Origin of the sequence: Paenibacillus silviterrae, assembly GCF_030167925.1 — a bacterium.
Taxonomy (GTDB): domain Bacteria; phylum Bacillota; class Bacilli; order Paenibacillales; family NBRC-103111; genus Paenibacillus_G; species Paenibacillus_G silviterrae.
Genome location: NZ_JASKUT010000001.1, coordinates 3460290 through 3517960, shown reverse-complemented (window position 1 = coordinate 3517960; position 57671 = coordinate 3460290). Strand labels below are relative to the sequence as shown.

General features: G+C 54.9%; 53 protein-coding genes and 2 pseudogenes (1 of these 55 only partly in view). 29 read left to right on the top strand and 26 right to left on the bottom strand.

The annotated features are described in order from the left end of the window. Positions 1-189: 189 nt before the first annotated feature. From QMO62_RS15995 to QMO62_RS15965, 7 genes are all read left to right on the top strand, one after another. A complete protein-coding gene (locus QMO62_RS15995) occupies positions 190-1065 on the top strand; it encodes an arylamine N-acetyltransferase family protein (RefSeq protein WP_284642443.1) in 876 nt (291 codons plus the stop codon). 410 nt (positions 1066-1475) lie between these two features. Beyond that, positions 1476-2162, top strand: a complete 687-nt coding sequence (locus QMO62_RS15990) for an ABC transporter ATP-binding protein (protein WP_284642441.1) — start codon at positions 1476-1478, stop codon at positions 2160-2162. Between the two features lies 1 nt (position 2163). Beyond that, positions 2164-4650 carry an ABC transporter permease gene (locus QMO62_RS15985; protein WP_284642439.1) on the top strand — a complete coding sequence of 829 codons (2487 nt, stop codon included), beginning with the start codon at positions 2164-2166 and terminating at the stop codon, positions 4648-4650. Next, entirely contained in the window at positions 4643-5461 is an 819-nt protein-coding gene (locus QMO62_RS15980) for a DUF8832 domain-containing protein (protein WP_284642437.1), read from the top strand. The genes QMO62_RS15985 and QMO62_RS15980 overlap by 8 nt, the downstream gene beginning before the upstream one ends. A gap of 13 nt (positions 5462-5474) precedes the next feature. After that, positions 5475-6848, top strand: coding sequence for a DJ-1/PfpI family protein (locus tag QMO62_RS15975; RefSeq protein ID WP_284642435.1), 1374 nt, complete (start codon positions 5475-5477; stop codon positions 6846-6848). Between the two features lie 203 nt (positions 6849-7051). Continuing rightward, positions 7052-8812, top strand: coding sequence for an ABC transporter ATP-binding protein (locus QMO62_RS15970; protein WP_284642433.1), 1761 nt, complete (start codon positions 7052-7054; stop codon positions 8810-8812). Between the two features lie 88 nt (positions 8813-8900). Next, positions 8901-10457: an ABC-F family ATP-binding cassette domain-containing protein gene (locus tag QMO62_RS15965; protein ID WP_284642431.1), complete on the top strand. Its 1557-nt coding sequence runs from the start codon at positions 8901-8903 to the stop codon at positions 10455-10457. 200 nt (positions 10458-10657) lie between these two features. On the opposite strand, the gene QMO62_RS15960 is transcribed toward QMO62_RS15965, so the two are convergent. The 7 genes from QMO62_RS15960 to hcp form a co-directional block, all read right to left on the bottom strand. Next, on the bottom strand, positions 10658-12286 hold the full coding sequence (locus QMO62_RS15960) for a response regulator transcription factor (protein ID WP_284642429.1): 1629 nt from the start codon (positions 12284-12286) through the stop codon (positions 10658-10660). Beyond that, the gene (locus tag QMO62_RS15955) at positions 12261-14033 is read right to left on the bottom strand and encodes a sensor histidine kinase (RefSeq protein WP_284642427.1); all 1773 of its coding nucleotides are present in this window, start codon (positions 14031-14033) and stop codon (positions 12261-12263) included. The genes QMO62_RS15960 and QMO62_RS15955 overlap by 26 nt, the downstream gene beginning before the upstream one ends. 70 nt (positions 14034-14103) lie before the next feature. After that, complete coding sequence (locus tag QMO62_RS15950) at positions 14104-14919, bottom strand: carbohydrate ABC transporter permease (RefSeq protein WP_284644963.1); 816 nt, start codon at positions 14917-14919, stop codon at positions 14104-14106. Beyond that, on the bottom strand, positions 14919-15803 hold the full coding sequence (locus tag QMO62_RS15945; RefSeq protein WP_284642425.1) for a carbohydrate ABC transporter permease: 885 nt from the start codon (positions 15801-15803) through the stop codon (positions 14919-14921). Before QMO62_RS15945 ends, QMO62_RS15950 begins: the two co-directional genes overlap by 1 nt. 93 nt (positions 15804-15896) lie before the next feature. Further along, on the bottom strand, positions 15897-17234 hold the full coding sequence (locus QMO62_RS15940) for an ABC transporter substrate-binding protein (RefSeq protein WP_284642423.1): 1338 nt from the start codon (positions 17232-17234) through the stop codon (positions 15897-15899). 437 nt (positions 17235-17671) lie between these two features. Then, on the bottom strand, positions 17672-18505 hold the full coding sequence (locus QMO62_RS15935; protein WP_284642421.1) for a DUF4405 domain-containing protein: 834 nt from the start codon (positions 18503-18505) through the stop codon (positions 17672-17674). A 126-nt stretch (positions 18506-18631) separates the two neighbouring features. After that, the gene (gene hcp, locus QMO62_RS15930; RefSeq protein WP_284642419.1) at positions 18632-19921 is read right to left on the bottom strand and encodes a hydroxylamine reductase; all 1290 of its coding nucleotides are present in this window, start codon (positions 19919-19921) and stop codon (positions 18632-18634) included. Between the two features lie 268 nt (positions 19922-20189). Here hcp and QMO62_RS15925 point away from each other — a divergent pair, with 268 nt between their 5' ends. From QMO62_RS15925 to QMO62_RS15915, 3 genes are all read left to right on the top strand, one after another. Next, the gene (locus QMO62_RS15925) at positions 20190-24422 is read left to right on the top strand and encodes a LamG-like jellyroll fold domain-containing protein (protein ID WP_284642417.1); all 4233 of its coding nucleotides are present in this window, start codon (positions 20190-20192) and stop codon (positions 24420-24422) included. A gap of 84 nt (positions 24423-24506) precedes the next feature. After that, the gene (locus tag QMO62_RS15920) at positions 24507-24806 is read left to right on the top strand and encodes a hypothetical protein (RefSeq protein WP_284642415.1); all 300 of its coding nucleotides are present in this window, start codon (positions 24507-24509) and stop codon (positions 24804-24806) included. 114 nt (positions 24807-24920) lie between these two features. Continuing rightward, the gene (locus tag QMO62_RS15915) at positions 24921-26372 is read left to right on the top strand and encodes a SulP family inorganic anion transporter (protein ID WP_284644962.1); all 1452 of its coding nucleotides are present in this window, start codon (positions 24921-24923) and stop codon (positions 26370-26372) included. An 88-nt stretch (positions 26373-26460) separates the two neighbouring features. On the opposite strand, the gene QMO62_RS15910 is transcribed toward QMO62_RS15915, so the two are convergent. After that, on the bottom strand, positions 26461-26826 hold the full coding sequence (locus tag QMO62_RS15910) for an ArsR/SmtB family transcription factor (protein ID WP_284642413.1): 366 nt from the start codon (positions 26824-26826) through the stop codon (positions 26461-26463). Between the two features lie 134 nt (positions 26827-26960). Further along, the gene (locus QMO62_RS15905) at positions 26961-27368 is read right to left on the bottom strand and encodes a DUF1259 domain-containing protein (protein ID WP_284642412.1); all 408 of its coding nucleotides are present in this window, start codon (positions 27366-27368) and stop codon (positions 26961-26963) included. A 203-nt stretch (positions 27369-27571) separates the two neighbouring features. Between QMO62_RS15905 and QMO62_RS15900 the strand changes: the two genes are divergently transcribed. From QMO62_RS15900 to QMO62_RS15880, 5 genes are read left to right on the top strand one after another with little or no spacing between them, the layout of a single operon-like run. Continuing rightward, entirely contained in the window at positions 27572-28039 is a 468-nt protein-coding gene (locus QMO62_RS15900) for a hypothetical protein (protein WP_284642410.1), read from the top strand. A gap of 4 nt (positions 28040-28043) precedes the next feature. Beyond that, the gene (locus tag QMO62_RS15895; protein ID WP_284642409.1) at positions 28044-29237 is read left to right on the top strand and encodes a LuxR C-terminal-related transcriptional regulator; all 1194 of its coding nucleotides are present in this window, start codon (positions 28044-28046) and stop codon (positions 29235-29237) included. A 54-nt stretch (positions 29238-29291) separates the two neighbouring features. Then, on the top strand, positions 29292-29792 hold the full coding sequence (locus tag QMO62_RS15890) for a DUF2269 family protein (RefSeq protein ID WP_284642408.1): 501 nt from the start codon (positions 29292-29294) through the stop codon (positions 29790-29792). Positions 29793-29802: 10 nt separating this feature from the next. After that, positions 29803-30615, top strand: a complete 813-nt coding sequence (locus tag QMO62_RS15885) for an arylamine N-acetyltransferase family protein (protein ID WP_284642406.1) — start codon at positions 29803-29805, stop codon at positions 30613-30615. Between the two features lie 32 nt (positions 30616-30647). Then, a complete protein-coding gene (locus QMO62_RS15880) occupies positions 30648-31412 on the top strand; it encodes a spermidine synthase (RefSeq protein WP_348651706.1) in 765 nt (254 codons plus the stop codon). Between the two features lie 63 nt (positions 31413-31475). Here the strand turns inward: QMO62_RS15880 and QMO62_RS15875 are convergent, their stop codons facing one another. Continuing rightward, on the bottom strand, positions 31476-32660 hold the full coding sequence (locus QMO62_RS15875; protein ID WP_284642404.1) for an MFS transporter: 1185 nt from the start codon (positions 32658-32660) through the stop codon (positions 31476-31478). Between the two features lie 423 nt (positions 32661-33083). Between QMO62_RS15875 and QMO62_RS15870 the strand changes: the two genes are divergently transcribed. After that, the gene (locus tag QMO62_RS15870; RefSeq protein ID WP_372516723.1) at positions 33084-33476 is read left to right on the top strand and encodes a DoxX family protein; all 393 of its coding nucleotides are present in this window, start codon (positions 33084-33086) and stop codon (positions 33474-33476) included. Between the two features lie 67 nt (positions 33477-33543). Here QMO62_RS15870 and QMO62_RS15865 read toward each other — a convergent pair whose 3' ends face one another. The 4 genes from QMO62_RS15865 to QMO62_RS15850 all read right to left on the bottom strand — a co-directional run bounded on the left by QMO62_RS15865 (position 33544) and on the right by QMO62_RS15850 (position 35602). Then, the gene (locus tag QMO62_RS15865; protein ID WP_284642400.1) at positions 33544-34335 is read right to left on the bottom strand and encodes an EcsC family protein; all 792 of its coding nucleotides are present in this window, start codon (positions 34333-34335) and stop codon (positions 33544-33546) included. A gap of 102 nt (positions 34336-34437) precedes the next feature. Next, positions 34438-34797: an ArsR/SmtB family transcription factor gene (locus QMO62_RS15860; protein WP_284642398.1), complete on the bottom strand. Its 360-nt coding sequence runs from the start codon at positions 34795-34797 to the stop codon at positions 34438-34440. Between the two features lie 3 nt (positions 34798-34800). Further along, positions 34801-35226 carry an SRPBCC family protein gene (locus tag QMO62_RS15855; RefSeq protein ID WP_284642396.1) on the bottom strand — a complete coding sequence of 142 codons (426 nt, stop codon included), beginning with the start codon at positions 35224-35226 and terminating at the stop codon, positions 34801-34803. Positions 35227-35491: 265 nt separating this feature from the next. Then, a complete protein-coding gene (locus QMO62_RS15850; protein ID WP_284644960.1) occupies positions 35492-35602 on the bottom strand; it encodes a YjcZ family sporulation protein in 111 nt (36 codons plus the stop codon). Positions 35603-35928: 326 nt separating this feature from the next. Here QMO62_RS15850 and QMO62_RS15845 point away from each other — a divergent pair. After that, positions 35929-36307 (top strand): annotated as a pseudogene (locus QMO62_RS15845) (Crp/Fnr family transcriptional regulator); the annotation flags it as partial. Positions 36308-36566: 259 nt separating this feature from the next. Beyond that, positions 36567-37106, top strand: coding sequence for a DoxX family protein (locus QMO62_RS15840; RefSeq protein WP_284642394.1), 540 nt, complete (start codon positions 36567-36569; stop codon positions 37104-37106). Between the two features lie 47 nt (positions 37107-37153). Here QMO62_RS15840 and QMO62_RS15835 read toward each other — a convergent pair whose 3' ends face one another. After that, a complete protein-coding gene (locus QMO62_RS15835) occupies positions 37154-37606 on the bottom strand; it encodes an SRPBCC family protein (protein WP_284642393.1) in 453 nt (150 codons plus the stop codon). 118 nt (positions 37607-37724) lie between these two features. Here QMO62_RS15835 and QMO62_RS15830 point away from each other — a divergent pair, with 118 nt between their 5' ends. Then, the gene (locus QMO62_RS15830; RefSeq protein WP_284642391.1) at positions 37725-38537 is read left to right on the top strand and encodes a helix-turn-helix transcriptional regulator; all 813 of its coding nucleotides are present in this window, start codon (positions 37725-37727) and stop codon (positions 38535-38537) included. Positions 38538-38691: 154 nt separating this feature from the next. After that, complete coding sequence (locus QMO62_RS15825) at positions 38692-39354, top strand: hypothetical protein (RefSeq protein WP_284642389.1); 663 nt, start codon at positions 38692-38694, stop codon at positions 39352-39354. An 81-nt stretch (positions 39355-39435) separates the two neighbouring features. Here QMO62_RS15825 and QMO62_RS15820 read toward each other — a convergent pair whose 3' ends face one another. The 4 genes from QMO62_RS15820 to QMO62_RS15805 all read right to left on the bottom strand — a co-directional run bounded on the left by QMO62_RS15820 (position 39436) and on the right by QMO62_RS15805 (position 42890). Beyond that, complete coding sequence (locus tag QMO62_RS15820) at positions 39436-39864, bottom strand: NUDIX hydrolase (RefSeq protein WP_284642387.1); 429 nt, start codon at positions 39862-39864, stop codon at positions 39436-39438. Positions 39865-39968: 104 nt separating this feature from the next. After that, complete coding sequence (locus QMO62_RS15815; RefSeq protein ID WP_284642385.1) at positions 39969-40811, bottom strand: ABC transporter ATP-binding protein; 843 nt, start codon at positions 40809-40811, stop codon at positions 39969-39971. Between the two features lie 25 nt (positions 40812-40836). After that, positions 40837-41883 carry a FecCD family ABC transporter permease gene (locus tag QMO62_RS15810; RefSeq protein ID WP_284642383.1) on the bottom strand — a complete coding sequence of 349 codons (1047 nt, stop codon included), beginning with the start codon at positions 41881-41883 and terminating at the stop codon, positions 40837-40839. Further along, entirely contained in the window at positions 41883-42890 is a 1008-nt protein-coding gene (locus QMO62_RS15805) for a FecCD family ABC transporter permease (protein ID WP_284642381.1), read from the bottom strand. Before QMO62_RS15805 ends, QMO62_RS15810 begins: the two co-directional genes overlap by 1 nt. A 209-nt stretch (positions 42891-43099) precedes the next feature. Here QMO62_RS15805 and QMO62_RS15800 point away from each other — a divergent pair, with 209 nt between their 5' ends. Beyond that, complete coding sequence (locus QMO62_RS15800) at positions 43100-44104, top strand: ABC transporter substrate-binding protein (protein ID WP_284642378.1); 1005 nt, start codon at positions 43100-43102, stop codon at positions 44102-44104. 61 nt (positions 44105-44165) lie between these two features. Here the strand turns inward: QMO62_RS15800 and QMO62_RS15795 are convergent, their stop codons facing one another. Both QMO62_RS15795 and sleB read right to left on the bottom strand, forming a co-directional pair. Then, positions 44166-44411 carry a hypothetical protein gene (locus QMO62_RS15795; RefSeq protein ID WP_284642376.1) on the bottom strand — a complete coding sequence of 82 codons (246 nt, stop codon included), beginning with the start codon at positions 44409-44411 and terminating at the stop codon, positions 44166-44168. A 95-nt stretch (positions 44412-44506) separates the two neighbouring features. Then, entirely contained in the window at positions 44507-45208 is a 702-nt protein-coding gene (sleB, locus tag QMO62_RS15790) for a spore cortex-lytic enzyme (RefSeq protein WP_284642374.1), read from the bottom strand. Between the two features lie 139 nt (positions 45209-45347). Between sleB and QMO62_RS15785 the strand changes: the two genes are divergently transcribed. After that, on the top strand, positions 45348-46853 hold the full coding sequence (locus tag QMO62_RS15785; RefSeq protein ID WP_284642372.1) for a glycoside hydrolase family 26 protein: 1506 nt from the start codon (positions 45348-45350) through the stop codon (positions 46851-46853). Between the two features lie 94 nt (positions 46854-46947). Here QMO62_RS15785 and QMO62_RS15780 read toward each other — a convergent pair whose 3' ends face one another. Next, the gene (locus tag QMO62_RS15780; RefSeq protein ID WP_284642370.1) at positions 46948-47832 is read right to left on the bottom strand and encodes a helix-turn-helix domain-containing protein; all 885 of its coding nucleotides are present in this window, start codon (positions 47830-47832) and stop codon (positions 46948-46950) included. Positions 47833-47907: 75 nt separating this feature from the next. Between QMO62_RS15780 and QMO62_RS15775 the strand changes: the two genes are divergently transcribed. Both QMO62_RS15775 and QMO62_RS15770 read left to right on the top strand, forming a co-directional pair. Next, on the top strand, positions 47908-48729 hold the full coding sequence (locus QMO62_RS15775; protein WP_284642368.1) for a phytanoyl-CoA dioxygenase family protein: 822 nt from the start codon (positions 47908-47910) through the stop codon (positions 48727-48729). Positions 48730-48759: 30 nt separating this feature from the next. Next, entirely contained in the window at positions 48760-49566 is an 807-nt protein-coding gene (locus QMO62_RS15770) for a sugar phosphate isomerase/epimerase family protein (RefSeq protein WP_284642366.1), read from the top strand. Between the two features lie 96 nt (positions 49567-49662). Here the strand turns inward: QMO62_RS15770 and QMO62_RS15765 are convergent, their stop codons facing one another. Further along, positions 49663-50574 (bottom strand): AraC family transcriptional regulator, encoded by a 912-nt coding sequence (locus QMO62_RS15765; protein WP_284642365.1) that lies wholly within the window; start codon positions 50572-50574, stop codon positions 49663-49665. Positions 50575-50729: 155 nt separating this feature from the next. Here QMO62_RS15765 and QMO62_RS15760 point away from each other — a divergent pair, with 155 nt between their 5' ends. Then, positions 50730-51803 (top strand): glycoside hydrolase family 88/105 protein, encoded by a 1074-nt coding sequence (locus QMO62_RS15760; RefSeq protein ID WP_284642363.1) that lies wholly within the window; start codon positions 50730-50732, stop codon positions 51801-51803. A 7-nt stretch (positions 51804-51810) separates the two neighbouring features. Then, complete coding sequence (locus tag QMO62_RS15755) at positions 51811-53550, top strand: DUF8769 domain-containing protein (RefSeq protein WP_284642360.1); 1740 nt, start codon at positions 51811-51813, stop codon at positions 53548-53550. 69 nt (positions 53551-53619) lie between these two features. On the opposite strand, the gene QMO62_RS15750 is transcribed toward QMO62_RS15755, so the two are convergent. The 3 genes from QMO62_RS15750 to QMO62_RS15740 all read right to left on the bottom strand — a co-directional run bounded on the left by QMO62_RS15750 (position 53620) and on the right by QMO62_RS15740 (position 56633). After that, on the bottom strand, positions 53620-54930 hold the full coding sequence (locus tag QMO62_RS15750; protein WP_284642358.1) for a diguanylate cyclase domain-containing protein: 1311 nt from the start codon (positions 54928-54930) through the stop codon (positions 53620-53622). Positions 54931-54998: 68 nt separating this feature from the next. Continuing rightward, the gene (gene murI, locus QMO62_RS15745) at positions 54999-55787 is read right to left on the bottom strand and encodes a glutamate racemase (protein WP_284642356.1); all 789 of its coding nucleotides are present in this window, start codon (positions 55785-55787) and stop codon (positions 54999-55001) included. 117 nt (positions 55788-55904) lie between these two features. After that, a complete protein-coding gene (locus tag QMO62_RS15740) occupies positions 55905-56633 on the bottom strand; it encodes a FadR/GntR family transcriptional regulator (RefSeq protein WP_284642354.1) in 729 nt (242 codons plus the stop codon). Between the two features lie 111 nt (positions 56634-56744). Here QMO62_RS15740 and QMO62_RS15735 point away from each other — a divergent pair. The 3 genes and pseudogenes from QMO62_RS15735 to QMO62_RS15725 all read left to right on the top strand — a co-directional run. Further along, a pseudogene (locus tag QMO62_RS15735) lies at positions 56745-56978 on the top strand (YiaA/YiaB family inner membrane protein); the annotation flags it as partial. Then, entirely contained in the window at positions 56955-57245 is a 291-nt protein-coding gene (locus QMO62_RS15730) for a YiaA/YiaB family inner membrane protein (RefSeq protein WP_372516722.1), read from the top strand. The pseudogene QMO62_RS15735 and the gene QMO62_RS15730, both read left to right, overlap by 24 nt. Before the next feature lie 131 nt (positions 57246-57376). Next, on the top strand, positions 57377-57671 hold the 5' portion of the coding sequence (locus tag QMO62_RS15725) for a GNAT family N-acetyltransferase (protein ID WP_284642352.1). The gene runs 206 nt beyond the window's last position; only the first 295 of its 501 coding nucleotides appear in the window; the start codon lies at positions 57377-57379; the stop codon falls past the right edge of the window.

Below are 57671 nucleotides of genomic sequence, written 5' to 3'. Positions count from 1 at the left end.
CTATCCGGATAGCAGGAGAAGCAATCACTCTCTAAGAGTGGTTGCTTTTTTTTATAACATTAGAATTTATAACAGGATGGAGTCCGATCTGCAGAGCAGCTGGCCGGTGAGCGCAGGATGCACCAACGGTTACGTCGAATTCATAGTGCAGGATTTTTCATTACAAAGCTTATGGGAGGGATACATGGCATGATGACGAACGAAGAAATCCGTCTCTATCTACGAAGACTGGGCATCCCGGATATTCAGCCGCCAAGCCTCGCATATTTGAGAGAGCTTCACCGAGCCCATATGGAGAAGCTTCCATGGCAAACGATCGATATTGTGGCCGGCTTCCCCGCACCTATTGATGTCAGATCATCCGTGAATCTGATGATCGGCGGCCGCAGCGGCTATTGCTTCCACTTGAACGGCGCCTTCAGCGAGCTTCTGCGCTCCCTCGGCTTCACCGTCTTCCGGCACAGAGCCGGTGTTCAGCCGCTGGGGCAGGAGCCTCGGATCAATTCCTTTCACCTCGGGCTCACGGTCAGCTTACCGCACGAGAACGGAGAGGAAGAGCGGTGGATCGCGGATGTCGGGCTGGGAGATATGCCTTATGAGCCTTTGCCGCTGCGTGCAGGAAGCTATGAGCAAGGACCGTTCCGATACCGCGTGACGGCATCGGCTGTTAGCTCGGGGGGCTGGCGCTTGGAGCACGACCCCGGAGCTTCCTTCGCAGGGGCTGACTTTGCTCCTGAGGCGGTAGATGGCCTGGATGTATTTCAACCGAAGCATGAGCATTACAGCACGTCGCCGGAATCGCCATGGATCCAGCTGTTCCTCGTTCGTCATAGGCATGCTGCCGGCAGTAACGAGCTTCGGGGCTGCATATGGAGCAAAAGGGAGGGAACGGACGTGACCAAGACGGAGCTGACGACTCGCTCCCGATGGCTTGAGGTGTTAGGTGATGTGTTTGGCGAGCGACTCGTGAAGTATAGTCCGCAGGAGAAAGAGGACCTGTGGAAGAAGGTATGGAGCCTTCATGAGGCCTGGAAGCGCTCGAAGGCCGATTCCCCAACGGAATAAGCAGCCGCCGACGAATGATGAAAGTCATTCGCGGCGGTTTTTTTGTGTCTACGGGCAGGAATAAGACAACGGCAGATGCTTATTGCTCAGGTAGGCTATCTTCGGGAGACGCATAAGCACACGGTGACTGCCAATTGCCGGCAAAACCGGCTTTGGAGGCCCGTAGAATGTGCTTAAGCACTTGCCATTGTTTTATTGCACCAAGGAAGGAGCCAATGGAGCAAATAAGCACTCGCCGGCATCCTAATTCCTGAACCCAGTGCGGACGGCTCCGTCGCTTTTTGCGCGAAGACCGCAAATATTTGCGCGTGGCGATGCATCGTTTGCGCGTTCGAGGATTCCGTTCGGGTATATGATGATCTCATATCAATGAAGGCAGCCGAGAGCTGCCTGTAGGAGGACGACGAACGATGATCCAACTGAAGAACGTAACCAAGGTATTTCATTTGGAGGCGGGCAGCTTCACTGCCCTGAAGCCAACCGATTTGCACCTGAAGAAGGGAGAGTTCATCGCCATTATGGGTCCGAGCGGTTCCGGCAAAAGCACGCTGCTGCAGCTGCTCGGCGGACTGGATCTTCCGACGGACGGCACCATCACAATCGATGGCGTACAGCTGGAGCAGCTGAATGAGAAGGAGCGGACGTTGTTCCGCCGGGAGAAGGTCGGCTTCGTCTTCCAGAACTATCAGCTGCTGCCGATGATGACCGTGGCCGAGAATATCGCCCTTTCCCTTGCGGCCAATAAGGCGCCGAAGGCGGAAATCGATTCGACAGTCGAGCGCTTGCTCCGCGAGGTGAATCTTGAGGGGAAGGCGGGAAGCTTCCCGTCACAGCTTAGCGGCGGCCAGCAGCAGCGAGTAGCGATCGCCAGGGCGCTGGCTATGAAGCCGAAGCTGATTTTGGCTGACGAGCCGACAGGGAATTTGGACCGGAAGAACGGTCAGGATATATTGCAGCTTCTTTCCCGGCTGAACCGGGAGGAGCAAATCACCATCGTCATGGTAACCCATGACCGGCAGGCGGCGGCAGCTGCGGATCGGGTCATCGTACTGCGGGACGGCGAGGTTGCCCAGTACGGGCTGGAAGGAGTGAGCTGAAGTGAACCTATGGCACATAGCATGGCGCAATCTCATGCGGCGCAAGACGCGCACGCTGCTGACCCTGATTTCGATTATTATCGGCGTCGGCTCTACCTTCGGCGTCATCGCTTCCGTCGATACCGCCAAGAAGGCGTTCCCTCTGTATTTAAAGGCGGCTTTCGGCAAAGCGGATTACACGATCAACGGCATGGAAACCTTCTTCCCGGAAGCCGTGTACTATGAGGTCCAGAAGCTGAAGGATGTTACCGCTATGGCGGTGGTAGAGCAGAGCACCCAGCTTCGGCTGAAGGAAGAAGGCATTACAGACATACAGAAGCGGGTGGATTTGAAGGGCTACAGCCGCACCGATACGGCGCTTACGAATTTCGCTCTCGTAAAGGGTAGCCTCACAGGGAACGGTGCCGTCATCACAGACCGGACGGCGAAGGTGTGGAAGGCGGACGTGGGCGATACTCTCTCGATCGAGACGGATCAAGGAGTGAAGGAGATTCCGATCACAGCTGTCGTGAAGTACACCGTGGAGCTGATGGGACCTTCGAGCTGGTCGATGGCGAAGTACCATCCATGGACGGTCGTCGTGCCGCTTCCTGTCCTTCAAGAATGGTTCGGCTTAACCGGGAAGGTGGAGACCATTCAGCTGAAGGCAATGCCCGAAGCGGATGAAGAGGCCGTGAAGCAGCGAATCGACGAGCTGACGAAGCGCTACGACCAAATCTACATGCAGCCGGTCATTATGGATTTCGACGCGCAATTCAATGATGCGGGAACCTTCTTCCTGGCATTATATATCGCCGGGCTGCTCGGCATCGCGTTAAGCGCCTTTGTTATTTTTAATTCCTTGTATGTGAGCATTAACGAACGCAAGAAAGAATTTGCCGTACTGAAAACGATCGGCTACACACCCGAGCAGCTGCGAAGCTTTGTGCTGGCGGAGGTGCTGCTGCTTGCTTTTGCCGGGACGGTCATCGGGCTGGTCATTGGATTCGGTCTTGCGTATGTTCTGAAGCTGGCGATCTTCATGCTGTTCAGTGTGCATGAGGCAGGAAGCATGGTGCTGTGGAAGGGGCTTGGGGTTTCGGTGCTGTCAGGTTTGCTGGTGCCGCTGCTTGCCTCCATGTATCCGATTCGTCAGGCGGGTCGGGTCAGCGTCATTGCCGTGCTGAAGGAGGCACGGTCGGAGAAGGCGGTCCTTCCACGGTGGAGAGGCGTTCTTGGTATCCTGCTGCTGTTATCGGGCTTCCTGATCAAGCATCTTCTGGTTATCGTACCGATGCTGCTCGGTGTAGGGCTGCTCTTCCCCTACTTGCTGCGTGGGTTCGTGCTGCTCCTTGAGCCTGTATACCGGGCGCTGTTCGGCTTCAGCGGTGAAATCGCCACCCGCAATTTGACAAGGAATCTCAGCCGCACCTCGATGACCTCGGTCATTCTTTGTATGGGGATCGCCATGATTTTGCTGATGGGCTCCCTCAACTCGGCGCTGATTCAATCGTACGAGAAAGCCATTTTCGCCTCCTACGGCGGTAATCTGGATGTTATGTTTCACCATGCGGAGAAGACGGATCTAGAGCAAATCCGCAAGCTGGAAGGAGTGGCGGAAGCCGAGACGTATGCGCTGCAATCGGCAATCTGGAACTTGGACGGCCAGAAGCGCAAGCTGCGGGTGTATGGGGTAGGCGCGGAGTGGATCGACCGCTTCCCGCTGTTCCGTCCCTCGGAGGGAACCCACAGTGAATGGATCGGGCGGCTGGCTCCGGACGAGATCATTTTGGATAAAATCGCGTACGGCATCTGGGGCGGCCGCATCGGCGAAAGCATATCGCTGGATACGGCTCAAGGAACGAAAGCATTTAAAGTGGTTGCAGTCGTTAACACAATGAAGAACAGCGGCTTCGGAGCTTTTATGAAAATAAGTGACTTCCGCGACCATTTCGGCTTAAAGTTTGAGCGAAATGCACTCGTGCTGAAAAAGGCGGAGGCTTCGCCGCTGCAGCTGAGAGAAGCCGTGTTTAACCAGTTCGGCTCCCGGATCGAGAAGATGTTCGGGCCGGAGGACTTTGTTTCGGTGGTCGGGGCGACGCTAACCGGCTCGTTCAGCGTGATTAACTTCCTTGTCGTGCTGGCTATCGTTATCTCCGGCGTCGGCATTACGAATACGCTGCTCATGAACATTATGGAACGGATCCGCGAGCTGGCGATGATGCGTGCGGTCGGGGTTACGAGAGGGCAATTGATTCGAATGATCATGCTGGAGGGTCTAGGCATGGGTTTGGCGGCAACGGTCATCGGCTGCGTGCTCGGCATCCTGCTCATTTATCTCACATCGACGTTCATGGAGATCAACTCCTTGACGTTCCAATTTGGAGTTTCCGGGCTCATCTTGTCTCTGGTTGCCCTGTTCGGCATCCTGATCAGCCTGATCTCCAGCTTCACACCGGCTTCGAGAGCCGCCAAAATTCATTTAAGCGAGGCTTTGCGATATGAGTAAAAGGATACTGATGATAGTACTGTTAACCGCGATTTTATCCGCCTGCGGATCCAAGCCTTCATGGGATCAGGAGAAAGTCCCCGCGGCAAGCGCCGGTCAGGTTCAGCGTCTGCTGGCGGATCAAGTCAAGTCGGATTGGAGCCTGACCGATGCGGGAGCTTCCGAAACGGGCATCGGCAAGCGCATTCGGCTCGAGGTGAAGAAGAGCGACGGGTCCCCTGTGGATCGTTTTCAGGTCAACCATGAGAAGCTGCTGCATTTGATCGTGATCAGCAAGGATTTGTCTTACTTCAATCACATTCATCCGGAGCATAAGGGAGGCGGCGTATTCGAAATCGATAACGTCTTCCCGGCAGGGGGGGAGTACCGGTTCATTGCCGATTTCAAGCCGACGGACGGCGATTCGATGACCAAGATGGAATGGCTGAAGGTGGAGGGCAAGCCATCGGAAGCGGTGCCGGTTGTGCCGGATGAGAAGCTGGTCCGGGTGATAGACGGGAAGCGGGTAACGCTGGCCCTGGATAGCCTGGAGGCCAAGAAGGAAACGAAGCTGACCTTTACCTTGACCGAGGAGTCCTCGAGTCAGCCCATTACCGATCTGCAGCAGTATTTGGGTGCGATAGGCCACGTAGTGATTTTGTCGGAGGACGGAGAACGGTACGTGCACGTCCATGCGGAGGAGGGCCAAGGCACGGGTCCGGACGCCGTCTTCGAGGCGAGCTTCCCGCGGAGCGGTGTATTTAAGATTTGGGGACAATTCCAGAGAAACGGGCAAGTATTCACCGCAGCGTATGTGGTGAAGGTTCCATAACAAGGAGGATACTATGAAACTGTTAATGCGTATTGTCGTCTTTATCGTGATAATAACGATATTTACCGGAGCGGTCGGCTTTGTCGGTTATGCCAATTCTCAGCAAAATTTCTGGGCATCTGTGCGCCAGGAGCCGCTGCCGGACCTTACGGGCCTCGCGAAGCCGAAGCATGACTCGAGCAAGCCAACTGTGGCTGTGCTGCTGGGGAACGAAAATACGGAAGGCATGGATTTCACCATTCCCTATCAGATGTTCGCCATGACAGGAGCCTACAACGTATACGCTGTTGCGTCGGACAATCAAGTGAGGACCTTAACGGGCGGCTTGGAGGTAGTCCCTCACTACTCCTTCGAAGAGCTCGACCGGCTGCTTGGCCGCAGCCCCGACATCATCGCCATTCCCTATATGAACATGAGTGATGCAGGGAAATACGAGCCGATCCGCCAGTGGCTCCTGAAGCATCAATCTACCGTTCTGCTAAGCATTTGTGCAGGTGCGGATAATTTGGCGGCGACCGGACTTTTGAACGGAAAAACGAGCGCCACGCACTGGCAGACCATGGCGGTGCTGACAAGGAAGTACCCGGAGGTGAACTGGGTACAGAACCGCCGCTATGTTACCAACGGAGATCAAATGATGTCTTCAGCGGGGATATCTTCCGGAATCGATGCGGTGCTCTATGTCATCTCCAAGCAGCTGGGAGAGCCGAAGGCAGCCCAGCTGGCCAAAGACCTGAAATACCCGTCCTATCATTTCCAGCAAAATCCGGTCGTTACTCCATTCTCTATGGATTGGCGGTTCAGCATCTATGTGCTAAACAACATGTTTCAGTGGAACAAACTTAAAGCGGGCGTACTGCTGTATGAGGGGGTAGAGGAAATGGCGATTGCTTCTTCCTTCGACATCTACTCCGATTCCGGTACGACGCGCGTGCTGTCGGTTGCCTCTTCTATTCAGCCGCTGGAAACCAAGCACGGGCTGAGGGTCATTGCCAGACATACCATTGAGGCGGCCCCGTCCGTCGAGAAAATGATCGTCCCGGGTAAGCAGGCAAGAACGCTCGCAGCGAAGGAAGCGAAGCGCTGGAGCGACAGGAGCGGCGCGGCGGCGCTGCAGTATGTGCACAGCGATGCGCCGGACCGCTTCCTCTTCGAGGTGCAGCTGGAGGACCTGGCGAAGCAGGAGGACGTGCTGACGGCGAAGCATGCCGTGAAGCGGCTTGAATATCGGGCTCAGGATATCCAGCTGTCCGGCAAGCCGTTCTCTATGGAGACGTACGGCACGCTGCTCCTGACGATTGGCGTGGCTATACTGCTCGCGTATGCAGTGGATCGGCGCTTCCTTCGGAGGCCGAGGAAGCCGGCGGCTGCGCGGCTGGCACAATGACGCTCAGGTGAGGGGATAAGGGAGGCTTAGCTTCCTTTATCCCTTCTTTTTATTCTCCTTTTGCGTGCGCAACGCAAAGTTTTGCGCGGCGTCCTTCACCTTATGCGCTCCCTACCCGCAGTGTTTGCGCGATACGCTAAGCTCCTTCACAGTAAGCTGGTACTAAGCAAATCAACGTACCTGTGCAAAGGAGCTGAAGCTTCATGAATCACATGAAATTGCTTGTCCCCTACGTCCGAAAGCAGATGAGCCTGTACCTCCTCGGCTTCGTAGGAAGCCTGTTCCGATTCCTCATTCCGCTATCCGTCCCGCTCGTGATCAAATACATGTTCGACGACCTGCTTCAGAACGAGGCTTTATCGTATTCCGCCAAAACACAGCAGCTGCTGCTGATCGCAGCAGGGATGCTGGCGGTATTCTTCGTCATTCGCGGCCCGATGGAGTATGTGAGGCAATTTTTTCTGCATAAGGCCAACAACAACGTGCTGAAGGAGCTTCGCACGGATGCTTTCCAGAAGCTGCATGCGCTGGATACGAGCTATTTCACACAGCACCGGAGCGGAGAGATCGGCACGCGCTTCTTCGACGACATCGAACGGGTGAGAGGCTACCTGACGGCCGCTTTGTCCAACGTGTGGATCGAGACGGTCGTGCTGAGCTTCGTCATTGGCGTGATGCTGACGCTGGACCTCAAGCTGACGCTGCTGGCCGTTCTGCTGGTGGGCATTCAGTTCGCTCTGGCGCACCTTCTCTCGAGGAGGCTGAAAACGACCACGAGCCAGATGATGAGCTACCGCTCGGTGCTTAGCGGGTTTATTTTCGAAAGAATCCAGGGGGCTTTCCTCTCCAAGCTGTTTTCCGCAGAGAAGAAGGATAAGGAAGAGCTGGAGCAGCACTTGGTTCGCTTCGAGCGGCTGACCGACCGGCAAGCCCGGGTCAATGCACTCTCCCTGGCCTCAGTGAACGTGCTGAGTGACGTGACGCCGCTGTTGATTGTGCTGGTCGGCAGTCTGTCGGTGATCGACGGAAGCTTGACGCTCGGTGCGCTGCTTGCCTTCTTTGCTTACGTGGACCGGATGAGAAGCCCTGTCACGGCGCTGGTGCAAGCCTTCCCTGCCCTTACCGAGGGGAGTGTTGCGATCGGGAGGGTATTCGATTTTCTGCAGACGCCGGTCACCATCCAAGAGAAGGAGCAGCCATGCGAGCTGCAGGAGTTCCGCCAATCGATCGAATTCCGTGACGTTACGTTCGGCTACAGCGAGGGGGAGCCGGTCCTTAAGGGGATCAGCTTTATTTTAGAAAAAGGAAAAACGTATGCCTTCGTCGGCGAAAGCGGCGGCGGCAAAAGCACGATCATGCAGCTGCTGACCCGGATGTACGATGCGGACGGTGGTGAGGTACGGATCGACGGCGTGAGCATCAAGGATTACTCCATCGCCGGCTTACGGCAGCAGATGGGCATCGTGACGCAGGATAATTTCCTCTACAGCTCCTCCGTAAGGGATAATTTGCGCATGGCGCGGCTGGACGCAACCGACGAGGAGATCGTTGCGGCGGCTAGGAAAGCTTTTGCCCATGAATTCATTAGTGCTATGCCGGGTGGTTACGATACTGAGATCGGGGAGAGGGGTCTGAAGCTGTCGGGAGGCCAGAAGCAAAGGCTGGCGCTCGCGAGAGTGTTTCTCAAGAATCCGTCCATCATCCTGCTGGATGAGGCGACCAGCGCTCTTGATAATGAAAGCGAGAAGCTCGTTCAGCAATCGATAGAGCAGCTATCCCGCGATAAGACGGTGATCATGATTGCCCATCGGCTTTCGACGGTGTTAGAGGCGGATACGATTTTTGTGGTGCGGAGCGGGGGCATTGTCGAGAGCGGCAGCCATCAGCAGCTGATGGAGCTGGGAGGATACTACAAGGAGCTGTACCAGGCTCAGAATCCGGCGGAATGGGCGGAAGGCGCGTAACCAATTTCAGCACATTGAGCTAGAGGCCTGCTAGAGCGTATAATAGAAAGGAGAATCCTATTTAAATAGAAAAGGTGTTATTTTTCCAATGAGTATATTAAACGTAGAAAGACTAAGTCACGGCTTCGGAGACCGTGCGATCTTCAAGGACGTATCCTTCCGCTTGCTGAAGGGCGAGCATATCGGCCTGATCGGTGCGAACGGCGAAGGCAAGTCCACTTTCATGAACATCATTACAGGGAAGCTGCAGCCGGATGAGGGCAAGGTTGAATGGTCGAAGCGGATGCGGGTCGGTTATCTCGATCAGCACGCGGTGCTGACGAAAGGAATGACGATTCGCGATGTCCTGAAGGGCGCGTTCCAATACTTGTTCGATATGGAGCAAGAGATGAACGACATGTACGGCCGGATGGGCGAGGTGTCTCCGGAGGAGCTCGAGCAGCTGCTGGAGGATGTCGGTACGATTCAAGACACGCTGACGAGCCAGGACTTCTACATGATCGATGCCAAAATCGAAGAAACGGCACGCGGCCTGGGACTGACCGATATCGGTCTGGACAAGGACGTGAACGACCTGAGCGGCGGCCAGCGGACGAAGGTATTGCTCGCGAAGCTTCTGCTCGAGAAGCCGGACATTCTGCTCCTCGACGAGCCGACCAACTACCTTGACGAGGTGCATATCACTTGGCTGAAGCGTTATCTGCAAGAGTACGAGAATGCGTTCATCCTGATCTCGCACGACATTCCGTTCCTGAACAGCGTCATTAACTTAATCTATCATATGGAAAATCAAGAGCTCACCCGATACGTCGGGGACTACGAGCATTTCCAGCAGGTTTACGAGATGAAGAAGCAGCAGCTGGAATCGGCATATAAGCGCCAGCAGCAGGAAATCGCCGACCTGAAGGACTTCGTTGCGCGGAATAAAGCGAGCGTCGCGACACGGAACATGGCGATGTCCAGACAGAAGAAGCTCGACAAGATGGACGTTATCGAGCTTGCGAAGGAGAAGCCGAAGCCGCAGTTCAGCTTCAAGGAAGCCCGCACCTCCGGCAAGCTGATCTTCGAAGCGAAGGGGCTTGTGATCGGCTATGACAGCCCGTTATCCAGACCGCTGGACCTGCGGATGGAACGCGGCCAGAAGATCGCCCTGGTCGGTGCGAACGGCATCGGGAAGACGACGCTGCTTCGCAGCATTCTGGGCGAAATTCCGTCGCTGGACGGCAGCGTTCAGCTGGGCGATTTGCTGGAGATCGGGTACTTCCAGCAGGAGATGAAGGAAGCCAACTACAATACGTGCATAGAGGAAGTGTGGAATGAGTTCCCGTCCTTCACTCAGTTCGAGGTGCGCGCCGCGCTGGCGAAGTGCGGACTTACGACGAAGCATATCGAGAGCAAGGTAGCCGTATTAAGCGGCGGCGAGAAGGCGAAGGTTCGCCTGTGCAAGCTGATCAACCGCGAGACGAATCTGTTGGTGCTCGACGAGCCGACGAACCACTTGGACGTCGACGCGAAGGATGAGCTAAAGCGTGCGCTCAAGGCGTACAAGGGCAGCATTCTGCTGATCTCCCACGAGCCGGAATTTTACCGCGACGTCGTGACGGATACGTGGAACTGCGAGTCTTGGACGACGAAGGTGCTGTAAGGAAAGAGAGGCCTATCTAACCTGAAGAGGGTTAGGTAGGCTTTTTGATTTTTTGGGGTGTAGGCGGTAGCGGCGTCGGAGCCGGGGGTGTGTGTGTGCCATAGCGGCATGCCGTGCCGCTAATGGGGCGAATGCGCGAGAATCCGAGCCAATAGCGGCGCGCAGGTACATTAAAGGCGGGAGCGTCGCCGCCCCCGCCTTTAACGTACGCTATGCTGATCCCGATACTCCTGCGGCGTCTTGCCGAACGCCTTCTTGAAGGCGTGGTTGAACGAGTGAGGCCGCTGGTAGCCGAGCTGCGCGGCGATTTCGTAGACCTTCTCCTCGGTGCTCCGCAGCAGGTACTCCGCCTTGTCCATACGGACGCGATGGAGGTAATCGCTTAGATTCTCACCGGTTTCCAGCTTGTAGATCTTCGATACGTAGACCGGATGCAGGAACACGTGCTCGGCGATCTTCTGTAGGGAAACATCGTTCGAGATATTGTGCTCGATAAACTGCTGGATTTGCCGGATGACCGAGTGGCGCGTATCCTGCGTTTGCCGTTCCAGATCCTCCCGAATACGCCGCAGCGTGCGGTACGCCCAGTCCTTCAGCTGCTGCAGCGTCCGAAACGGTACGCCCTCCGTCAGCTTCCCGTAGTCCTCGGCGATCAGCTGCGACAGCTGCCTTCCGTTTTTGTGGGAAATGTAAGTGTACGCAGAGGCGATGGAAAAATACACCTCCATCACATGCTCCTGAGACTCGGCCTGCTTACGCTCCATCTCCTCGAAGGCAGCCTGCAGCTTTTCTTCTATACTCTCCCAGCGCGAGGCCTCCAGCAGGTGAATCAGCGTGGGCGGTTCATAAAGGCTCTGCAAGGACGATACCTCCGGCGCCAGCTGGCCAAGCTCCTCTCCGATGCGCAAGAAGAGCTCCTTCTCGCGGCCGATGTGCCTGCGGAAGGCCTCCACCGAGCGGCTGTAAAGCAGCCGCAGCTCCGCCGGAAAATTCCCCGACGTGCTCACCAGAATGGAAATCGTGCCCTTGAGATACGTGGACACCGCCGCCTGCAGCTGGTTTGCCGTCCGCTCGAACCAGGCGGCGCCGTCAGGATCGGTTGTTCCTTGCTTCTCCGTCATCACGAAGACCAAATAATCGTGAGGGTCCTTCGTGTTCCAGCTGTCATAGCGATCACCGAAAAGCTCCTCCACCATGTTGCCGATCGCATACTCCATCAGGGACAATCGGGAGGGGTCAAATTCCAGGAAGGCCTCCTCCAGCCGGATCATCATAATGGAAAAGCTCTGGCTCGTATGACCGGCCAGTCCAAGCAGGTCCATCTTCTCCCGCAACGAGGCCTCCGACATCCGCAAGCCCTGCAATACATCGCTGAGGAGCGTACTTCTCAGCAGGGGCAGGTTCTCCTTCAATGTGTAGGCGAGCCGTTGCCGGGAGACGACTTCCTGCCATTCCTCCCGCAGCTTCTCCATCACCCTCCCCACGGCGGCCACCAGCTCCGGCTCCTTCACCGGCTTCAGCAAGTAATCCTCCGTACCGTAGCGAAGCGCTTCTTGCGCGTATTCAAATTCGGAATACCCCGACAGCAGCAGGCACTTCGTTTTGGGCCACCGCCGCTGTATCATGGCGGCCAGCTCCAAACCGGTCATCCCGGGCATCTGGATGTCAGTAATGACAATATCGATCAAGGCCTGCTCCATCAGCTCCATCGCTTCCAGTCCGTTGTAAGCCTTGTGCACCTGTTCTATGCCGATGGCCTGCCAATCGATAGTGCTAGCCAGCCGTTCCACCACGTGCATCTCATCATCCACGATTAAGAGCTGTACCATCCTTCGCCCCTCCTTGCACCGGCTGACTTCGATTCCACTCAAGCACCGCCCGAACGCCGCCGCCTACGGCATGTTCGAAAGACAGCCCGGAGCCCTCGCCGAACTGGTAATACAGACGGCGGTGCACATTCCAAGTCCCGCAGCCGATTTGCTCCGTCATAGGCTCGTTAAGCTGGGCTGTCAAGCGCAGCAGCTCTTCGCTCGTGAGCCCTTTGCCGCTGTCTTCAATCACGATTCGGTTCAGCTTCTCCGTCTGCTCCCCCGTAATGCGGATGAAGCCGCCTCCCACACGATGCTCAATGCCATGCACGATGGCATTCTCTACCAATGGCTGAAGCAGCAGCCGCGGCACCTTTTCCTCCAGCATCGACTCGGGTACGCTTACTTCATATTCGAGGCGCTGCATCCGCATATTTTGAATCGTCAAATAATGACGCACCAGCTCGAGTTCCTCCCGAAGCTTTACGGACTGTGTCTCCACCCGGGTAGAGTATCGGCAAAACTCGGCAAGACTCTCCGCCATCCTGACAACCGCATCCTTATCGTCGAGCAAGGCCGAATTAATAATAAAGAACAAGGAATTGTACAGAAAATGGGGATGGATCTGCGATTGCAGCTGTTTCAGCTCCGCTTCCCGGGAGCGAAGCTTCTCGGCATACACATCCTCGACCAGCTCCTGAATTTGCTCGGCCATCCCGTTGAACCGCCCGATCAAATAATGAAATTCACGGGATGAAGGATCCGGCTTTACGCGAGCGGACAGATCCCCCCGGGCCACGCGCTGCACCCCGCGGATCAAAGTGACTAGCGGCCTCTGCACATGTCTATACAGCAGGAAGGAGCCGAGCACTCCCGCCAGCAGCAGGAGACCGATGGACCCGTAGAACCCGTTTCTCGTCTTCGTAATCGGCGTAAGTATCCGCTGCTCCGGCACATAATCAATAAGATACCAGCCCAGCTGGCGCGATTTCACATAGCTTACCAGATGTTCCGTATCCCCGATAACCATACGGGTTTGTCCGGATTCCGCCAAGTCCATCGCGCTTAATCTATCGCTGATCAACCGGATGGCCGGCTTCGCAGCCGTACTGGTCACAATGGGCTCCTGACCGGGCGAATAAAGGAAGGGATCGCTTTGCTTATCTTTTTTATAAATATCCAACCATTCACTAATATTCTGCACGGGAAAACGAACCTGATACACCGCCCGGGCTTCGCCATAGGTCTGCACATGGGAAGGCTCGCTAATATCCTTGCTGAAGGTGCCCTGCGCGCCGCCGCGGGAGACGTCCGTCCCATACGTCCATGTGCCGTGAAGCGTTTGCTGCCAAGGCCAGCCCGCATCGCTGCCGTTTACGAAAATATTCGAGGAGATGACCTTCTTCTCCCGCGGCATCAAGAGCGTCAGGTCGTTCGACCAGGCGCTGGAGACGCTTTGCAGTCCTAGCTTTTCCTGCACCCGGGATTGCTCCCGTAACAGAGTATCCCCCGGGGGCACCGAGGGATCGACAAATTCGCGTATATAAGGGTCATGGCTTAAAATGACGGGAAACATCGACAAGTTCTCGATATGCGAGTCCAGCTGAAACAAAAAGAAAGACAGCTGGTTCAAATTCGAGCTTTGAAGCTGATCCTGAATGACGTTGTTCGCCACACGGTTGGAATAGCTGTATAACACGAAGACCGGAGTAAGCAGGAGCACGACCATGATGACGATTTTGGTAAACATCGATAACCTAAGCTTCATCCGGCTTCCCCCTTTCTTACGTCACTGAATCTAGATTATAGTATCCCAACCGGAGCGGAATCAAATTCCATTATCCCTTTACGGCGCCGGCTGCGAGTCCGCTCACGATATATCGCTGAGCCAGCAAGGCAATGATGAGGACCGGAAGCGTAATAATGCAGGCGGCCGCCATGAGCGCGCCCCAGTTGATCTCCGAATACGACATGAAGTTGAATACGGCGATCGGAAGCGTCTTCGTTTTGTCACCTGCCAGAATGATCGAGAACATGAAGTTGTTCCATGAGAAAATGAACGATAGCAGCGACGACGTAATCACACCCGGTCCGGAGATCGGCATGATGATGCGAAGGAACACCTGATGCTGCGTACAGCCGTCGATCAGGCCCGATTCCTCAATCTCGGTAGGAAGCGCCTCGAAGAAGGAAATCATAATCCAGATGATGAACGGCAGTCCGACCAGCATGTGGCTGAGAATCAATGCGGTGTAGGTGTCCACCAGATTGATTTTGGAGAAAAGGATAAACCATGGAATCAGGAACGTAATCCCCGGAATAATCCGGGCCACCAGAATAACCAGTCCCAGCTTGTGAAGTCCGTGTCTCGCGATCGCATAAGCGGCAGGAAGCCCCAGCAGCAAAGAGAAGAACGTCGAGCCCAGCGCTACGACTAAGCTGTTCCATATAAACTGCATAAAGTCATATTCCCGAAATACGTTGATATAATTCACGCCTGTCGGCTTGAAGGCAAACAGCTGATCGGTGGACATGATCTGCGCCTGCGTCTTGAAGGAGGCAAGCAGCATCCACAAGAACGGGAAGGCGAACAGGAGCAGCACCAGAAATGTCAAGCCGCTGTAAATCCAGCGCTGACCGGCTTTTTTCTTCATCATGAGGCGGATCCCTCCAATCGCTTACGCATCCAGATCATAAACAAAGTCAAACTCATAACGAGCAGGAAGAACAGCACAAGCAGTGCGGAGGCCATACCCAGCTTAAAGTACTGGAAGCCGAGCACATAACCGTAAATGTTGAGCGTCTCGGAGGCCAGGTCCGGGCCGCCCTGTGTCGTAGCATAGATGATGTCGAAGGTTTTCAGCACATCGATCAGCCTTAGCATTGCCGCAACCATAATCGTTGGCTTCAAAAGCGGCAGCGTAATGGAGATAAACTTTCTCCAGCCGCTGGCTCCATCCACATCCGCCGCCTCGTAAGGATCGGTAGGCAGCGTGGAAATGCCCGCCATCACGATCAGGGCGATCATCGGCGTCCATTGCCATACGTCCACAATGACGAGGGAAGGTATAGCCTGCTGAGGAGAGGCCAGCCACAGCAGCGGCTCGAAGCCCATCGCCTTCAGCATCATGTTCGCAGCGCCCATGGTTGGCTCATAGATCAGCAGCCATACCAGACCCATCGCAACCGGAGTGGCGACCATCGGGAGAAGGAAGATGGTTTTGACGATATTTTTGCCGCGGAATTCTCTGGACAGCAGGACGGCGATGGCGACGCCGAGCACGACTTCAATAAACAAGGCTCCTATAGTAAAGGAGAAGGTCGACTTGACGGCATTCCAGAAACGGCTGTCCAGGAACAGCGAGATATAGTTATCCAGGCCCACCCACTTTGGCGGGGTCGTAGCGGACATGCTCCATTCGAAGAAGCTGATCCGTACGGTGTAAATAATCGGGAAGAGCATCATGACCAGGACGAAGATGACGGCCGGAAGCGTATAGATCCACTTGAGATGTCGGTCAAACCAGTTGTAGCTCACAGTATGAAGCACTCCTTTCTCGGAAGAACAAAAGGGCCAATGGCTGGGATACACCTTTGACCCTTTGTCGTGATAGCCTATGTCAGCGATGGATTATTTCGTTTTGTCTTTGTCGATGATGGCTTGCAGCGTCTTGTTCGCTTTATCTGCGGTTTCCTGCACGTTGCCTTCGCCGGTAATGATCTTCTGTACGATCTCGCCGACAGCGTCACGGGCTTCGCCTACACTGATCACAACCGGACGGTCGTGGTCTACGCCGCCTTTGGCGCTTTCCTTGATGATCGGAACGAGCTCCGCCGGGAATCCGGTAACGCCCTCAGGCTTCTCCCATACGGAAGCACGGGGACCGGGGTTACCCTTCTGTTGGGTCTTGAGCACGATTTCCTTGCTCGTCGCCCACTTAATGAACTCCCAAGCCGCATCCTTATTGGCTGCCTTCGCATTCATAGCGAGACCCCAAGAGGTAATGTTGTAAGGCTTGGAACCGGCCTTGCCTGCAGGGAATACGGCGAAGCCTACTTGATCGGCGATTTTTGATTTTTCTTTATCCGTTGCGTTCTGGTAGATGGAGTTCGCATCGGTATAGAATGCTACCTTACCTTGGGCGAAAATTCCGATCGCCTGCGGCCAGGACATGTTCAGTACGCCCGGAGGGCCGTAATCCTTCAGCAGTGTGCCGTACGTCGTGAACGCTTTGATCGCCTCAGGCGTGTTGATCGAAGCCTGATCCCCCTTGGTGAAATCTCCGCCTTCGGAATAGAGGAAGGAGGACACCTGCGTGACGAGCGGCGAACGCTGTCCGCGGGCGACGAAGCCATACATCTCCTTGGATGGATCATGCAGCTTCTTGGCTGCGGCTACGAGCTCATCAAGCGTTTTCGGCACCTCGATGCCCGCTTGCTTGAGCAGATCCTTGCGGTAGTAGAGGATCTCCTGCTCGGTGATGATCGGAATGCCCGCAAGCTTCCCGTCAACTGTTGCCGAGCCTACTGCGGATTTGGAGAAATCGTTAAAGTCATACGCCGCATCCTTCTTCACGTACTCATCCAGCGGCTGAACCCAGCCGTTCTTGTAGAAGAGCTTGCCTTCCTGAAGCGGGCGGTACATGAACACATCCGGGGTTGCGGAGCCTGAGGTGAATTGCACGGTCAGCTTCTGCGTCAGCTGGTCCTCGAACAAACCCTGTACTGTAACCTTCATGCCGGTGGCAGCTTCAAATTCCGGGAGCAGCGGCTTGATCGCGTCTCCCCAAGGATGGTTCGCTGTTACAAGGTTCAGCGTCTTGCCCTCGAACGGCTTTGCCGCCGGCGCCTTCGCATCCGATGCTCCCTGAGTCGCTCCTCCTGCACCGCCGCCGCAGCCCGCCACTAGTGAAGCTGTAAGCAGAACGGCTGCTCCCGTACCAAACCAACGCTTTCGTGTATTTTTCATAAAGTGTGACCCTCCAATATGGATGATGTGTTTATTTTTTATGAATGCGCTTTCGCCTTACAGTTATAAAGATACAGCACCATCGCCGTTCTTGATATAACGAAGACTAAACATGGATAACGACACATTAATCAGTTGTGTGAGATGGTAGTAGGATTCCCGGCCAAATGAAAAAAAACTCCAACTCTCTCTATAGAAGAGACATTGGAGCTTTGCGGATGATGTGGGATTTGTGATAATGTGCAGCAATGTTTCGAGAAAAGGGCGGTCAACGATAAGATTTGTGAGATCGTACAACTTTCTGACCGGACAATAAGCCTTTACCCGTCACGGTGGTGTTGGAATTTTTGTATTTCCGCAGAAATCTTACGCGCAAAGGGCGTCGCGGCAGCGGATTGCTGCTTTATCGCAGAAAACCGCCTAACGGATGATGACGCCTACTCTACCGCCACCCGGCGTCGCCGGCCGATCCACTTATCAGCATAATAAGTGATTCCTGCAAACACAGCCATAATGCCGAAGTAGGTCCCGGCAACCGTCACTGCATTCGGGCTCACGCGGCTGCCCCCCGGCATCCCTTCGCCGCGGGCTCCTGCGCCGCGCTGCGGCTTCGCGCCTTCGGCTGCTCCGGCCGCAGGCCGTCCCTCGCCTGCCGGCCTCTGCATCCCGCCATGCCCGGCAGGAGCGGAGGAGGCGTTTACCACCATCCCGAGCATTTGAAGCTTGGAGAGGAAGTCGGTTGTGTACACCTCGTAAGCTCCGAACAGCAGCACGATGGCCGCGGCGGCTGTCATGACGGTACGAGCGGCTGTCTTGGGCAGCTTGAGATTCAGCAGGCGGTTCGTCACCTTCATGACCCAATGCCAGTGCAGCCCGATATGAATGCCGATCAGGATCAACGTCAGGAAGGATACGCCCATATGGGTGATTTTAAACCAATTCTCGTTTCCATAGCGGAACTCCGGTAGAATCACCCGAGAAATGAGCAGTCCGCTCACAATAACGAAGGCCATCGTGATCAGCAGGATGACGTTCAAGGCGTAGCTGAGGCGCGTTTTGCCCGGCAGTGATTTATCGAACAGGCGGAACGTAATCTTCTGCACAAACTTGAGGTTCAGCAGAATGTGCGTGATGAAAGCAAACGCGATGGCCGTGCCCGCAATTTCGTGAAAGGCGAGACCGCCTAGCACCATTTTGTTAAAAAGCAAAGCGAACGTCGTCCCCATGACGATATCCAGGGTCAATTTGACATACGATCTCTTATTATTCATGCCCCGTAAACTCCCCATACTCAGAATGGTTTCATCGCCTCTTATTATGCGGGGGATGGCTGAAACCGTTCTGAGCAGGGGCTGAAAGCTCGCTGAATGTTTGGCCGATGCTGGTCGATGACGCTGTTAATGCGCCAGCATGTCGGCCATATCCTCCTGTGCGTTGCCGATCAGCTTCAAGCCGAACGTCTGCACGAGCACATCCATTACGCCGGGCGTGATGAACTCCGGCGGCTTCGGACCGATGCGGATGTCCTTGATTCCCAAGCTGAACAGACCAAGGAGAATAGCGACGGCCTTCTGCTCAAACCAGGACAGCACGATGCTGACAGGAAGCTCGTTCACGGAGCAGCCGAAGGCGTCCGCCAGCGCCAGCGCGATTTTGACCGTGGAGCCGGAGTTATTGCACTGCCCCAGATCGATGTAGCGCGGAATGCCCGTATCCCCTACCGTACCGTAGTCGACGTCATTGAAGCGGAACTTGCCGCAGGAGGTGGTGAGAATGACCGTGTCGTTCGGCAGCGAGGTAGCCAGCTCGCGGTAGTACTCCCCGCCCGAGCCCGGGGCGTCGCAGCCGGCGATGACGAAGAAACGTCTGATTTTGCCGTCCTTTACGGCTTGAATGATCTCCGGCGCGAGCCCGATCACTGTTTCGTGGTGGTAGCCTGTCGTCAGCACGGCTTCCGAATCGATGTTCGCTGCAGGCAACTGGAGGGTTCTCTCGATCAGAGGAGAGAAGTCCTCGCCCACGATTTTGGTGACCCCCTCAAGTCCGGCTACTTCATAAGAGAAGAACCGGTCGGCATACGAGCCCTTGATCGGCATCACGCAGTTGGTCGTCGCCAGAATCGCGCCGGGGAATTTCTCGAACAGACGGCGCTGGTCGTACCAGGCCTTCCCGATATTCCCTTTGAGATGAGGATATTTCTTCAGCTCCGGATACCCGTGAGCGGGCAGCATTTCGGAGTGGGTATAGATGTTGATGCCCTTGCCCTCAGTTTGCTTGAGCAGCTCCTCCAGCGCGTAGAGGTTGTGTCCTGTAACGACGATACATTGGCCCTCGATTTTGTTTTGCGAAACGGTAACGGGCTGTGGGATCCCAAAATGCGTCGTATGCGCGCGGTCAAGCACATCCATGATGCGTACGGCGGCGCTGCCCACCTTCATCGCCATATCGATATGCTCCTGGAGATTGAAGTTGGAGTTGGTTAGAGTCATATACAGCGCTTCATGCGTGATCTTATCCACCTCAGGGTCGCTGTAGCCAAGCTGGCGGGCGTGGGTGGCATAGGCCGCAATCCCTTTCAAAGCAAAAATCATCGTATCCTGCAAGCTCGCGATATTCTCGTCCTTACCGCATACCCCGATCACCTTGCAGCCGCCTGTCGGCGTTTGTTCGCATTGGTAGCAAAACATAACGAATCTCCTCCAATTTATCTTTCGTAATTGTTTTTCTCATGGGTACCACTTTACCAAGAAGACAAGGCATCGGAATGTGATGGGAATCACAATGGATTTGTACAAATGATGGCAGCGAAACATGGGACTTTCGTATGAAAAAACACCAAAACTATGACTTATCATTGCCCATTCTTGGAAGTATAATAGATTCATAGCTTTGTTGACAGGCGGATGTATTTGTCGCAATTTGTAGAATTGATACGGGAGCGGGGTTGGATATTCTTTGAAAAATAATGCTGTTGCAGCAGTGCTGATGCTGCTGATCTTTTGCTGCTTTTTTGCAGCGCCGCGGAGTTATGCCGAGCCCATACAGGATGAATTTACTGTCGATTCCGGCTTGTGGGACTTTATGGGGAATGCGTCGCGTCAGGGTGACGGAACCGTCCGGCTGACGGAGGCTAAAGGCTCCCAGGTAGGGACGATCTGGCTCAAGCAGAGCGTGGCGCCGCCTTATCAAGTGAGCTTCAAGTTCAAGATCGAACGTCCGATACCGGGTGACGGGGGCGACGGTCTGGTGTTTATGTTCAATAAGCGGCAAAATCTGGAACCGGCCTCGGGCGGCGGAATGGGCTTCGAGCCGGGCAACGGCTACGGGGTCGAGTTCGATACCGTCCATAACGGCGAATATGATCCGGACGGCAGCCATATCGCCTTGTTCAAAGACAATGCCAGGCATATGCCGGATCCGCTGGATGCTACACGCTGGCATGCGATGGCGCTGGTGCCTGTCGCCGGTCTGAGCGACGGCGCCTGGCATGATGTCAGCCTTCGCGTGGAGAACCATCGGGTCACGCTATGGAAGGACGGCAGCTTGGTGTTCCGCGCGGACGGTCCGCTGGACAATTCCTTCGCGGGCCTCGGATTCTCGGCCAGCACGGGCGGATCCTATCAGGCCCATTGGATTGACAGCTTTCGGCTGGATAGCGCTCCTTTTATCAGTAGGGTGGATGCGGATAAGGAGGGTCGCCTGAAGAACGGGGAGACGGTGGATCTCCAGCTGCAGTTTTCCAAGGCGGTGAACGTCACCGGCTCTCCCGAGCTCACGCTGAATAATGGGGCCAAGGCGGTATATGCTAGCGGCTCAGGGACGGACACGCTGCATTTTACTTATACGGTGGACGGAACGAAGCGAACGAAGGCGCTGGACGTCACGGGCCTGGCTCTGAACGGGGGAAGCATCAAGGGGATGGATGGCTACGATGCCAACGTGGCGATGCCGGACCCGGCCGCCGGCAACGGGCTTGCCCAGACGAAACGGCTGATCATCGACGGCCTTGTACTGCAGCTCGATTTCGAAAGCGGCTATATGGATTTGTCGGGGATGGCGAATCACGGAACGGCAAGCGGTGATGTGACGTTGGTCCCGGGTACGAAGTTCGGTCAGGCGGTCCAAATCAAGGGGAATGGAGTGGCCGCGGCGGGAAGTAACGGGGTGATCCGTATCCCGGACAGCTCTACACTTGCGCTGCAGAATGAACTGACCGCTTCCTTCTACTTGCGTGTGGATAGCAAGAAGGGGACGGATGGGTATTGGACGCAGCTGGATGAAGGAGTCCAGTCGATCCTTGCGAAGAAAAGCGACACCGAGGGCTTTGTCATCAACCTGGATTATATGGCCAATCCGGATGAAATCTATTTTAATAAATCAATGGATGCCTACAGCGGCCAAAATGGACTTGTTATGGATTATACGTATCCTACAGGCAATCCTCCAGACGGTCCTCCAGGCGAATGGCATCACGTGGCCGTCGTCGTTGCCACCGATAAAATTCAATTGATCATTGATGGAGATATAGAGAATAGCAAAACGGAGCTGCTAAACGTATCCGATAAGATAGACTTCTCCAGCGCGAATGGACAAGACCTGACCATCGGCCAGTTCGGGACCGGATGGTACGCGGCCAATATTTCCCTCGATGATGTGCGGCTGTACAACCGTGCGCTGTCCGAGACGGAGGTGCAGAGCTTGTACAGCTCTACGCGGCCGACCATCGGAACCATCACGGTACCTGACGCTCCTTCCGAAAGGTCGTATAAGCTTGGGGAAGCCGTAACCTTCGAGCTGACCTACTCGGAGCCGGTATGGGTGTCCGGGTCTCCCTATCTGGAGATGACGGGCGGAAAGCAGGCGGTCTACCGTTCGGGGAGCGGTTCGAATAAGCTCCGGTTTACCTATGTGGTTGCAGCCGGCGACGGCATCTCGGACTTGAAGGCGACAGCCTTGAATGTGGCGTCCGGAAGCATTCGAAGCGGTTGGGATTACGATGCCACAGGGACGCTGCCTGCGCCAAGCTATCCGACACTCCACATAGACGGAGCTGCACCGACTGTGAGCGTATGGGCGCCGGGCACGAGCTCCGTTCGCTGGGTGGAATTGAACCCTCAGCCTGGAAGCGATGCCGTGTCCATGCGATTCTCGAATGACGGCGTGACATGGCAGCCATGGAAGCCCTTCGCTACGAAGACCTATTTCAAGATCGACGGAACCGGCAGCGTATGGCATCAGTTTATGGATGCGGCCGGTAATCTGAGCACTTCGGGGAATTTCTACATCTCCTACGGCAATTCCTTGGCGCCGCGGGCCGGAGCCGATCGGGCGCTTTACTTCCGAAGTAACGAGTCCGTAGTCATTCCGAATAAGAACGATCAGCTCGGCGTCTTCACCATCGCCATGCGGGTATATCCTCAGCTGGATAGCTCACCGACGTCGAGCAATCCTGTACAGACCTTGTATCATCAGCCTCCGGGGGCAGGGACGAAGGGGATCTGGATGTACTTGAAGGACAATCGGGTGCACGTGGCCTATACGAACCCTTCCGGCGCTTGGGTGGAGCAATTTGTTTCTACGGAAGAGCTTCCGCTCAATCAGTGGTCGCAGCTCGGTTTTATGTTCTACAACATCTATGCAGAGCTGTATATCAACGGTCAAATGAAAGGCTCCGGCTCCGTCGAAGTCGGTACGTATGCGCAGACCAAGTTCCAATCCATCACGCTGGGCAATCGGCCGGGACAGGCGGAAGGCTTCGTGGGCGGGATGGACGACCTTGTCTTTTTCAACCGCGATGTCTATGGGTCGGAGCTGGCGAAGCTGGAGCATGAGGGCATTAATCCGAATCATTTGTACTACGGAAATATTACGAATTATTTTCCGTTCGATTATCTAGTTCAAAGCTCTGCTGTCGACGTGATCGGCGGACTCTATGGTCAGGTTAACGGATTGACCGCATCGGATGTGAAAGAATACTTAAATCATACCTCCTTCACGATAGAGGAGGATCAAGTCCTGAACAGCAGGCTGCTCGGATATGACGGCAATGACGATCCGGTAACCTTCCGGATCGTTACGGCGCCTGCACACGGCACAGTTACGTTGAAGGATGCGGTGACGGGGGCTTTTGAGTATAAGCCTGAGCCCGATTACTTCGGCCCGGACAGCTTCACCTTCCAAGCGAATGAAACCGGCAGGGCATCGAATATCGCTACGGTTGCCGTTACGGTGGCCCCTGTGAACGATCCGCCGAGCTTTGACCTCAAGGGAACGGAAATGACCGTGACCCATTCGCTCCCGGTCTCCGAGCTGTGGGCGATCGGAATCAGCCCGGGACCTGTTAACGAAGAAGGTCAGATGCTGGTTTTCGAAGTAACGACAGACCGGCCTGAGCTGTTCGACGTGCAGCCGGCAATCGCCGCTGACGGCACATTGACGTTCCAGGCTAAGCCGAATGCACAAGGAACCGCCATCGTCACAGTGCTGCTAAGCGATGGCGAGCCGCAATATGGTGATGTATATAGGTACCGGCAATTTCAAATTCATGTAGATACGTCACCGATGTTCCTTGCTCCTGAGGCGCTGGACCTGACGGTGGGAAGCACGGCTCCGGTTGCGGTTAAGGTGTATGCAGGCGGAACGGTGACGGATGTGACGTATCACGCAGCTTTCCTGGGCTATAACGGCAGCATTGTTTCAGTAAGCTCTGCTGGCATGGTGACTGGACTCTCCAACGGGTCTACCGTCATTACGGTAACGTACGGCGTCTACAGTGCCCAGCTGCCGGTAACCGTTACAGGAGGGACGACGCCTCCGCCTGAGAGACATATCAACTATATCGAGATGGATACGCTCCCGTTCTTAACCTTCGGAGCAGCGGTCCCGGCCCGGGTATGGGGCATATACTCCGACGGGAGCCGGGAAGCGCTGACGACCGGAGTGACGTTTACCTCCTTTAGTCCGTCGCTCGTAAGCGTCGACCCGAACACAGGCATGCTGAAGGGGCTGGCAGGGGGTGACTCGGTGATTAGGGCCGTTTACGGCTCTTACGCAGCCGAGCAGAGGGTGTATGTCATCACGCTCGAGCTGATGGTCAAGCGGCAGGATTTGAACGGCGATGGAATGTTCGACAAGCATGACGTCCTCCTTGCGCTGAGCCATTTGCCAAGCTACCGTATACGTGAATAAGCGCGCTTGCTTACGGCGGTCGTTTCCTAGTATGATGCTGGGAAACGGCCGCTTTTTTTGGCATATAAAGGAGGTCTATTCCGCATGAAGCAATATTCGAAGGTAGAGCTGTCGGAGCTTCTGGAGCATCGGGAGGATGCTCGGGCGGGGGATTATCGAGGCAGTATCACCATATTCGCCTGGGAGCTCGGAAACGAAGGAGAACCGCCGAGAGTAGTATCGGTTGTGATCGGAGAACTGAAGGACGGCCGGGCGGAGCTGCGGGTGCAATATGAGAAAGAGGATTACGAGGAGCACAAGACAAACCTGCTGATTCAACGAGCCGTGAAGGAAGCCAGAACCAAGCTCGAAGCTGCGATAAGATCACTAGTAAATAGCAACTAGGGGTAGAGATATGTGACCGAAATGTGTATAATATAAACCGTTGACCATCGGCCCCGACTTTTCTGAAAGTGGAAAGTCATTTACTTTTAAAGAATAAGGAGTGAGCTTTTTTTGCTGTACCAAAAATTGAAAAGCCATTGGTTTTTTAACACCCGCAAGGACGTGCTGTCCGGAATGACGGTTGCTTTGGCGTTGATTCCGGAGGCCATTGCCTTCTCCATCCTGGCGGGAGTGGACCCGATGGTAGGCTTATATGCTTCCTTTACAATCGCGGTCACGATCTCCATTGTAGGAGGACGCCCGGGGATGATCTCAGCGGCGACAGGCGCCATGGCTTCGCTGATGGGCCCGTTAGTCGCCAAGCACGGCGTCGAGTATTTATTCGCTGCAACGGTTCTGACCGGTATCATTCAGTATCTTATGGGCGTGCTTAAGTTCGGTAAATTTATTACCTTTATCCCTCATTCGGTCGTGACTGGCTTTGTGAATGCCCTCGCCATTATCATCTTCATGGCGCAGCTGCCGAACTTCCGCGGCGCGAATTGGATGATGTACGCGATGGTGGCGGGAACGCTGGCGATCATTTATTTGCTGCCGCTTTTAACCAAGGCGGTGCCATCCGCACTGGTAGCTATTATCGTAATGACAGCTCTTTCCATGTCTTTAGGACTGGACCTGAGAACCGTGGGCGATATGGGACAAATTACGCAGGCACTGCCCTTCTTCCATATTCCCGACATGAAGCTCTCTTGGGAAGCTATTATGACGATCCTGCCTCTATCCTTGGCGCTGGCGGTGGTCGGGGTCACCGAGTCGCTGATGACGGCTACGATTGTCGATGAAATGACGGAAACCAAAAGCGACAAGAACGTTGAAGTGAAGGGCCAAGGCTTGGCCAATATCATTACCGGCTTCTTCGGAGGCATGGCCGGCTGCGCGATGATCGGGCAAACGGTCATCAACGTGAAGTCCGGAGGGAGATCCCGGCTGTCAACCCTTGTAGCCGGCGTGTTCTTGCTCTTCCTGATTTTAGTATTAGGCAAAGTGGTTCAAGAAATACCGATGGGTGCGCTTGTGGGAGTAATGTTCATGGTTTCCATCGGCACCTTCGATTGGAATTCGGTTCGGACCTTAGCCAAAATCCCTCGGGCCGATGCCTTGGTCATGGTTGTTACGGTGGCGATCGTGGTCATTACCTCGGACCTTGCGATCGGTGTCATCTCCGGAGTCGTGCTAAGCGCGCTGATCTTCGGCTGGAGGTCCGCTAAGATTAAGGCACATACAGCTGTGGAGCCGAGCGGTGCCAAGGTGTATCGCATTACCGGGCAGCTGTTCTTCGGAACGATGTCCCACTTTGTTGACTTGTTCGATTACCGGAACGATCCGGACACCATAGTGATAGATTTCAGTGCATCCCATGTGTGGGATCACTCGGCGGTGACTGCCATTTCCAAAGCCAAGCTGAAATATGAGCAGCTAGGCAGGAAGGTCAAGATCATCGGCATGAACCAAGAGAGCAAGGCGCTCGTAGAGCAGGTAGGTCTTGCGGCTTCGTCCGGGCATTAGAAGCAAGAAGCACTCAGGCATCCATCTTGGGATAGGGGCCGGAGTGCTTCTTTTTTGTGTAAAATAACAGCCGTTTGCTGCTAACTGCTTACGATTCACCGGATGGATCTCGGTTAAGCGGCTGCTCTTGTGCCTGCTTTCTTTGAAGCTCCGCCAAGTAATCGTCCAAGCGGTCGAACCGTTCCTCCCACAGCCGGCGAAAGGAATCCATCCATTCGTTCAGGTCTTGAAATGGCTGGGGCTGCAGCTTATAAATCCGCCTATTGGCGATTGGATGCACTTCAACGATCCCGGAATCACTGAGTACACGAAGATGCTTCGAGGCCTGCGGCTGTTGAAGCTCCAGACGTTCGGCAATTTCGCCTACCGTAAGTGGACCTTCGCGCAGAAGCTCGACAATGTGTAATCGGTTGGGCTCGGCCAGTGCACTCAAGGTTGTCAAATTCGCGCCCATATCGGTTACTCCCTTCAAAGAAAATAGTATAGTAAACCGAATATTCCTGTCAAGGAATATAAAAAGGGACAAACAGGGAGCCATGGACGCAAACAAAGAAAAACAGGCCCTTAGGCCTGTTCTGGTGCAGCTGCTTACCTTCTGGGAAGGATGCCAACCGCTCTGGCGGCTGCGGCGCTTTTTTGAGCGAAAAGCACGGGATCTCCGACGGACTGCCAGTGGATATATTTAAAAGAGCGGCTTTGGAATAGCCAGTGGTTGTGAATGGCGGTTACTTTGATGCCGCGCTTGCGCAGCTCCGAAACGAAGGGGTTGATTTCTCTTTCCAGGATGACGGTTTCTCCCAGGTTCAAGGTACGGCCTCTGGCGTCCTTGGCTTCCACGGACAGTGCGAACGGCAGAGTAAGAGGGGAGCGGCTGCGGCGTCCAAAAATTTTCACATTAAGCTTCCGAAGGGTTTGGACGACACACGCACCGTTCGTAATACTTCCGGATCCTCCAATGATCCGGGCCAAGCGGTTGCATAGCTGACGGTTTACCATACGGCATTCCTCCTTTCCTTCAGGATAATACATTGTATGGCAGGCAGGGGGGATGCGAATATGCGTATTACGGACGACATCTTGCTCAATTTTCCATGTATCGGAAGGGTCGCAAAGAGCTTTTCCGTTTCAGCCTCATCGCTTTATGCTATCATAGAAGCAAAATCATGACGGTGATGTTCCCCAAGAAAGGAGGAGTACTTATGAGCATATGGCCTGAGGAGCTGCTTCGATTTGTCCATAGACAGGTTCCCTTCTTCATCCATGTATCGGCAGCTTGGCATGAGGTTCCTCCCTTCCTTTGCAGGGGGTATGGGGTTCGGCTCCATTCGGAGGAGGAGCTGATCTGGGTTTCGATTCTTCAGAGCCAATGGAAGCGGCTGAGCGAGGCCCGCCCTCATCCTGGCCCGCTCTCTGTGCTGATGACGGCTGGAACCGATAATGAATCGTATCAGCTGAAAGGAACCTTTCGACGGCATCAGTCTCTGACAATGGAGGATTTTGAGGTATTGGAGCTGCAGCGGCAACGGATTGCGGCCTATTTTCCAAACCTGACCCCGCTTGTGTCCTTTGAAGCGTCGCAATGTGTAGCTGTAGGATTACAAGTAAGCAAGGTGTATTTGCAGACGCCGGGCCCTAATGCCGGAGCTCTACTAGGGGAAAGGAGGTAGAACGGTGCTGCCGTCTCAATTACTGCCAGCATTTCAGGGCGTCGCGCCTTGTGTCATCGTTACAAGCGATAAGGAGGGTGTGCCTAACATTGCGAACTTGTCCAGGGTATGGTATGTGGATTCGGAGCATGTGGCTATAGCGAATCAGCTGCTGTATAAGACGGAACTGAACCTGCAAACCGAAAGGGGCGCCCTTCTGAAAATCGTAAACCCAAGCGACCGCCTGCACTGGGAGCTGACGCTCCGCTTTCTGCGTTCGGAGGAGGAGGGACCGCTCTTTGCCCTGATGCATCAGGACCTTCAAGCCGTTTCGTGGCTTGCCGGCTTAGCGGAGCCGGTCCTCCTGCGTGCCGCCCTCGTATTCCAAGTGGTATGCGTCCGCCCTTGCTTGGAGGAGGCGCCCCAGCTGGAGCCGGCTCCACCGCGTCATGCCGAGCTGCTGCAGGCCCTTGCCGCCGAATTCGATTGGCAGCGGCTGTCCTGCTGGATTCCACGGGAGGAGGGGGGCTCCGTTGTACCGCAGCTGCTGGCCTCGCGGGGTGTTCCGGGCGCCGGAGCCCATCCGGCCGCTCTTGAGCCGATGGAGCGGCTGGCCGCTTTGGTTATGCGGAATCGCCGGGTGATCCGCTTGCATAACATTCGATCGCAGCTGCGATACGTATACCACCTGCAGCCCGGAGAACAGGCGCAGCAGCAGGAGAGCTCGGGCGACCGGGTGCCTTCGCTTTCGACAAGCTATTTTGCCTTTCCGCTCTTTGTTTTAGGGAAGCTCGTCGGGGTGGTGTGCCATGAAGAAACGGACCCAAGGAAGAATCGCTTGGAGCACATCCTTGACGAAGAGCTCCTGCAGCTGTCCGAGCGTCTGGGAGAAGCCCTCGCTTCAGCCGACGTCATAGAAGGCCATGCATGGGGCCCCCTGTTCCGCCAGGTCATCGAGCGGTCCAAGCTGGAGTGGCGTAAAACGAAGGAGCCGTTCCATACGGTGCTGAGTGCAAGAGAGCGTCAAGTCGCCGTATGCGTCGCTCAAGGACAGACGAATGCAGAGATTGCTAAGGCGCTTTTTATAAGTCTTCGTACGGTCACGACGCATCTGGAGCGAATCTATCAGAAGCTGCAGCTGACCTCAAGGGCGGCACTGACGCGATATATCGTAGAGAAGGGGCTGCAGAAGGAAGCACCTCATATCGAAGGAAGCTAACGGATCTGAGAAAATACGTAGTTCTACCGATACAAGAAGGAGGCATCGCCGGATATGATGGAGAGGTATTCAACCACCATATCGATGAAAGCGGTGCTGTGTATGAAATGGCTTATATTGTTTCACGTTGTATCGGCGATTCTAGGGATCGGGCCTACGCTGGCCTTCCCGATGCTGCTGCGGGCCGAGCCCTCCGTCCGGGAGATGGGGCGTGCCCTGGAGCAGGTTACGCGATTGGAGATGTTCCCCAAGGTATTCGGCACCTTGGCTGTCGTTTCGGGAGCGGTTTTGTTTTGGCTCGGCTCCTACGGCCCCTTCCTGCAAGGCTGGATTGCAGGATCCTTGCTCCTGTTCATTGCCGTCGAAGTATTGGTCGTGGGCTTCTTGAACCCTGCGGCCAAAAAGCTGCAAAGCTCGTTGGATGCATCTAACGATGCTGCGGAAGAGAAGGCTCCTTCCGTAATATCCGCCATGTACGCTAAAGTACGCAATCTTCATATGTGGGCTACCATTCTCAGCATGGTTATCGTCATTTTAATGGTTTGGAAGCCTTAAGGGGGAGCCAATGGAAACGATAGAACGATATGTGCGTTTTCTGGGAGCGGACGTCAGGAAGCCCTCGCTTCCTTACCTGCGAAGCCTGATTCGGCTTCATCTGGAGCGAATTCCTTTTGAGAATATCAGCAAAATCCATTACTACCTTCACCGGGGAAGGACCGGCCTGATATGGCTGCCCCCGCTGGAGACGCACCTTGCGGGCATGGAAGACAGAGGGCTGGGCGGCAACTGTTATGTACTGAATGCGCACTTCGGCCGCTTGCTGCAGGCGCTGGGCTTTCAAGTCGACCTCGTACGAGCTGCCGGCGGGAATACCCACCTGGCCCTTATGGTTACGGTGGAGGGGCGTTCTTATTACGTGGATGTTGGCTATGGGGCTCCGCTCTTTGAGCCGCTCCTCTTGGAGGAGCAGCCCCGGTTCACCCGATTCGGGGAGGAAGTGGAGATCACCCGGCTCGGTGACCTAAGATATCTCATCGATCGCCGAATGAACGGGCAGAGCTTCGTCGCCAAATGCATCGAATGGCAGCCCGTCAGCCTCGAAAGCTTCGAGGAGGCAATCACCCATTCTCTAAGGGATGAGGACGAGAACCCTTTTATGCGAAGAATTACAGCGACCTTGTTTCGAGAGGGAAAGGCTTACTCTGTCATCAATCATAAGCTGCTCGTCAAGACGGACAAGGGGACCGAGGTACATGAATATACGCGGCTAAGCGACTGGCTGGACATGCTGCGTGCAACCTTCGGCTTTCAGGAGGACATCGTAGAGGAAGCGCTGGACTTTCTTTCCTCGCGGGGAGTTGATCTGTTCCCTGCTTGAGCTGAAGGCAGGCGGAAAAGGAGAGCGCAGGCGTGCATCTATTGACTAAAGAAGTAACGGAGCATAATGAAATTATCGTCTTTGATACAACGCAATTGTATGGAGAGCTGGGCAAATTCCGTTGTCTGCAGTTTGCCGAGGATGCAGTACAGGGGGCCATCGATCTTCGCGACCCGGAGCGCGTCGTTCTTGAATACCCGAGGGCGATCCTGCACTGCATGGAACTTAACGCCCCGGCGTTTCGTCGGGCGTTTCTCATTGGGCACGGCGTCGGGACGATGGCTCGTCGTTATCCCGGTGAAAGGTTCGTAGTGGCCGAGCTTGACGAGAAGGTTGTGGAGCTCAGTCGGAAGTATTTTGGCTACCGGTGGGATAACGTTGTGATAGGGGACGGACGGAGGATCTTGAACGGGCAGGCTGGCGGCGCGTTCGACTGCATCCTGCTGGATGCGTTCGGCAAAGCGGGAACGCCTGCGCATCTAACAACGCTGGAGTTCTTTCAGACGGCAAAGGAAAAGCTTGCGTCCCGCGGGATGATGCTGCTGAATTTGATGGGCAAACCGTGGAACGATAAGCGGGTGAGCTCCATTCACACAACGCTGAAAGAGGTGTTTCGGTATACACGGGTGTTTTATTTGCCCGGGGACGATAAGGAGGAGCAGCGTAATATGCTGCTGCTGGGCCGCGAGGAGCCGATCGAGGCGGAAATGTCCGAGATGGCCGGCTTTGTGGAGCTGGAGCTGGATGGCGGGCATGTGATCCGGGATCGGAGAAATGGGGCTGCCTACCTTGTCTAGTCCGAATCGTTGCGCTCAATCGGGAAACCCCGACAACCGGCCTGGTTGTAGGGGTTTGACTTGTTACGGCTCGATCCTGCGGGAAGCGAACCAGGCGTACATAAGGAACGCTCCGCATAGCGCTGCGATAAAGCCGAAGCCGCCGAAAATATCGTATCTCGCGGAGAGCCAGCCGAAGCCAAGGCCCGTCACAATCAGCACGAGGTTCTCTCCCAGCGACTGAAACGAATCGATGGTCGCTCTCATGGAGGAGTCCGCGATACGATGGTGCAGATAACCCGAGGCCAGGGGCTCCATGATGCCGGAAAACAGGCAGATCAGGAGGACAGCGGCAAAGCCGGCATAGCCGCCCGCGAGTGCCATGCAGCCGAAGCCGACGGCAATGACGCTCGTCACGCCGAGGATCAGAGGCCGGTAGCGGAACCGGCTGATCAGCGCATAAGCCAAGACGCTGCCTGGAACGCGAAGCAGTATCATCGCTGCCGATACGGTGCCGAAGAAGGCCACTGGAATGTGGAGCCGGTTCATGTAAATTTGCCAAAATTCATCCATGAAGCTAACCGCGGCGCCGGTGACCATCCCTGTCAGCACGACAAGACGGACGTCCGGTCGAGTGCGGAAAAATCGCAGGGAGCCCGCGACATACTGCCTGATCGGCAGCGGTTTTTCCGTACTCGAAGCGGCTTGGATAGCCTTAGGCTCCTTCAGGAAGAAGGAGATCGTGAGGCTAAGCACTGCACTGCCTAGCGAAATCCAGTAGTTGAGCTCGAAGCCGAATCGCCCGGCTAACCAGCTGCCGCTGAGAGCAGCCAAGATAGCCGCAATGAAATCCAGGGCGTTCAATCGACCCAGATGCTTCTCGAAAAGCTGCTCTCTTCCGTGCTGCAGCAGCGAATCGTACAGCAGCGCATTCTCGGAGCCGCTGGCTGCCGTTCGTGCAATCCCGGCAAGAAAGACTACCAGGGCAAAGTGCCAAAACTCCGAAGCATAGAGCAGAATCAAAAACTCGAAACAGCTTAAGACCGCTGCCGCGATAAGCATGCGCTTGCGTCCCCATCGGTCGGCAAGGATGCCGGTGGGAACCTCAAGCAATACGATGGTGACGGCATAGATGATTTCGGCATAGACGACCAGCGGAATCGTCATGCCGCGCTGCTCCCAGAACAGTCTTTCGATCACATAAGCCGGAATCAGGCTGTGAAAAAAACGGATGGCATACAGCCAGCGAATGTTGGATAAAGTGTCCATAGGTGCACTCCTCACATAGGTTCGTTTTCGCAGGTGTGGTAACGAAAACGAGCACGGAGGGGCACGTGCACGCGTGGAGGTTCAAAATCAACAAGGAGGTCTAGCTTGTGTCATACTCGACAACTCCTTCGCGGAAGGGATATATATCTGATATCATCTTAAACTTTGATCTGCGGGGGCGTCAATCGAAGCTAATGCACATTCCGTGGTGAAACCAAAAAGAGCAATAAAATTGTAGCCGTTATAAAAAAAGAGTTGACAGCATGACGTTTTTGATTTATCTTTAAATCAAGATATTTAACGCGGAGATAAAATAAAAAAATGCACTTAAAAGGTTGCTTTCTAGAGCAGCCTTCAAAACTGCTAAATATCTTAAATTAAAGATTCTTAAATTTATAGGAGGTAGATGGTATTATGGTAGCTATGGGATTAGGATTATTGATTGTTCGTTTGGTGATCGGGCTGTTGTTTGTAGGGCACGGGGCGCAGAAGCTGTTCGGCTGGTTCGGCGGCTATGGCCCGAAAGGAACAGGCGGCTGGATGGAATCGATCGGTATCAAGCCGGGCGTCGCTATGGCAGTCATGGCGGGGCTTATGGAGCTGATCGGCGGGCTGTTGTTCGCGGCAGGTTTATTTACTCCGGTCGCCGCGGTGCTCATTGCGCTTACGATGCTCGTTGCCATCTTCAAGGTGCACGGTCCCAACGGGATTTGGGCAACCTCCAATGGATATGAGTACCCGCTCGTGCTTCTCGCCGTTGCTGTCGGTGTTGCTTTAACCGGTGCCGGCGCCTATTCACTGGATGCACTTATGTAACATAAAGCAGCACAAAAACACCGTGCGATTCCATGGTCCAGACCATGGCCGCTGCGGTGTTTTTGTGCTATTCGGCCTGCAGCCGTTCCAGGATTCTGCGCTTCCGGTACAGCATTTGTCCGGCTTCGGCCAAATCCTGAATCGCCGAGCGGTTCACGTAAGCGCCGAAGAACATGCCAAGCACCGGCACCAGCTGGAACAGCTTTTTCCATGCGAAGTTATCCCGGTACGTCTGGAATACCTCCCGCCAGCCCTGAAGCTGGGAAATCATCTGGTTTTGTGCTTCTTGCTGACCGTAATGGCCTAGCTCGTGAAGGATCGCCTTCTTCCCGACGATGTCGGAGGAGGCGAATTGCAGACATTTGATGACGAAAGCCCGCTCATGCTGCTCGCGAGGGTCATAGCCGTAAGCGAGAGCGATTTCCTGAATCAGCTTCAGCGACATCCCAAGAATCGCAGGAATATCAATGGCCAGCGTCAGCACGCCGCCGAAGCCTGTGGTCGCTCCTTGGGCCGTTGCAGCCAGCGTGCTTCGGCGCGAAATTTCTTCCGCCACTGCATCCATCGTACGGATAGGCAAGCCGCGGATTTCCTCAAATGTCACGTCCGGCACCTTGGCTTGGAAGGCCTTCAGTACCGAAGTATCCGACACAAGATACTGCCCGCCGGATTGCACATAAGCGCCGAGGTCGCCAAGCGCTTCGCCAATCTTCGTCTGAATCGACTGGGGTGTAATTCGATCAAGCACCTCGAAGGGCAAACGGCCCAGCTTCTCCCAGAACCACAGATCCTTCTGGCCGGCTTCCCAAGCCTCCACCTGACGCAACGCGGCTGTAAGCTCCTCCCGAGACTCTACCATATACACCACTCCTCAAGCGCAAAATTCATTTATTCTACCTATACGCCGCATAGTCTTCCCCGTTTCGTAGAAAAAAAGAAAAAGCTCCCCAACGGGAAGCTTTTATTCCACAAGACGAGGACCTTCCGCAGCGGGAGCGGTCTCGTCTTCCTCCACCAAATGCTTGAGCACCTGGAGCCGGTTTTCCCAGAATCGCTCGTAGTAGGCAAGCCAGCGCTTCAGCTCAAGCAGCGGCTCCGGCTGCAGGCTGTACCGGGTTTCGCGTCCGACCTTCTTTTCGCTGACGAGCCCGGCCTCCGCAAGCACCCGAAGATGCTTGGACACCGCTGTTCGGCTCATGGGAAAGTGGCTGCTGATGACCGTAACCGGCATCTCCTTATCGGCCAGCATGCTGATTAACTGACGGCGTGTCGGGTCCGCAATCGCTTGAAACACATCATGCTTCGCGGCAGAAGCTGTCATGCCTTACGCCTCGACGTAAGCTTTCAATCTTGGAAGTACGGCAGAATTCCAACCACCGTTCATGCGGTCGCGAATGACATTGTGTGTGTCTCCCGTAACCGTTGTTTTCCCGGCAATCCAACCGGAATGAATCAGCGTAAATTCGGTGCCGCCGTCGATTTCCTTCAGCTCGAAGGTGATGACCCAATCCTCGCCCCAAGTGAATACGAGCAAATGAGGAGGATTAATTTCGATGACCTTGCAAGGAGAATTTTCATAAGGGGAACGAAGGGTAAACTCATAGCCCAGCTCCGGTTGAAAATCATTGGGCATAAACCATTTTTCAATCCCTTCGGAAGAAGAGACGGCGGCCCACACTTTTTGCAGCGGCGCTTTCAGTTCAATGGTTTGTCGAATATCCGGTAAGGTAGCTTGATCGTTTTGTGGCATCAGTGGTGGCCTCCTGAATGATATATTATTGCGAAACTAAAAGGTTTCATAATTAAATTATACGAAACCATTTGGTTTCGCGTCAAGGGGTAGGCGGAAAATAGATAACAGGCTTTGCTCTTAGTATGTCCCAATTTTATGAGAGCTGGTGTGAAATAGGAGGAAAAACACTAAACTAGAGGCTATCGGCAGCTTGGATGAGCTTCTAGGAATCGTTTGGGCAAAAAAAGGGGCCGACCCTAACAATAAGGCCGGCCTGCTTTCATTAAATAAATGTGCGAGTAATGATAACGAGGAGAATGAACAGTACGAGAACCACACCTGCGCTGCTGTAACCAGCGCCTGCACCAACACCAACACCGCCTGCATAGGTCATGGATAGCTGCCTCCCTTCCAAACAAACTTCTGTATTGTATGCCAAGGAAGGTAAAGGGATTGGACGTTTGCGAAAAAATGAAAAAATAAAATCCTTGTGATTCATATCACATACGATGGGTTTGCTCCGTGCTAAGATAAGGGTGTAGCAAGGAAGGAAACACAAGGCAAAACATCAAGCAAGAAAGAGGGATCAGAAGCCATGAGAACAATCGAAAGATCCTCCACGCTCCGACGCTTTCTCAACTGACCTAGTTACTAAAGCCTTCTTTTTCATAAATAAGTGAAAATATTCACATACCAAAAGGAGATGGTTATCATGTTAGGATAGCGAAGCCAATTGTTGATAAAGCAACCAACGAGCTAGTATATCCGACCTTTACCGCTTTCGTGAACAACTTCGCATTGCCGAACGTCAAGATGCGAATTTCTGGTAGGACTTGGTCTCATCCTCGGCTGCTTGACCACCGCGGCTGCTTTCTTCGGACTCATGATGAACTTCATGTTCATGTTTGCCGGAACCGTAAGCACGAACCCTTGGCTGGTGCTGCTGGGCGGCGTGGTAGTCTTGGCCGGTGCCAATGCAGGACGCTTCGGTGTTGACTACTACCTGCTGCCGGTTCTTCGCAAGGTGTTCACTCATAAGAACAAGCCGAATATGAAGAATCCGGGCGCCGGAGCTGCTGCCAGACCTGCCATAAGATAGAGCCTTCTCAGTTAAAAAATCATTTTTTGCTTGATGCAGACGATGTGAGAAAAGTCACATACACCTCTTGCAACCGGTGTTAAGATAAAGGTGTAGCAAGGATCAAGCAAGTCAGAGTAAAGGAAGGGATCAGACGTCATGAACAGGAAACGGCAATCCATTCTTAATAAGCAGCTTTCTCAAGCACAGCGATAGACCGCATATATTTTTTAAAAGAACTTGTGAAAATATTCACTATCCATTAAAGGAGATGGTTACCATGTTAGGAACCTTTATCAGAGAAAACAAATACGCAGCCGGCTTGCTGCTCTTCGTGAGACTGTACCTCGGGTATGAATGGCTCACGGCCGGCTGGCACAAGCTGACCGGCGGGTTCGATGCGGGAGGCTTCCTGAAGAATGCCGTTGCAAAACCGATTGTCGACAAAGCAACCAACGAGCTCGTATACCCGACCTTCACCGCCTTCGTGAACAACTTCGCCCTGCCGAACGTAAAGATCATTAACGTCCTGATTCCGCTCGGGGAATTTCTGGTAGGCCTCGGCCTCATCCTCGGATGCTTGACCACGGCGGCCGCTTTCTTCGGACTCATGATGAACTTCATGTTCATGTTCGCCGGAACCGTAAGCACGAACCCTTGGTTAATCCTCCTGGGCATGGTCGTTATCGCTGGTGCAGCGAATGCAGGACGCTTCGGTGTTGACTACTACCTGCTGCCGATCCTTCGCAAAGCCTTTGCCCGTAAGAACAAACCGAAAGCAACCAATACCGGAGCCGGTGCGGCACCGACCACCGCTTAACTAAACAAAGGCTGGACCCGTAGCTTCCGCGGTCCAGCCTTTTTCCTTTACCATCCGAAATTCAGTGTCTTCCCTGTTTCGGCGTAGGTTTTAATATTGCTCAAAATCATAGGCCAATGCTCCTGCGTACTCTGATAGGAAGGATGCCCTTCCGGCCATTGGTCATTCACCAGCGTCAGCTTCGTACATTCACCGTAAGGCTCAAGCGTCATGGTTACGCGGGTTTCAAGCTCGGCGTGATTCTCACGATAACTGGGCCCCGGATGCTCGGCATAGCTGAATACCTTGCCCGGTTCGAAGGCCAGAATGGTTCCGTAGACATGAACCGTTTCATCTCCGTCGTTCCCAGGCCCGATATAAGCGAACTCCTCCCCGACCCGGAAGCTGGAGCGAATTGTGCAGCCGAAGAAGGTTTGCTTGACTCCCTCGTCCGAAACAAACACCTCCCATACCCTCTGAGGACTTGCATTAATGTAGAAATGATATACCAATTCGTTCATAGTTTACCTCCCATAGCCGCAAAATATCATTGTCATCGAGTGCAGCAGCTGATACTCTAACTATAAGCAATTATGGTTCCCCTGTATTGTAAAAATGCGACAACGGAGGCCTCACGCTATGACAAGCCCTTCTCCTGAGCTGCCCAAATCAAAAGGAATCCTTCGAAGGCAGGCAGGCGAACAAAAATATACGCTTACTAGACATCTTCCTTCCGAGGAGACGGCTTATTTTATCCAGCATTATTGGATCGTTCGCTGGGATTTGCGCGGCGAGCCCCCGTATGCCCAAACGGTCATCGCCCATCCAAACGTTAATTTGGTATTTGAGCCCGGCGCCAGCGCCATTTACGGGATTGCTCATACGACATCAACCCATCTGCTGCAGGGTCAAGGCAGTGTGGTTGGAGTCAAGTTTAAGCCCGGAGGCTTTCAGCCGTTTTGGCGAAGCACGGTGGCAGGCATAACGGGACGAGTCGTTCCTGTGGAAACCGTGTTTGGGGAACCAAGTAAACAGCTGGAGAGAACGTTATTTTCGGTACATGAGGGAGACGATGCGGCGGTCCGGCGGGTGGATGATTTCTTTTTGAATTGCTTACCCGAGCGGGATCCGAACATTGCGCTGGTAAGCAGTCTCGTTTATCAGATTCGGGACGATCGCAGCATCCTGAGGGTGGATGATGTCGTCAGGCGGTGCGGCCTGCACAAACGTTCCTTGCAGCGGTTGTTCGAGCGTTATGTAGGGGTCAGTCCCAAGAACGTCATTCAGCGATATCGTTTGCATGAAGCCGCGGAGCGGATAGAGCACGGGGAGGTAGCCGAATGGGTAGATTTATCGCTGGAGCTCGGCTATTATGATCATTCCCATTTTATTCGGGATTTCAAAGCCATCGTTGGCTTGTCTCCGGAGGAATATGTTCGAAAAAGCGTATGAAATTCAAAGCTTCCGCCTTGCCTGGCGGGAGTTTTTTTCTGTGGGGAGCCCCGTTCGGGGTTCCCTCCTTTTACCGTCGTGCCGTTTATCATAGTCTAAAGCGACCTTGGCATAATACCTATGTACCTCAAAAAGAAGGAGGTGCATACTTTTCATGGGCCTTGCCTTGCTATTGATTTTAGGCGTTCTTGGGTTTCTTTTTGCGCGGTGGTTTTTGTTTCAGACCGACTATGTACAGCCGGCATTCGCCGGAATTCCGGTCGCAAGGGCGAACCATAATTTACCTAGGGAGGAATCAGGCATGGTGGACAAGAAGCTGGTAGAAAATATTGCCAAAAGCAAAGTAGAAGAAGAACTGGGCGAGGAGCTTATCCCGCTGAGGGCTCAATTGCAGCAAATGCAATCCACACTGTCCCAGCTGCAAAGCCAACAGCAGCAACAGGCCAGCCAAATCATGAGTCCAAGCTCCAGCAGCACGATGAGTTCGAGCGGCCAAGCGAGCGGCGCACAGCAGGTAAATCAGCTGTTGCAGCAAATGCAGCAATTCCGCACGCAGGCTCAGCAGCAGCAGCAGCAATCGTTCCAGCAGCTTCAGCAAACCATTCAACAAGTAACTCAAATGCTCGGAACGGTAGCTCAAACGATCCAATCGTTCTCCGTGCTGGCGCAAATGACTCAGCAAATCGACCAGTCCCAGCAGCAGCTTCAACAGGTAAGCATGCAGCAATCGCTGTTCCAGCAGCAGGCGCAAGCGATGCAGCAGCAGCAAACGGCAATGCAGAATCAGCTGAGCCAATCGAATACACCCATGCAGTAAGCCGGCAGGAACGTGAGATCCGGCAAAAAAGGGACTGCCGGCAAGTATACCGGACAGTCCCTTATTTTGTTCGAAAATGTCTTACAGGAGGCCTCTCGCGCGGGCAAGCAGCAATCCGAAGCCAAGCCTCGTATCCGGCCAAATGCCGCTGCCGATGTTGCGGAAAGCTTCCGCGGTTTCTACATATACAACCTCAATGTCCTCATCGGGGTCGAGCTGCTGAGATCCCGCCTCTTGAATCGCATTTGTGAAAAAAAGCGTCACGGTAATCGGGCTTGTCGGGATGGAGAACGTGCCAAGCTCCGTCAGCTTGTCCGTTACGAGACCGGTTTCTTCTCTCAGCTCGCGGCAGGCCGCCTCCTCTATGCTCTCATACGTATGCATTCTTCCACCGGGCAGCTCGAAGGTGGGATGCGATCTTCCCCTGCGCGTCTGCTTCACGAGGACCAATCGGTCCTGGTGCAGGACAACGATCTTCGCTGCATGAATCTGCGGCTTGGCATTCGTCACCAGTCCGGCACCCCCTGGCAAGTAGTTTTTATAAGTACTAGTATAATCCTACTGAAGGGGGAATGCCAATCATCCCGTGCAAAAGAATCCCGGGTCGTTATCTCTTAATGAAGCATAACCGGATCGGGCTTAGCCGCAGCCTGTTTATCGCCGGATAACCGTCCTTTGCTGTAAGGCACACACATCGGCGTACCGAACAGCGGATCCGGCATAATCCGGCACCTCAGATCGAAGACGGCTTCGATCATCGACTCCGTGACGATATCCTCGGGCTTACCCTGCGCATATATTTGTTTATCCTTAATGGCGACAATATGATGTGCGTAGCGGCAGGCAAGATTAATATCGTGAAGCACCATCACGACAGTCCGCCCTTGCGAAGCATTGAGTTCGAACAGCAGGTCGAGCACCTCAATTTGATGCGTCATATCGAGGTAGGTAGTGGGCTCATCAAGCAGTATGGAATCGGTCTGCTGGGCCAGGGTCATGGCAATCCAGGCCCGCTGACGTTGTCCGCCGGATAACGAATCGACCGCGCGTTCCGCCAGGTCGCTCAGATGCGTCGCTTCCAGCGCCGAGCGGACCTGCTCCTCGTCCTCAGTGGACCATTGCCGCAGCCAGCTCTGGTACGGATAGCGACCTTGCTTCACGAGCTCGAGCACAGTCAGTCCTTCGGGGGCAACGGGCCCCTGTGGAAGGATGGCCAGCTGCTTGGCGATTTCCTTGGTCGGCATTTCCGCGATATTGCGTCCGTCCAGCAAGATCGAGCCCTCCTGAGGCTTCAGCAGCCTGGCCATGGAGCGCAGCAGGGTGGACTTGCCGCAGCCGTTGCTGCCGATAAACACGGTGACCTTCCCCTTCGGGATCATGAGGTCCAGGTTGGAGAAGATCGGACTTGTGCTGCCGCCGTACGATAACGATAAGTGCTTTGCCTCCAGGATGGTCATAAGTAAGTACACTCCTCTATACGGTTCAGCGGCCTGCCCGCTGTCGAAGTAATAAGTAGATGAAGAACGGTGCGCCGATCGCGGCGGTAAACACCCCCGCAGGAATATCCAGCGGCGCGAAGGCGGTACGGGCAACAAGATCGGCCAGCAGCAGAATCAGCGCCCCGATCAAAGCGCTCGTCGGAATCACACCGCCGAAGGACGGGCCGACGAGCTTGCGGGCGATGTGCGGCGCCATCAAGCCGATGAAGCTGATAGCGCCGCCTATGGCTACGGCCGATCCGGCCAGAGCCACGCTAAGCAGAAGCAGCACCAGCCGCTTCTGTTCAACGCGGGTGCCGACACTGGCGGCGACGTCGTCGCCGAGCTGTTGGACATTGACGTGACGGGCTAACAGCCACGCCAGCGGGATCAGCACGCCCACCCATGGCAGCAGCACGTAGACGTCTTTATCCCAGGAGACCCCATAAATGCTGCCGGTCATGAAGGTCAGAGATTTATTGGCGAGCACCATCGGTCCCGAGATGAGCAGCATATAGGTCAGCGAGCTCATCGCCGTAGACATCCCGATGCCGATTAGGACGAGCCGCAGCGGAGACACCCCGTGCTTCCAGGCGGTGACATAGATGAAGGCGGAGACGACGAAAGCCCCGACCATGGCAGCCACCGGGAGAAGGTGAATCGTCAGCGTCTCGGCCCAGAAGAAGAAGAAGGCTACCGCGCCCAGCGTTGCCCCTCCCGTAATCCCTACCCATTCGGGTGAGGCGAGAGGGTTGCGGATCACTCCCTGGAGGATGGCGCCGGCCACAGCCAAGGCCGATCCGGTCAGAATAGCGATCAGGATGCGAGGCATCCTTAGCTTGAAGATGATAACTTCCTGTGCCGACGTACCGTAACCGAATAAGGTTCGCAGCACATCGGAGAGGGCCATTTTGGAGCTGCCGAGACCGATGCTCAGAACGGCGATAACCGCAACGACGACTATCAGGGCAAGAGTAACCCACAGGGCGCGGGTTTGCAGCAGGAAGGAGACGGAGCCGCCCCGGTTGCGCAGCGTAAGCAGTTTCTTCATTAGAGCGACGCTCCCTTCCTGGCGATATACACAAAGAAAGGAACTCCGATGATAGCCGTCATGACGCCGACGGGAACTTCCTTGGGCATTGCGATATAGCGGGAGCCGAGGTCCGCGCCGACTAGCAGAATGGCGCCAAGGAGCGCGCAGTACGGAATGACCCAGCGGTAATCAGTGCCTATCAGGAACCGGGTGATATGAGGAATAATCAAGCCGACAAAGGCAATCGGTCCGGCTACGGATACCGCTCCTCCGGCCAGCAGGACGATGACCGTGGCGACGCCCAGCTTAATCCAAACAGTTCGTTGGCCGAGTCCGCGAGCCACATCCTCGCCCATGGCAAGAATATTGATATGTCTTGCAATCCACAGAGCCCCGGCAAAACCGACCAGTACGTAAGGAAGCACGGTCTTCAGCATCGCCAGATCTCTCCCGGCGACAGAGCCTACGAGCCAGTACAGCACCTGATCGAAGGTCTTCCCGTTCGACAGAAGTATTCCTTGCGTCATGGAGGCGAAGAGGGCCGTGACGGCAGCGCCTGCGAGAGTAATTTGCACTGGAGTCATTCCGTCCCTTCCGATTGAGCCAAGAGCATAAACAGCCACTGCGCTCACTGCCGCGCCGACGAAGGCAATCCAGGTGAAAGACTGCAGTCCGGACACCCCAAGGTAAGCGGAGGCGATGACAATAAACAGCGAGGCGCCGGAGTTGACGCCGAGCAAGCTGGGGGAAGCCAGCGGATTGCGCGTCAACGCTTGCATGAGAGCTCCGGATACGGCAAGGCCTGCGCCGACGATGGCGGCGATGCAAGCCCGGGGAACGCGAGCCGTACGAATAATAAGATGCTCATTCGAGCCGTCAAAGGCGCGATAAGCGTCAATGAATTGATGAAACGGGATATCGGTAACACCGAACAGCACGCTGCCGGTTACGCATAATACCAGCACGATAAAGCAAGCCAGCAGTCCTGCGGTGCGATAACCTATTAATAATGGTTTAGAAGTCATGAAGCGGCCTACTTTCCAGCGTTGTCCCATAAGATGATAAACAGATGATAACCATTCTCATGATAGGCTATAAGGAATTGATCTGTCAATGATTCTGAGAATCATTATCATAATTTTGTTGACACCAAGCATTACAGCATGTATAGTATCTTTTGGGAATGATAATCGTTATCATTTAGGTAATCTACATAAAGGGAGGCACCATTGTTATGCTACAAGGCTTGGCCATTAGAAAAAGAAGATTTGGATTTGTTCAGACGATGATTGCTTTGATCGTGTTTGCTCTCGTTTTGGCGGGATGCGGCAAGCAGGCTACTGGGGAGCAGAACGCTGCAGAGGGTACGGCTCCGGCTCCGGCGCCAAACCAAGAGGTGCGTAAAGTAAAGCATGCTATGGGCGAGGCTGAGATCAAAGGGACGCCTAAGAAGGTCGTTGTGTTGACGAACGAAGGAACGGAGGCGCTTCTGGCCCTTGGCGTGAAACCGGTAGGCGCGGTGAAATCCTTCCTTGGCAATCCTTGGTATGACCATATCAAGGCGGAGATGCAAGGAGTTACGGAGCTAGGATTGGAGAGCCAGCCGAATATGGAACTGATCGCCGGTCTACAGCCGGACCTGATCATTGCCAACAAGCTCCGTCATGAGAAAATCTATGATCAGCTTAAGGCGATTGCACCGACTGTGGTATCCGAGACACTTCGCGGCGAGTGGAAGGAAAACTTCGCTCTGTACGCTGAGGCGCTGAACAAAAAGGCGGAAGGGCAGAAGGTTATCGGCGATTTCGATAACCGGGTTGCGGACCTGCGCGCCAAAGCCGGCGACAAGCTGAAGAAGACGGTATCCGTCGTCCGCTTCATGGCAGGCAAGACGAGAATTTACTATACCGATACATTCTCGGGTGTTATTTTCAAGCAAATTGGTATTGCTAGACCGGAGACCAAGAGCAAGGAGACGTTCGCCGACGAGATTACGAAGGAGCGTCTGCCGGAGGTTGAGGCCGATACGCTGTTCTATTTCACCTATGAGACCGGAGACAACAAAGCAAGCGCAACCGAGACGGAGTGGACGAACGACCCGCTTTGGAAAAATCTCAACGTGGTGAAGTCAGGCAATGCCCATCGCGTGAGCGATGCCATCTGGAACACAGCGGGCGGAGTGAAGGCAGCGAACCTGATGCTAGACGATCTGTACAAATTTTATGGAGTACAAAAATAAATTACACGACAAGGCAAAACAGCCGATCCGCCATTACTGGGGATCGGCTGCTGTTTTTTCATTAATCCTGGGCGAAAATCGCATAAATCGATCGGATTTCGATTTGCCGCTCTTGTGCCAAATCCCGGATCACGATCGTATCTTGGTCTAGCTTTGATAATTGCCCTTGATAAGTGCCTTCGCGCGTACAGAGCACCACTTGCTTGCCTAACGACTTCGGAAGAGAATATTGAATATATGCGGCTTTCGGGGAGCCGGCTCGCCCGGTATGCAGACCCGGAAGTGAGGTTTCGTTATAAATAGACATTTACCATGCCTCCTTTACAAGCAATATATCGGTTATTCGTCCCGTAAAGAAGGGGTAAATGCCTATTTATTCGAAAAATGTATAGGGATGGGAGTTTATCTGCAAAAAATATGCTTGCCGATCTGCTTAATTTGCGGCCGGCTCCAGATCCACTTCGAGGTGGCCGTTACCGGATTGAAATAATAGATCGCCCCACCGGAAGGGTCCCAGCCGTCGATCGCATCCCTTACCGCCTGATAGCTGGTTGTGTTGGGCTCGAGCCAGATCTGGCCGTCATCAACGGCCGTGAAGGCGCCGGGTTGAAAAATGACGCCGGATACGGTGTTAGGGAACAAGGAGCTGTCCACCCGGTTCAAAATGACGGCAGCTACCGCAACCTGCCCCGTATAAGGCTCCCCACGGGCTTCTCCGTGGACGGCACGTGCAAGCAGCGTAACATCATTGCTGCTAAACCGGCCGTATCCTCCCGGTCGTACCCACGCCTTAGTGGCCTGGTAGAGCTTGTCCTTCGTTTGGGGACCTGCGATACCGTCTACCGTCATGCCGAAGCGGGATTGAAACGTCCTCACGGCTTGATAGGTGCCCCAGCCGTAAATTCCGTCGATGCTTCCATGATAAAACCCGATAAACTGCAGACGCCCCTGCAGCTCGTACACATCCCCTCCGCGGGAGCCGTATTTGAGCGTCCCCGTATGGAAGGAGAAGGATGTATGCGGAGACACGACAATACCGCCTATGGTGAGCGCTGCAAGCAATAAGCCGGTGATAAGAAGTCGATAGCTTCGACGAAACAACATGGTTACACCCCTCTTTTTACACTGCTGACATGTTTTAATTTGGCAAGGCACCCGTTTCCTTATTCATGGGTCTTGTTCGAAGCGATGGCCGCACAGTATGATAGAGATATATACATTAGGGGAAATGGGGAAACCGACCATGCTGCCGTCTCGAAAGCTTGCCTTGTGCTCCGGTATCGGGCTAGTTCTTACGCTTGGAGGATTATACTCGACGAATTGGTGGGGGCAGCAGCCGCTGCAGGGCGTGGGTGAGCAGGCTGCCGAGGTAGCCAAGCCGATTCAGCCGGATGCTTGGTGGAAGGAACGAGCCTTGGCTGCGGAAGAGCAGGGGCGCATGGATGTAGCCGCAGATTATCGGGCGCGGATCGAGGCGTTTCGACTTTCGCAGGAGCCCGTTGCTGCGGATGGAGGGAAGGCGGTGCCGCCGCTGGCCGCCTCCAGCCTCTACTTGGCGAAGCCGCTGCCGGAACGGAAGGCACCGTTAGCCCTGCACGAGCCGGTGCACGGAACCTACCTTGGCATGCTGGGGGCGGATCGGAGGGTCGGGTATGATACGAGCCGCATTGAGGGCGTGTACGGACGCAAGCATGCAATGTATTTATCGTATGTCGGCTGGAGGAAATTTCAGGCGGATACGCAGACCTATTTTCCAAAACGGACGGCGGATCGGGTGAAGGAGCTCGGGGGCTCCCTGCAGATCGGTTGGGAGCCCCGGTATGGACTCGACGACGTCAAGGACGACGAGTATGTCCGGACCTTCGCCAAAGAGGCCAAGGCGTCGGGGATCCCGGTATTTCTCCGCTATGCTTCGGAGATGAACGGAGCTTGGGTACCTTGGTACGGCGATCCCAAGAAATATATTGAGAAGTTTCGCTTGGTTCACGACATTATGGCGGAGGAAGCGCCCAATGTCGCGATGGTATGGTCACCGAACTTCCTGCCGGCGAACAATATCGATGAGTATTATCCGGGTGATGCGTACGTGGACTGGGTCGGGTTCTCGCTCTACGCCACTCCGCTGACGGGCGGCAAAGAGCATCTGGACTACAACGTCATTGATTATTTTGAGCCGCTGTACCGAAAATACAGCCATAAGCCGATTATGATCTCCGAGGGCGCTGTAGCCCATACCGTGCTGGAGGGGGAGAAGGCTTACGAGAGCTGGGCGGAAGGGCAGCTTGGCTATATGTACGGCCTGCTGCCGCGCATGTTCCCACAGGTGAAGGCGATCCTGTACTTCAATTTCAGCCGGGCGCAAGCGGTAAGGTCGAAGATGGAGTATGTCTACGACCTGGGGGAAAATTTGTACCTGGACGGCAAGTACCGCCGCTTGATCGGCTCGGATTGGTTTCTGAGCCAGGTGGAGCAGGGAGCCAGCAGCCCGGTCTCTTACACCTACGACCGGCTTGCAGCAGCCTCCTTGCCGGCCGGCAAACATAAGATCATGGCGTATGCGAAGCCGGAGGGCAAGGAATGGCCTTTCGCCGTCGCTGTGTACCAAGGGGACCGGCGTTTGGGTATCAGCTATGAGATGCCGTGGGAGATGGATATCGAAATTGCGCAAGGGCAAGCGAATGCGGATTGGCGTATTGTAGCTTACAACCGGAGCATGGAGCCGATGGGTTCCGGAACCTATCAGCCTTAAGATGCACAAATCAAAAAGCAGGATGCCGCCCGGCGCCCTGCTTTTTTTTTGCATAGCCTTACGCCTCTAGTTGACACTCAGCCCGGGAGCGCAGTCATGTGGTAGAATCCTGTGCATTGTGCGTTCTTCTATGCCGCTGCGTCTGCTGGTGCTTAGCGCGATACCGGGTGGGACTTTGGCCGTAAAGCGCGGTAAACTGCTTAGTCATGTAGAAGGGGCTGCGAAACCCGACCTCCTCCGCAATCTCGCCTACCTGAAGCGCGGTGTGCTCCAGCAGCCGGGCCGCATGCCGAAGGCGCAGCTTCAGCAGCGTCTCGATGACCGAATCGCCGGTCTGTTCCTTGAACAGATGCGCGAACCGGGAGGGCGAGAGCAGAACCCTCTTGGCCAAATCCTCAATAGAATGCTGCTGCTTGAGGTGGCTGCTTAAGTACCGCATCGTATCCTCCACGCGGGAATCAAGCGTGTTTCGTTCATCGAGGTTTTGCTGGAGGAGAATGAGGATCTCCTTCATATCGTTCATGGCCAGCAGGTTGGCCCAATAGGTCGTTTCCCGGCTGTCTTGAATGAGGCGGCGGAACCCGTCCATGAGACGGTTTCGCAGCAGCTTAGTCTTCACATGGGTACCATGATGCCCCGGCAGCTTCGCCGGCAGCCGCAGCAGCTCGGACCAGCCGGGCTCCGGCACGAAGTGGGCCCATACAAATTCCCACGTTTCTCCCTCGGGGGTTAAATAATGGTGGGGGGTTCCCGGAGACAGCAGCACGACGTCGCCCTCTCCGCAGCGATAGGCGTCAGAGCCCATCCGGTATTCGCCTTCCCCGGCCAAGGTGAAGGTAATCAACCAATCGCGCGTTCCCTTGGAGCGGTTCGTAACGTACCCGAAGGGCTCGGTAAAATGACCGGACACCAGGATGCCGGGCGGCGGCGATTTGGTCTCGACAGCAGGATCGTTATGGTTTTTAGCCATTTGCTTCATTCCTTCCTTGTGAACTTCATTTTATGATGAATGCAGAGAAGCCGCAATGATTTTCAAACAATGGAGGAGATTGGAATGAGTGGACATAAGCTTGGGGGCGTGCTTTCTACAGAACAGAAAGAGCAGTTTGCGACAGATGGATTTCTGGTGGTGGAGGGCCTGTTTCGAGACGAAGTCGACCAAATTAGGGACAACTTCATGCAGCTTCATGCGGGAGGTCCGATTCCCGGCTGCTTCGAGCCCGTCCGTGAAGAAGAGGCGAACGGAGACATTCTGAAGCTGTACCCTCGCATGATGCATCCGCACCGAGTGAATCGTCTTGCCATGGACTATATGGTGCATCCGAAGGTCATGAACATTTTGGCGGATTTGTATGGCGAGGAGCCATTGGCGGCCCAGAGCATGTTCTACTTCAAGCCTCCAGGCGCGCGGGGGCAGGCGCTGCATCAGGATAACTTCTACCTTCGGGTGGAGCCGGGCACCTGTATTGCAGCCTGGACGGCGGTGGACCCGGCGGATGAAGAAAACGGAGGGCTCGTCGTCGTCCCGAAGTCCAACCGCTTCGACGTGGAATGTCCGCACCAGGCAAACCCGGCCGAATCGTTCACGAAGGATGAGGTGGATGTGCCGGAGGGTTATCAAGTCGTTCCCGTGAATATGAAGGCGGGGGACGTCCTGTTCTTTAACGGCAGCGTCATCCACGGCTCGTATCCGAACCGTTCGAAGGACCGTTTCCGCAGAGCCTTCATTTGCCACTATGCAAGCATTTCCTCTACGAAGATTTCTCACTACTATAAGCCGATGTACCGGATGGACGGGTCGGAAGTGACGGATATGCTGTATGAGGATAACGGGGGACCTTGCGGGTCGGAGCACAAAGTAACGGCTGCGCATTGATGAACCTGCTTACGAAGGGAGCATACCTTGTTGAAATTGCAATTTGTGAAAGCCTTATGGGGAATGCAGGGCAGCTTGGAGGAGCAATTCGCATGTATAGCTGAAGCGGGCTATAGCGGGGTGGAGTCTCCGATGCCGTCAGCGGAAGACGAGGAGCGTTTCCGCTACTTGCTGAAGGAGCACGGATTGGACTATATTGCGATGGTATTTACGACGGGCTCAAGCGTAGAGGAGCATATCCGGTCCTTCGAGCAGCAGGTGGAGAGAGCGGCCGGCTTTAACCCTGTGCTGATTAATGCGCATAGTGCCCGGGATGTAATGGGTTATGAGGACCAGCTGCTGTTTTACCGAAAGGCGGTAGGGGTGGAGCGTGAGATCGGCCTGCCGATCGGTCACGAGACGCACCGCGGACGTGCGATGTTCGCCCCTTGGACGACAGGGAGGCTGCTCGAGGATGTCCCCGAGCTGAGGCTGGTGGCGGACTTCAGTCATTGGGTGTGCGTATGTGAATCGCTTCTTCCCGACATGGGGGCCTACCTGGATCAAGCCATATCCCGTACGATCCACATTCACGGCCGTGTCGGCTATGCGCAGGGACCGCAGGTGCCTGATCCGTCGGCACCGGAATATTCCCGCGAGCTTGCCGTCCATATGGGATGGTGGGAGCGAATCGTCGCAGAGAGGGCGAAGCAGGGAGCCGAAGCGGTCACCTTTACGCCGGAATTCGGACCGCCGCCGTACCTTCACACGCTGCCGCATACCGGTGCGCCTGTAGCCGATCTGTGGAAGGTATGTCTCTGGATGCGGGATTACGCGGCAGCGCGGCTGCAGGTGTGATGGGGAATTGAAAACCATACGAAGACAGAGAAGTAGAGAAGTAGAGAGGTAGAGAAGCAGAGAAGCCGTGGGAGCGGCCTCCCTGCTTTTTTGCGCTTATTCCCTTCTTCCGGCAGGCAGGGAATGAAGGGAGCGGAATGCGCTGGGGGTCATCCGGGTCTGTTTCTTGAACGTATGGCAGAAGTGGGAAACATCCTGAAAGCCGGAACGTGCCGCAACTTCAATGACGGACAGCTCCGAATGGAGGAGCAGGGCCTTTGCTTTGTTAATGCGGAAGGCAAGAAGGTATTGGTTCGGCGCATAGCCGGTATACTCTTTGAAAATGCGATACATATATGAACGAGACAGCTTATAGCGGCTTGCTACCTCATCCATATGGATAGGGTCCTCATAATGCTCGGCAATGTGGCTTAAAATTTGTTCGACCTTCGCGGTCAAGCCGGCTTCTGAACGTACAGGCCCATGGGAGAACCGCACCAGACGAGCCATATCCACCAGGCACTTCATGAGGAGACTTTTGACGGAGGCCTCGAAATACGGTTCTCTGTGCAGCAGCTCTTTTTCCAAATGATAGAGCGTATCCTGCAGCATGGCGATGGAGCTGGCGGCGGGCGGAAGGAAGAAGGAGTCCTCCGTCTTCAGTTGGCGGCCGAAGCCGCTGCAGAGCTGATCGTCCTGACGGAGCAGCGCCTCCATATAATTCTCGTCTACCGAGAGAACGAAGCGCTGAAACGCCAAGCGTTCGTCCGGCCTTGATAAGTGAAGCACCATCGGTCTGACGATGATGAGGGCTCCGGGCGATAAGGTGTAGACGCGGTCTCCGGCCAGGAAGCTGCCGGCTCCCTGTATACATAAATACACCTCATAGCCTTGATGGGAGTGAAGCATGGGCTGGCGAAGCAGCGTGTCGCGGAAGGCGCACAGAACGGGAGCTTCCTCCAGCATCCGGTTCGTCACAATATCGATGCAGTGGTCGGGCTGGCTCCCGAATTTGTCCTTTTGCTCCATTCCCTTCTCCCCCTCTCGGATTCGAGCCGTTCAGTCCATTGTAGCAAATTGTAGACAATTCCCCAATACAAGGAGAAGATTCCCCAAGCCATTTGTAAGATGTATCCGTTATAGTCGGTAGTAGATATCATGAGGGCAAAGGAGCTGGTATACAGATGGAAATGACGATAACTGCGCAGCGTGTCAAACAAGCTGCCGCACTCGTATACGAGCAGATGAGGAAGGATCATGCCGGCAATTGGGGAATGAATATCAACGCCTGGGATTGGGTGCCCGGTGTAGGGGTCATTGCGATTTTGTCTTACTATGAACAGAGCGGGGATGCAGAGCTTCTGACGTATCTGACGGAATGGACCCGCAGGAACAAAGGGGCATCGGAGCAGCTTAAGGTAATTAATTCTATGGCGCCATTCGCAATTTTCCCGGAGCTGTACCGCAAGTCGTCCGATCCGTATTACTTGGAAGCGGCGCTGCGTATCGGGGAGTGGATGATGAACGAGGCGCCGAGGACGCGCGAGGGTGCATTCGAGCATACCGTAACGGAAAACGCGAATTTTCCGGAGCAGGTATGGGCGGATACCGTCTTCATGGCAGTGTTGTTCCTGGCCAGACTGGCCCGTCTGACGAAACGTCAAGACTTCGCGGAGGAATCGCTTCGGCAGCTGGCTCTCCATCTGCGGCTCTTGCAGGATCAGGAAACCGGGGTGCTGTTCCATGGGTGGAACTGCATCACACGGGACCATATGTCAGCCGCAAGGTGGACAAGAGCCAATGCATGGGTGGCAGTTGGAACGCCCATGATTCTGCGCGAGCTGGCGGGAGGGACGGAGATACCGGAAGAGATCGGATCCCGATACCGGAGGCTGATGGAAGGGCTTGTCCGTTACCAGCAGGAGAACGGGCTGTGGCCGACGGTTATGGACCGGCCGGACTTTTACCAGGAAACGTCCGGAAGCGCCGGTATCGCCTGCGGTATTGTGCTGGGTATCCGGGAAGGTCTGCTGAGTCCGACTATGAAAGGGGCGGCGGATCGGGCGGCAGAGGCCGTACTAAACAAAATTGATGCGGCCGGCACCGTCACGGGGGTATCTGGCGGTACGCCGGTAATGGAGTCCGTGGAAGCGTACAACCGGATCGCTTGTTACCCCACATTATACGGCCAGGGTCTTGTACTGATGCTGCTAGCACAGTATTTGCCCGAGCCTCATCTTGATGGCATAAGGATGTGAACAGAGAATGAATATCAGCCGCGATAGAGGCAAGCTTCATGGCTTGGACAGCAAATGGTTTGACCATTTGAAGAGAAAGCTCAATTCCTTGCATGCCCGTTACAATCCGGAAATCAAGATGCTCCGCTGCCCTTTTTCTAGCCCGGGTTACCATACGACGATCAAACAGGCTGACTTTGTCCATCCGGTCCGGGAGACCATGGATTATGCGCTTGCTCTTCTGGATGGGGGAGATCTGACGTATCGGCAGCGGGCGTTCGATATCATGGGTCAAGTGGTCTCCCTACAGGACCAAGACCCTCAATCGCCTACATTCGGAATCTGGTCCTGGTTTTGGGAGGAGCCTCTTGCGAAGATGTCGCCACCGGATTGGAATTGGGCTGATTTTATCGGGAAAAGGCTGCTGCTAGTACTGATCCGGCATGGGGACGTGCTTTCTAGTGAGCTGTCGGGACTTATCCGTCAGGCGATCGGCCTTAGCTGCGAAGCCATTATCAAGCGGAATGTGGGGCCGGATTATACGAATATCGCAATCATGGGGGCCTTTGTCACGTTAATTGCGGGGGAACGGCTGGAGAACTCCCGTTACGCGGAATACGGCCTTGCACGGCTGAAACGGTTGTACGATTATACGATGCAAACAGGAGCGTTCCTGGAATACAACAGCCCGCCCTACAGCACGCTGGCGATACTGGAGCTGTCCGCACTGGCGGTGCATACCGCCTCGGAGGAGGCGAGGCAAATCACGAACGAGCTGCTGGAGGGAACCTGGCAAACGATAGCAGAGCATTATCATCCGCTGCTGAAGCAGTGGTCCGGGCCGCATGCCCGTTCGTATTCTTCGTTCCTCGATCCGGTACGCCGTTCGTTCCTGCACGCAGCCTGCCGTGGGGAGGTTCCTTTTATAAGCGAAGAGGAATTCCAATACGATACCGAATGGTATGGTCAGGGGGTAGTATGCCCGGAGCGGGTGCTGGAGCTGTTCGCAGAGCTGCCGGGAGTCCGGGAATTGCGTCAGGATTTACCCCCGAATCAGGCATTCAGTACCCGGACGGCATATACTTATATGACGCCAAGCTATTCGCTGGGCACGTTCAATCACAATGTGATGTGGAATCAGTGCCGCAATCTGCTTGCCTATCTGGACGCGGGTGAACAGGAACAATGTTATGTGCGGCTGCGTGTTCTGCACGACGGCTACGACTTTTGCTCGGCGGTGTTCAAGAGTAATCAAAAGCATGGTTCCGTGCTATACGGGATTCAGTTCGCTTTGGATGGCGGGGATACTCATGTGAATTTGGACCCTATTCACGGAAGGATGACGGCATCCGATCTGCGGATCCGGCTTGAAACCGGTTGTACCGGTCAAGCGCCGTCATGGGAACGTCTAGGAGATGAGGTATACCGGACGAGGATAGGGCAAACCGTGCTGACGGTACGCGGCCTGTACGGGGGGATGAGCGGACTCGGTCCGTTCCGTTGGGAAACGGCTGCTGACGGCACCGCCGCTTACCTGGATTTGGTCGTTTATGAAGGGGAAGCGGCACCTATTGATTTTCATGCCATGGAAGAGGCGTTGTTTTGCTTCGCCCTTACCCTCTCGGAGGATACGGCGCTGCAGCCGAAGGCCTCAGCCGACTCGCAGCCGCACGCCGTTCGGCTTATGCTGCAGCAGGAGGAAGCGGAGGAGCCGCTTCAGCTCACGCTTGCGAAGAAGCCCGACACCCGTGCCGTTTTGTTTCAGTAACGAGCTCACAATTGAAACGAAATCGACGCTTGCGGATACAGCTGCGAGCTGCCCGTAAGCGTCGAATCATCACCTGGCTTGACTATAGAAGCGGAAGCCGTTCTTCCCGCCTTGCTTGACTTGATACATCGCCGTGTCGGCCCGTATTAGCAGCGTCTCCGCGTCCGTACCATCCTCTGGGTGGAGAGCGATCCCGATACTTGGCGTAATGCAGAGCTGCTCTTGCCGGTAGCGAATCGGTTCGCCAAGCACGTGGATTAGCCGCTCGGAGAGTTTCACCACATCGTCCAATTCACTGATGCCGCGCAGCAGCACTGTAAATTCATCCCCGCCCATCCGGGCGACCAGGTCCTGTGAACGCACGGAGCTTCTCAAGCGACCGGCAACCTCGCCCAGCACGTAATCCCCTGCCGCATGGCCATGCGTATCATTAATCTGCTTGAAGCCGTCCAGGTCGATCCACACGACGGCGACTCGTTCACCGGGCTGTGAATCCGGTCCGAGCAGCTCCGTTAACCGGTTGTGAAACAGACGGCGGTTCGGCAGCTCCGTAAGCGAATCGTGAAATGCCAGGAAGTTAATCGTTTCCAGAGCCCGCTTATGTCCGGTAATGTCTTTGGCGATACAGTACATGCCGACCACTTCTTCATCAACATAAATCGGCAGCAGCTTCATATTCAGCTCCACCCGGTTTCCGAGTGAGTCGGTCAGCGCCGAGTCAAAATGCTGCGTACCGCTGCTCTTCGTCTGCTCAAGGTGATGTCTGAAGGCGGACCGTTCCTCAGGAACGATCCACTCCTCCAGCCTGCCGTCGAGCAGCAATTCCGGCCTGTTCCCCATCATACGCTGGCCGGCCGGATTGACATCGGTCATCCTCCCGGCCAAATTCAGCGACAGGACGGCATCCGGATTTTGCTCGAAGAGAGATTTGAAGCGCTGCTCGCTTTCCTTCAGCTTCCGTTCGGCGTGCTTCCGGCCGGTTATATCCCGAATGACGCAGGCGTAGGAGATCACATCACCGTTCTGGCTTCTAATCGGAGCTACCGTTTCGCTTACCGGAAGCAGGGTACCGTCCTTTCTCAGCCGAAAGGTCTCGCTTAGCTTCAGCTCCCACTGCTGCCCGAGCAGCCTCTCGTGGAACTCAGGCCAATCCTGCTCTCTTAAAGTAGGCAGACGGGTTCCGAACACCTCCTCCAAGGTCCAGCCGAACACTGATTCGAACGTCTGGTTCACATACATGACTTGATCCTGGAGATTGCATACGATGAACGCGACGGTCGCATTATTGGTAAGAGCCTCCACCATCCCCCGGAAAAGCTCCACATCTTTACTCCACTGATGCCAAACTCCCTTGAAGGGAGCTTCTGGTACGTTGGTCATCCTTCCTCACTCCTAGCTGTCAAGCATATATCTTCTTCATCGTATGGAAGGAGGGAAAATTTCGTTAATTAATTATCATTTTCATTAAAAGTTTCATTCAGCAGGAGATGAGCCTGACGGATTCGCTCCAACTCACCCGGCTCCGCCTTCGAGGACATGTACCGGACGTCCCCGGTGCCGCTTCGGGAGAGCAGACCGTGCTGCTCCAAGACCTGACGGAGCCGCTTTATCGTTCCGCCGCTTCCGTCGATCAGCTCGACATGCAGGGGCAGCAGCTTGCGGAAATGCCTGCGGAAAAACGGGAAATGCGTGCATCCCAGCACGACCGAGCCATATTCCTCCATCCGGTAAGGAAGCAGCATCTCCCTGAGGTAGGGAAGCACCGCCTCCTCGCGAAACTCAAACTGCTCGCACAGGGTCACGAGCTCCGGGAGCGGTAGCGAGTCGACGATACTTTCGTTGTCCGTTTTAGCCACCAGGTCCTGATATTTCGTCTCCCTCAGCGTGAGCGGAGTTGCCGTAACCAGAACGCGTTTATGAAGCGACTGTACGCGTTCTACCGCAGGCTTTACAGCCGGCTCCATGCCGATAATGGGAAAAGGAAAGGAGGCCCGCAGCTCGCTGACTGCGATGCTCGTAGCCGTATTGCAGGCGATGACCAGCGCCTTGATCCCCTGATCATGGAGCTCGGTAACCGCTTCGAAGATGCTTTGCTTCACGAGCTCCTTCGGTTTGGTCCCGTAAGGCACGTGTTTCGTATCTGCATAATAAATATAATCCTCATAGGGCAGCTGTCTCAGCGCTTCGTGAAGCACCGTGATCCCGCCAATGCCGGAGTCCATGAATGCGATGCGCATAGTGTCACCTTTTCGTTGCCTAAAATGTCTTCTTATCATTGTATACGGAATGATTGCGGAATGCATTACTCCCACACTGAGAAATCACTGAAATTTCCCTGAGAATGGGTGGAAGCCTTACCGGAATTGCAGCTGGTGCAGCACCTGCTCCACCTTGCGAAGGTGAGCGGACATCCGTTCCCTGGCGAGGGAGGCCTCCTGCCGTTCCACGGCGTCCAGAATGGACAGGTGCTCTTCGTATAGCCGGTCCGATTCGCTTCGTTCGGCGAACAGCCAGAGCCTGCGGCTTTCCCGCATGACCGACCCCATGGACAGAAACAGCCCCTCCAGCGTTCTTACGAGCAGGCCGTTGCCGGCGGCACGTGCGATGCCGAGATGGAAGGCCGCATCCGCCTTCTCCAGCAGCGCTTCCTCGTTCGAGGAGCCCATGTCCGCCAGTATGTCGCGAAGACCGGTAAGGTCGGCCTCACTTCGGCGGGAGGCGGCGAGGGCAGCGGACTCCGTCTCCAGGATGAAGCGCAGCTCCAGCCACTCACGCAGCTGCTCGGCACTTTCGATTTCAGGAGCCTCCGCGGCCAAGGGCTCGCTTGTCCGCAGGACGAAGGTGCCGCCTCCATGGCGCACGTCGACCCAGCCCTGCGTCTTCAGCGACATCAGCGCCTCGCGTATCGTGGAACGGCCTACGCCATGGCGCTGGGCCAGCTGCTCCACGGAAGGCAGGCGCGTCCCTTCCGGCCACTCCCCTTGGCGGATATGATCCCGCAAAGTATCGGCGATAACTTCATAAGCTTTCCGAATCATACACATCGTCACTTCACTTTCCGTACCATGCTTAAGTACCGTCATTGTAGCATGTTTTGGCGCAAAGTGCTCGGTACTGGCATGACACGCATCCTTCCGGCATAGGCTCGGTACTACGTAAAGATAGTACTTCTCATTTCCCCGGTTACCGGTAAAATGAAACTAAGATCAGGTCTTAACAACAGGCAACAAAATAAAATAGATGAGGTGTTGTTCATGAGAAAAAGACGGAATACGGCAGCGTTTAGCTTCTTGGCTTGGGGATCCTTTGCTGCGGCATTTATCGGAATGTTTATCGGAATTTATACACTGCAGGAGCCGCTTTCGGTGAAGGGCTATTACGCAGTGAGCGCACTTTACCTCACGATGGCGTCCTTCGTGCTGCAGAAGGTGGTAAGGGATAATCACGAAGACGAGTACAACGGCAAAAAGCGCAATACCGGCGCCTTCACCTTCCTGGCTTGGGTTTCCTTCGTACTGGCGCTGACCGCGATGCTGATCGGTATCATTAACTTGGAGCAGCCGCTCTCCGTGAAGGGCTATTATGCGATGACGGCGCTGTTTCTGACCATGTCCTCCTTCGTGCTGCAGAAAACGGTGCGCGACAACAAGGAAGATGAGGCACTCGAAGCCCCCGCGACAGAGGAGCATCTATAATGGGAATACCGCTTCGCGCCTCGGAAGGTGCGGAGCGGTATTTTTTAGTATAGCGGAATATTCCCTACCCAAGGGGGAGGGGACGCGGTAGGCTGGTAAGAGTGTCATCAAGAGAAGAGGAGATGGTATAGATGACGACAACCATTCGGATCCGTCCTGCGACCGAGGAGGATGTGCCCTTTTTGCGGGAGATGCTGTATGTGTCGGTTTATGTGCCGGACGGAGCGGAACCACCGGGTAGAGACATACTCGATTCGCCGGGAATAGGAGCCTATATCAAGGATTGGGGAAGGCCGGGGGACTTCGGCTTCATCGCGGAGACGGAGGACGGGCTGGCCATCGGCTCCGCTACGGCGCGGCTGTTCCAGGCAGACCGACCCGGCTACGGGTTTATTGACGAAGCGACGCCGGAGCTCGGAATTGCGC

Bases quoted from the DNA above. Each gene is read 5' to 3' on its own strand.
- QMO62_RS15995 (WP_284642443.1), top strand. From the start codon at position 190: ATGATGACGAACGAAGAAATCCGTCTCTATCTACGAAGACTGGGCATC.
- QMO62_RS15990 (WP_284642441.1), top strand. From the start codon at position 1,476: ATGATCCAACTGAAGAACGTAACCAAGGTATTTCATTTGGAGGCGGGC.
- QMO62_RS15980 (WP_284642437.1), top strand. From the start codon at position 4,643: ATGAGTAAAAGGATACTGATGATAGTACTGTTAACCGCGATTTTATCC.
- QMO62_RS15975 (WP_284642435.1), top strand. From the start codon at position 5,475: ATGAAACTGTTAATGCGTATTGTCGTCTTTATCGTGATAATAACGATA.
- QMO62_RS15970 (WP_284642433.1), top strand. From the start codon at position 7,052: ATGAATCACATGAAATTGCTTGTCCCCTACGTCCGAAAGCAGATGAGC.
- QMO62_RS15965 (WP_284642431.1), top strand. From the start codon at position 8,901: ATGAGTATATTAAACGTAGAAAGACTAAGTCACGGCTTCGGAGACCGT.
- QMO62_RS15960 (WP_284642429.1), bottom strand. From the start codon at position 12,286: ATGGTACAGCTCTTAATCGTGGATGATGAGATGCACGTGGTGGAACGG.
- QMO62_RS15955 (WP_284642427.1), bottom strand. From the start codon at position 14,033: ATGAAGCTTAGGTTATCGATGTTTACCAAAATCGTCATCATGGTCGTG.
- QMO62_RS15950 (WP_284644963.1), bottom strand. From the start codon at position 14,919: ATGAAGAAAAAAGCCGGTCAGCGCTGGATTTACAGCGGCTTGACATTT.
- QMO62_RS15940 (WP_284642423.1), bottom strand. From the start codon at position 17,234: ATGAAAAATACACGAAAGCGTTGGTTTGGTACGGGAGCAGCCGTTCTG.
- QMO62_RS15935 (WP_284642421.1), bottom strand. From the start codon at position 18,505: ATGAATAATAAGAGATCGTATGTCAAATTGACCCTGGATATCGTCATG.
- hcp (WP_284642419.1), bottom strand. From the start codon at position 19,921: ATGTTTTGCTACCAATGCGAACAAACGCCGACAGGCGGCTGCAAGGTG.
- QMO62_RS15920 (WP_284642415.1), top strand. From the start codon at position 24,507: ATGAAGCAATATTCGAAGGTAGAGCTGTCGGAGCTTCTGGAGCATCGG.
- QMO62_RS15910 (WP_284642413.1), bottom strand. From the start codon at position 26,826: ATGGGCGCGAATTTGACAACCTTGAGTGCACTGGCCGAGCCCAACCGA.
- QMO62_RS15905 (WP_284642412.1), bottom strand. From the start codon at position 27,368: ATGGTAAACCGTCAGCTATGCAACCGCTTGGCCCGGATCATTGGAGGA.
- QMO62_RS15900 (WP_284642410.1), top strand. From the start codon at position 27,572: ATGAGCATATGGCCTGAGGAGCTGCTTCGATTTGTCCATAGACAGGTT.
- QMO62_RS15890 (WP_284642408.1), top strand. From the start codon at position 29,292: ATGATGGAGAGGTATTCAACCACCATATCGATGAAAGCGGTGCTGTGT.
- QMO62_RS15885 (WP_284642406.1), top strand. From the start codon at position 29,803: ATGGAAACGATAGAACGATATGTGCGTTTTCTGGGAGCGGACGTCAGG.
- QMO62_RS15875 (WP_284642404.1), bottom strand. From the start codon at position 32,660: ATGGACACTTTATCCAACATTCGCTGGCTGTATGCCATCCGTTTTTTT.
- QMO62_RS15870 (WP_372516723.1), top strand. From the start codon at position 33,084: ATGGGATTAGGATTATTGATTGTTCGTTTGGTGATCGGGCTGTTGTTT.
- QMO62_RS15865 (WP_284642400.1), bottom strand. From the start codon at position 34,335: ATGGTAGAGTCTCGGGAGGAGCTTACAGCCGCGTTGCGTCAGGTGGAG.
- QMO62_RS15860 (WP_284642398.1), bottom strand. From the start codon at position 34,797: ATGACAGCTTCTGCCGCGAAGCATGATGTGTTTCAAGCGATTGCGGAC.
- QMO62_RS15855 (WP_284642396.1), bottom strand. From the start codon at position 35,226: ATGCCACAAAACGATCAAGCTACCTTACCGGATATTCGACAAACCATT.
- QMO62_RS15850 (WP_284644960.1), bottom strand. From the start codon at position 35,602: ATGACCTATGCAGGCGGTGTTGGTGTTGGTGCAGGCGCTGGTTACAGC.
- QMO62_RS15840 (WP_284642394.1), top strand. From the start codon at position 36,567: ATGTTAGGAACCTTTATCAGAGAAAACAAATACGCAGCCGGCTTGCTG.
- QMO62_RS15835 (WP_284642393.1), bottom strand. From the start codon at position 37,606: ATGAACGAATTGGTATATCATTTCTACATTAATGCAAGTCCTCAGAGG.
- QMO62_RS15830 (WP_284642391.1), top strand. From the start codon at position 37,725: ATGACAAGCCCTTCTCCTGAGCTGCCCAAATCAAAAGGAATCCTTCGA.
- QMO62_RS15825 (WP_284642389.1), top strand. From the start codon at position 38,692: ATGGGCCTTGCCTTGCTATTGATTTTAGGCGTTCTTGGGTTTCTTTTT.
- QMO62_RS15815 (WP_284642385.1), bottom strand. From the start codon at position 40,811: ATGACCATCCTGGAGGCAAAGCACTTATCGTTATCGTACGGCGGCAGC.
- QMO62_RS15810 (WP_284642383.1), bottom strand. From the start codon at position 41,883: ATGAAGAAACTGCTTACGCTGCGCAACCGGGGCGGCTCCGTCTCCTTC.
- QMO62_RS15805 (WP_284642381.1), bottom strand. From the start codon at position 42,890: ATGACTTCTAAACCATTATTAATAGGTTATCGCACCGCAGGACTGCTG.
- QMO62_RS15800 (WP_284642378.1), top strand. From the start codon at position 43,100: ATGCTACAAGGCTTGGCCATTAGAAAAAGAAGATTTGGATTTGTTCAG.
- QMO62_RS15795 (WP_284642376.1), bottom strand. From the start codon at position 44,411: ATGTCTATTTATAACGAAACCTCACTTCCGGGTCTGCATACCGGGCGA.
- sleB (WP_284642374.1), bottom strand. From the start codon at position 45,208: ATGTTGTTTCGTCGAAGCTATCGACTTCTTATCACCGGCTTATTGCTT.
- QMO62_RS15785 (WP_284642372.1), top strand. From the start codon at position 45,348: ATGCTGCCGTCTCGAAAGCTTGCCTTGTGCTCCGGTATCGGGCTAGTT.
- QMO62_RS15780 (WP_284642370.1), bottom strand. From the start codon at position 47,832: ATGAAGCAAATGGCTAAAAACCATAACGATCCTGCTGTCGAGACCAAA.
- QMO62_RS15775 (WP_284642368.1), top strand. From the start codon at position 47,908: ATGAGTGGACATAAGCTTGGGGGCGTGCTTTCTACAGAACAGAAAGAG.
- QMO62_RS15765 (WP_284642365.1), bottom strand. From the start codon at position 50,574: ATGGAGCAAAAGGACAAATTCGGGAGCCAGCCCGACCACTGCATCGAT.
- QMO62_RS15760 (WP_284642363.1), top strand. From the start codon at position 50,730: ATGGAAATGACGATAACTGCGCAGCGTGTCAAACAAGCTGCCGCACTC.
- QMO62_RS15755 (WP_284642360.1), top strand. From the start codon at position 51,811: ATGAATATCAGCCGCGATAGAGGCAAGCTTCATGGCTTGGACAGCAAA.
- QMO62_RS15750 (WP_284642358.1), bottom strand. From the start codon at position 54,930: ATGACCAACGTACCAGAAGCTCCCTTCAAGGGAGTTTGGCATCAGTGG.
- murI (WP_284642356.1), bottom strand. From the start codon at position 55,787: ATGCGCATCGCATTCATGGACTCCGGCATTGGCGGGATCACGGTGCTT.
- QMO62_RS15740 (WP_284642354.1), bottom strand. From the start codon at position 56,633: ATGACGGTACTTAAGCATGGTACGGAAAGTGAAGTGACGATGTGTATG.
- QMO62_RS15730 (WP_372516722.1), top strand. From the start codon at position 56,955: ATGGCGTCCTTCGTGCTGCAGAAGGTGGTAAGGGATAATCACGAAGAC.